This window comes from Granulicella mallensis MP5ACTX8 (assembly GCF_000178955.2).
Taxonomy (GTDB): Bacteria; Acidobacteriota; Terriglobia; order Terriglobales; family Acidobacteriaceae; genus Granulicella; species Granulicella mallensis.
Genome location: NC_016631.1, coordinates 4426433 through 4484103 on the forward strand (window position 1 = coordinate 4426433; position 57671 = coordinate 4484103).

Consider the following 57671-nt stretch of genomic DNA (forward strand, 5'->3'; position numbering starts at 1 on the left):
CCTCGATGCTGCCCTGGTCTCGCACATCGAGTTCGAGCGGAATGGCTTTTCTTCCCAGACCTTCAATCTCCGCCACAAACGGCAGCAGATCGTCCTTATGCCGGCTGGTAACAATAAGATCCGCACCTGCCTTGGCCAGGGCGCGACCGAAGTACTGTCCGAGTCCTCGGCTTGCTCCAGTAATCACTGCAACCTGTCCCGTGAGATCGAAGAGAGTGGAGGTCATCGCGCCCTTTCTGTCGAAGAATCGCTACGCGGGTCCAGCACGATCTTCATCAGATTCGGCTCGCGGGCATGGAGCCGTTCGAACCACGAAGCTCCATCGCTTAGAGGTGCAACCGCCGTAATCAACGACGCAACCTTGATCTCGTTCCTTGCAATCAGCTCCATCGCTTGCGGATACTCTCCCGCCGAAGCGCACGATCCCTGAAGACGGATCTGTCGCGACACCACCTTCTGCAGCGGCAAAGTAATCTGCGGAGAGATGTTGCCAACCAGCGTTACCGTGCCACCCTTGCGGACACAGTCGATGCCTGCGGCGATCGTCTCGTCGCGGCCCACGGCTTCCAGCACCATATCCACGCCGCGGCCATCGGTCCTTCGCAGAATCTCTTCAACAAGTGCAGCGCCGGTAGCAAGCAAGGTCTCATCCGCTCCTAACTCCTCTGCCAGTTTCAGTCGCGTCTCGTCTACATCTGAGATGTACACACACGAAGCTCCGGCCGCACGCGCAGCCTGTAACAGCAGAAGACCGATCATGCCTGCACCAATGACGAGAACGACCTCTTCCCCCATTAGCTCCGACACCGCTACCCCATGCAGCGCCACCGACACCGCCTCCAGCATCGCGGCCTCCGGAAACGACAGGTTATCCGGAAGCCGGTATGCCACGCGCGCCGGCACCGTCAGAAGCTCCGCAAAGGCTCCAGCACGGCGATACTCCCCGCAGGAGACACCAATCACCTGTCTGTTATCGCAGAGGTTTACCTGGCCCTGCAGGCAGTGATCGCAGACTCCGCAAAAGACTGTCGAATCAAACGTCACACGGTCGCCCGGAGCAAATCCGCTGACCTCGGTCCCAACCGCGGCCACGATGCCCGCGGCTTCATGTCCCATCACAATCGGCGGAATTCGACGGCCCGTCGATCCGTCATAGCCATGCACATCGCTGCCGCAGATACCGCATGCCGCAACCTGAATCAGAAGCTCATCTGGCCCCGGAGTTGGGTCAGGCAAATCCTGTATCGCCAGATGGTTGTACTCGGAGAGAAGCAAAGCTTTCATAGGAATATGATCTCAGTTCCTTCCATCTCGATGGCTGAGTGCTATGAGTTTATATACCGAAAAAGAAAGCAGTCCGGGCCAGTATGGCCCGGACTGGAAGGTAAAGCTCGAATTAGAAGGTGAACTTGATGGCTCCCTGTTGTACACGAGCTGGCTCAAAACCGGTTGATGTGATCTGACCTTCCTGTCCGCCCTGGTTCACGCCTGTCGCGCTGATCTGGTTACTCGAGTTGGGAACGGCAAAAGACGGATGGTTGAAGACATTGAACATCTCCCACCGGAACTGCAGGTTGTACCTCTGGGTGATCTTCCAGTTCTTGTCGAAGCCCGCATCGCCCCACTGTTGTGGAGGACCTAGGATGAAGTTCTTCGGGGTGTTTCCAAACGTTCCCGGAGCGTTCACCTGGAAGGCATTGATGTTGAAGTAATTTTTTGTCCACTGGATATCGCTGCCGCGACGAACGTTCAGGTTTTGTCCCGGCGCAAAATCCGCTCGATCCTCATTCTGCAGAGAACCGGAGTTGTTATTTCCATTGAGACCGGCGCCGATACCGAAGCCGGGGCCAGACATCCAGGTATAGACGCCGCTTACCTCCCAGCTTCCCAGCAACTCCTGTATCAGCAGATTGTGGCCCCTCAACGCAGGAGAGGTATAGATAAAGTTACTTACCGACACAATCGGGAAGTTCTGCTGGGAGATACCACGGTTATACCGAAGGTTGAAGGGGTTAGGCAGTTGTGGTGTGCCGAAGCTGATATTCGACGAGCTGGCGTCGTCCATCGTCTTCGACCAGGTGAGGTTGGATTGGAACTGCAACCCGTGGGAGAACTTGCGCTCCAACGAGGCCTGCATCGAGTTATAGCTCGACGTTCCTACGCTGACCGTATCGAGGATCGCGCCGAAGGCAGGATACAGGCTACGCGTGCCGCCTGTAGCGAAGATCCCACGGTTCATGTCGATGACGGTGGACTGGTGGTAGCTTTCACTGCCGACATAAGCCAGGGTGAAGACCATGTTAGCGCCAAAGCCCTGTTGTACTGAGAGATTCCAGCTTTGCGTCGTTCCAAGCTTGAAATTGGGAGCGATCGTAGCCGGTATCTCCAGTCCCGGCGTAAAGGTCGCGCTTGCCGGCGGCTTCGTAGACACCGAGGCGAAGGGCGGAAATGGGCTTTGGCCGTTCGTTCCGGGAAAGCCCGCCCAGGGATTCTGCAGGGACAATGGCACACCAGGTGTATTTCCCTGCGTGGTCGTACCCTGATAGGTAAACGTCGGAGCGAACGGACTGTTATCCGCCGTATGGTTATAGGCCGAGTAGATCATTGGTGAAGTGAACAGGCCGAAGCCTGCGCGAATGGAGGTCTGGGGCAGCGACTTGGGCTGCCAGGCAATGCCAAGGCGCGGCTCATAGTAACCATAGGTGGTAGCCATCAGGCCGTTGCCAATCCCAGTGTCTCCCGGAAATACGAGCCCGGTCGGAGCATTGGGATAGACGGTGCTTTGCTGACCCGGTACGAACGTTGCCGCTCGCCCATTGGCAATCTGCGGTGCGATGTTCGGGTCCCAGCGCAGCCCGGCAGTGAGCGTGATATTGGGGCGCAACTTGAATTGCTCCTGTCCATAGAAACCTGGCTGCCAACCGGCAACATCCGCGATCTCTCCGGCACCCTGGAAGATGGAATACAGATCGCCGAGAAGAAAGTCGGCAAGCCCGTTATTCGTATATTGCCCGCTGAAGTTGATCTCCGGCTCGGTCGGGTACTGCGTAGCCTCCTCGGCGAACTGGTGCTGAATATTTACGCCGAACTGGAGAGTATGCCTTCCCAGTGTCTTGGTGAAGTTGTCGTAAAAGCCATAGGTGGTACGCACTTCCTGAGAAGGTTCGTAGTAGCCGGTTTGAAAACCGCCATCTGAGACCGTAAAGCCTTCGACAGAGCAGGAGCCAGGAATCTCCTGCACATTGATGTATTTCGACCAACAGAAGGGCTGCCCCGTGCTGGTCAGGGCTGGGGATCCGTTATGTGCGGACATCTGGGTCCAGAAGATCGAAGCCACATTGACCATGCTGGGATTGATGACCCATGTATGACTTAAAGTCTCGTTGAAGTACTGCATCCTTTCGCCAAACGTATCCCCGTAAGGGGACAGATTGAGCAGGGACAGAATGTTGCCCGGCACATCGCCTGAGGGTTGATTCAGATTATTAACAAAGCTGCTCACCGCGATCCGCTGCGAAGGAGAGAGGTCGTAGTCGAGTCTGCCGGTACCCTCGTCGTAGTTGTTGATCGTCGCCGCGCTTGTGTAATAGACACCGCCATCCGGCTGTTGCCCCAGGGGCAGTGCTGTTTTGGAGATCGTAATCGCTGTCGGGCTGAAGAGCGCAGGGTTGATCTGATTAGGAACCCCATTCACCATATGGAAAGGAGCGGCCAACGTCTCTTGCCCGTTCGTCGATAATCCGCTGAAGTCTCCATTGAGCATGGCGGCAGTGGGGGTTTGGGTGAAGTTGGCTGTTGCCGCAGTCGCGGATCGCGTTGCCTGGTAATTGATGAAGAAGAACAGCTTATTCTTCAAAACGGGACCGCCCACATAGCCGCCGTACTGATTGCGGTGCAGGGGATCTACAGTGTGGCTGAACCAGTTCTTGGCGTTGAAGGTCTGGTCGCGCAGAAACTCGAAGATGCCGCCATGGAACTCGTTGGTGCCGGTCTTGGTATTGATGCTAACCACCGCGCCGGGCGCAAAACCATAAGCGGCACTGAAGTTGTTGGTGATGATGCGGAACTCTTCCGTGGCATCGGCGTTAGGAAATGGCGCGGCCAGGCCGAGATAGGTATCCATATTGGGTACGCCGTTCAACAGGTAGTAAGTGCTGCCCTGCCGTCCGCCGCCTGCGGCTGCGCCTGTTTCCGTAGGGAAAGAGAAACCGCTCTGGAGATAGCTGTTACCAAAACTGGCGTTGATGACACCAGGAGCAAGGAAGACCAGGGACGAAGGGTCGCGGCCATTCAGAGGCAACTGAGAGATTGCCTGCTCGTTGACGGTCATGCCCAGCTCAGGAGTGGTGGTATTGATCAGCTCGGCATCGGAGGTAACCGTAACCGTCTGGCTCTCACTCCCAATCTTGAGCACCACGTTTTGCGTGGAAGCGACATCGACAGAGAGTGTGATTCCCGTCTGGACGTAGCCGGCAAAGCCCGTCGCCTGAATGGTCAGTGAATACTTTCCAGGCGGGAGAGGGTTGATGAGATAAACGCCGCTCGCGTTGGTCATCCCGGTTTGAACCAAGTTCGTGTCCGTATTTTTGGCGGAGACCGTCGCATTCGGGACGACAGCTCCTGTGGAGTCGGTCACCTGGCCAGTGAGACTCGCGCTCGTACCCTGGCCCAGAGCCATGGTGGCAGAGATCCCAAACAGCATCAAGGTGAGCGTCCGCAACAGATAGTGAATAGAACTTTTCATTCCTAGCCTCTTCCTTCAAGCAAAATCAAATCAAAAATTCGATCGGCTGCAAGTGGCCTGCCGTCGTAACCGTCTTCATTTCGGTGGGGAATCTCTGCGTATCCACCCATCTTTCGTGCTCTCATCAGGCTCGCGATGTCTCAGCCAGTGCTCTAGACCGACCTGAAAACACCCTGCCCGATTGCGACCCCACTATAGGCGCGCACAACAATTACTCGAATCCCCCAAAAGTTGGATTGGTAACGATTTATCCATGCAAGTTATTTCCGAACGGCCTGGAACTCTTGGGCCCGGGTAGAGAGAACCCGTTTAGGGCCCAATTTCTGATAGAACGACGTACGAAATCCCGTTTTTAGCGATTGATACCGACAAGTCTTGCAGACAGCTCTATACCGACGTGCAGCATTGCCGCTCCCATCGTCACGCGTAGGTGCGATGCCATTCGACTAGAGAACTCCGACCGGCACCTATCTCTGATCCGCCACATTCAGCACCAGTTGATACTGCGGAATAAGGTTCACACGCGATAGCGTGTACGCCGCTCCCTCAGCATCGAAGTGCAGCGCATCCGCCTTCTCGAGGTACATCGGATACGTCTTGGGCAGCGGCAGTACCCGCAACTCTAACGTCCTGCCCGCGCTCCGCCAATCCGGCAGTGCCTCTTTCAATCCCACCGTCCACGTCAGCCCGTTCCAGAAATCGTCATCGATCAACCGCTTCCCTTCCGATAGCCGCGCTTCATCGCCCTGGTAGTCGATCTTCAGCCACACATCCGATACCTCCGCCCCTGCCGGCACAGGTGGCACCTCGATTCTCCACGCCGCCGCCCCCGCAAACTCCGACACCTCCGGCTTGATCGGCAGCGCATTCGGTCTCCATGAAAGCTTCGGCCCCAACGCCCAAGGCTCGTGCGGCTTCGCCTCCTGTACCTTCGTCACTGTCGCCTTCAGTTCTATCTTTGGCAGCACCGCGTCGTACTCGACGAAAACACCATCTTTCCCGTCTTTCGCAATCTTCTGCTCAGCGCTCGCCTTCACCTTTCCAAAAATCCCAAACTTCATCGTGGGATCATCCGACTGCAGCGTCCATCGCGCTCCATCGAAGAACGCATTGGACTTCGTTGCTAGCAGCATCGATGGATCGTCCCCACGCCACACCTGCTCGGCCTCAGCCTCCGACAACAACACCAGCCGCACTCCCCCGTCAAGCTTCACCTCGACCTCGGATGCGCCCGCACCGCGCACACGCAACATCACACCTGACTCCGTGCGGCTCGTCTTCACAGGTCCCGAAAGACCCGTCACCTTTGCGCCTGCACCCAGCGCAAACTCCGCACTCACACCCGGGAGCGCAAAGAAAAAATAATAGGCCTGCCCACCCGTCTCCACGCGCTTGAACAACTGTGCTGTGCTGTATCGCAGCGTCACTGGTTTCTCGATCGCCACCCCGCGCAGCGGCAGATTCACCGGCCAGATTCCATACGCTCCCGCCGGCAGATCGATCGGCTCCTCCGGAACTTTCACCATTTCTTTCGGAAGCTTCAACTCCACCTGAAAACCTTTACGCTCGGGCATCGTCAACCCGCGTACGTAGTTGTTCACAAATACGAATCCGGCCTCGCCATTAGTCCTCGCCGCCACGCGCGCCACACTCGTATCCTTCGGCCCACTCGGCACCTCCGCTGGGGCACGTGTCGTCATCGGTGCCAGCTCCGCTCCGAAGTCATTCAGGAAATAATGCACCAGTTTCATCTTCCGCAGGGACTCGCGCTCCTGCCCAAACGCTCCCAGGGGAGACTGAAAGTCATACGACTTCTCCGGCACATCCGTCGCATCGTCTGCTCGCTGCGACTCCTCCAGCGTGATCGAACCACTATCCGGGTTCACGCCACCGTGGAACATGTAGTACCCCAACAGATTTACACCGCTACCCAGCATCACCGGCGCAATCGCCGCAATATCGTCCGCATCAAAGGCTGGCCGCCGGAAGTAGGTATCCTGACCTCCGCCGCCTACTTCCGCAGTTAAGAATGGCGTGTTCTTATAACTCGCCGCGGGATTCTGTCCGCCCCCACCCACCGCTCCCATGTTTCCTGCAACGCGATTCCTGAACCGGAACGCATAAATCTCATTGCCATAGAGCGACTTGTTCGTACCCTGCCAGGGCGCATCCGGATACCCGCCAAACGTCGGCAACACTTCATCCAATGGAACCGCTGCGCCATCCCATCCCGTCACCGTGTACAGCGGCACATCCAGCCCATCCGCAATCGCCATCTCCTTCAACTTCCGGATATGCTCCGTCCCCCGACCCGACCCCGCAGGCCCCTCGGGATACTCGTTCTCCAACTGGATCCCGATCACCGGCCCGCCATCCTTCCACAACTCGCCCTTCAACTGCGCCCCAATCTGCGCATAAAAACTCTGCACCTCTTTCAGGTACACGAGGTCGTTCTGCCGCACCGGGCCATTCTTCAACACCCAATCCGGAAATCCTCCATGCCGCACCTCGCCATGCACCCAGGGTCCAATGCGCGGATACACATCCATCCCATGCTTGCCGCATAGCTCTACAAATTTGCGCAGATCGCGCCGGGCCGTCCAGTCGAATTGCCCTTCGACTTCCTCATGATGGTTCCAGATGATGTACGTCTCGATCACCTGCACTCCGGCCGCCTTCATCTTCAAGATTTCCTGTTCCCACTCCGCCTCCGGATAGCGTGAGTATTCAAATTCACCCATCACCGGAAGCCACGGCTTACCATCCAGCGTCAGATACTGCGAGTTGATCCCAATCACCTGCCCCCGCGGATTACGCGAAGATCCCAACTTCGCCGCCACCGGCTGTGGCGCCACCATCGGCGCCGTCGCATCGATCGCAATCACATTCTGTGCACGCGCCCGCATCCCCACCACGACCGCCAGCCCCGCGATCACAACCGTCCTCATCCAAATCTTTCTCATCATTCTTTCCTTCCGAAATGGATTCGCCTTCGTAATCGCATGTACGCGTCGTGCATAGGCAGCAAGCCTCACACCTGTCATCGAACCGTCACGCTGCACAAGCATTTGTTCCGCACTTCGCTCACGCCGCCGTAAACCCAGGCAGCACAGCATCAGGAACTATAGGGTTTCCAACCTACCTCGCGAATCCAACGAAAGTCGGACTACGCTCATTTTGTTTTCACCTGACCGGTGTCCCTACAGATGCACCAACCCCCGCTTCAGGCCTTCCACGACAGCCTGCGTCCGGTCGCTCACGTTCAGCCTCATCAGGATCACGCTCACATGCGACTTTACCGTCGCCTCTTTGATCGCCAACTCCTCTGCGATCTCGCGATTGCTCTTTCCCGCAAACAGCAACTGCAGCACCTCCTGCTCGCGCTGGCTCAAGTGCGATCCCGGCACACGCGACGACAGTGCCTGGCTCACCACCTGCGGCAGAAACCGATGCCCCGCATGAACCCTGTACAGCGCCTTCACCAGCGCATCATGCGGCATGCCCTTGATCAGATACCCCTGAGCTCCGGCCTCCAGTGCCTGATGAATATCCTCATCGCCCTCATACGTCGTCAGAGCCACGATCCGTGCCTTCGGGGATATCGCCCGTATCGCTCGTATCGCCTCCACACCACTCTTGTCCGGAAGGCGCAAATCCATCAGCGTCAGATCCGGTCTCTCCGCTGCAAACAGCCGCACTGCCTCAGCGGCGGTCCCCGCCTGCGCCACGACTTGCAGGTCTGGCTGCGCAGATAAGATCGCAGCAACCCCCACACGCATGATCGGATGATCATCCACAATCAAAACCCGTATCTTTTTCAGTTCCCCATCTGCACTCATCTGCTGTCCCCTCTCACTCTAAGTCGCAACTGCACCCGAGTCCCAACTCCTCGCGCACTTGTTAACTCCATCCGTCCCCCCAGCCGCTGCACACGTTCCCGCATCCCCACAATCCCGTAATGCCCCTCTGCCACAACATTCTCTCTATCCGTTGCAAATCCGCATCCTTTATCCGCGATGCTGATCACCAGCTCTTCACCGCGCATCTTCAACTGCAGCTCCACCCTTCCGCTCCGGCTATGCTGGACCGAGTTGTAGACCGCCTCCCGCACCGTCATCAAGATCTCATGCGCTACCGATGCCCCAACTGCCATGCGCTCCACATCATGCTCAAAGACCACCACCGTCCTTGACTCTCCAGCCTCAGACTCTCTCGTTGTCTGCGCTGCCACCCCTTTCAGGGCCGCAATCAAATCCACGTCCTTCTCCGGCTCATGCCGCATATTCCAGATCGCCTGCCGAGCCTCATCGATCGTCGTCCGAGCCTGCACCCGCGCAACCTCCAGCAAGCCGTCCTTCGTTGCACCCTGCTCACTGCCTGCCTTCAGCTCCTGTGTACTCGCCATCGCTTCCAATAGCGCCGAGATCCCCGCGCATCCCTGAATCACCGTGTCATGCATCTCCCGCGCCAGACGGCTCCGCTCCTCCAGCACCGCCGCAAACCGTGTCCGCATCCCGCGCACACGCACCTGGTACAGGCTCCACGCAACCGCTAACACGATCACACCGCACAAGGCATAGAACCACCACGTCTCGTAAAACACCTGGGCCTTCACCAGCACCAGATCGAACTCGCTCACACTCTCCGGATTCGCCGTGTTGAACGCCCGCACTCTAAATCTGTAACTCCCTGCGCGCAGATTTGTATAGGTCGCTTCCCGGTTCACCCCCGCGGTATTCCAACTCGGATCGAAACCCTCCAGCTTGTAGCGAAACCGCACCCCATCCTGCGGCCGCAACGAGACCACCGTAAACGCGAAGCTCAGCCGCACCACATTTGCCGCAACCTTCAGCGGGCCATTGGGCGCAACACTCTGTCCATCCTCGATGACCCCATCCACAGAAGCTCTCGGAGCTGGTTCCGCCGCCGTCTCCACTCTCGCCAGATGGGCCGCCCCCCGGCTTGTCGGAAACCACACGCTATCATCCGGAGCCAGATACCCTGCCGGCTGCCGGCCGCCATACATCTGCGCTCCATCCGCTCCAAACGGCATCCTGTACGTCTGCACACTCAAGGGCTGCGCCGCGCTCGCAGCCCTTTCCATCTCTGTCTCCGCTACCGACGCGATCGTGTTCGGGCCTGTCACCCAAAACCTTCCCGTGCGGTCCTGCAGCACCTGGTACACGCTATTCGACGGCAATCCCTCCGAAGCCGTGAACTGTTGCAGACTGCCTTTACCAGTACCCGGTCCCGCGCGATACCGGAACAATCCGTGATCTCTCGTCCCAAACCACAGCGCGCCGCTGCGGTCCTCCAGGATCGACCACACCTGGTCCTGTGCCAACGCCGCTGTCGCCGCATCCTGCTCGAACCGCCCGTTCTTCCACCGGCTCAATCCATGATCGGTCCCGATCCACAAGCTTCCTCCGCTGTCCTGCAACAGGCTTCGCGTGCTGAAGAACGCCAGCCCATTCGCTTCGGTAAATTTCTTCGCCCCCTCCGTGCCGATCCGGCTCACGCCCTCATCCGTCGCAATCCACATCGCACCATCACGACTCTCCAGGAACCCGCGTATGAAGTTGTTCGTCAACTCTGCCGGAGCCGTATAGTGCCGCACCTCATCTCCGTCTACGCGATACGCACCACTCCCATCCGTGCCAATCCACAGAGCCCCATCCCGCGCCCGATACACATTCCGCACCTTGATATTGGTCAGCCCACCATAGGTCACACGCCGCGCCACGTTCTTGCGAATCAGATACAGATTCTGCGCCGCCACCCAAACGTCGCCGTGCTCATCTCCCGAGATTGTTCCAAAATCCGGATCGCCGCTCTCCGGCAGCGCAACCACACGCACGGGAGTCTTGTTCAATCTCACCAACCCTGCCTGCGTCCCAATCCATATCTGCCGCTGATCGTCTTCAAACAGATACAACACCGTTTCGCTCGGCAGCAGTCCCTGCCCACTGATTCGCCGCAGTGTGTCGCTGGATCCCGGATGTAACGTCCACACGCCATTGCCAATCGTGCCAATCCATAGCGTCCCATCGCTTGACTCGAGCAGCGTCCGCACCGTCGCTCGAATTCCCGCTACTGTATGGAACTTCCCTTTCTCCAGATATTGCAATCCTCCCACCGTTCCCACCCACAGCCTGCCATCACGTGTCTCAAGCACACTCTTCACGCGATTCTGGCTATACACTCCGGGAAGCACAAACTCTCGTTCCGTCCCATCGGGATCGAACGCCGTAAGTCTCGATCCTCCCACCCAGATCCTGCCTGTCTTGTCCTCCGTAATCGAATGCACCGCCTGTGGCACAATCGCTCCCACATCCACTCGCCGCAACCTCTCACCTGTCGAGGCCGCATCCATCACGAACAATCCATCATCGGTTCCCACCCACAATCTTCCGCGGCTGTCTTCAAAGACCTTGCGCACAAATCCGTCCGTCAGGCCTTCAGAGAAGGAGTAGGCCTTTACCGCTCCATTCCGCAGACGCAGCAGGCCACCGCCCTCAGTTCCGGCCCATAGGCTTCCATCCCTGCCGAAGGTAAGCGTAAAGATGCTGTTCGCGAGTAACGGCTGTGCCCGCGCCGTCACCTCCATATGGGACCCATCGAAGCGCGTCAGCCCACCTGTCGTCCCAATCCACAGGACACCTTCACTGGACTCCACGATCGCCTGCACCGTGTCCTCCGGCAGTCCATCGCTGATCCGCCAAAGTGTCCGCGTGTACTCAAACTGCTGCTGCGCAGGCAGCGCCTGCGTTGACTCAGGCCTTACCTGTGGCCGCGCCGGCAGAGCACACCATGCCCCCAGACAAACCACCACCAGCGCAAACCGAAACACCATCCGCATATCCCACACATACTAGAGCAAATCTTCCTCACCATAGGACAGCTTTGAAAAAGCGGCCATAAACAGTCGCAAAACGGCTTGAGGACTTACTGAGTTTTTGGAATCTGCATCCGTAGTGTTCTTCCATTTTGCGTCGAGTTGCGAGATAGGAGAGTCGAGATACGAGTCATCTCTCGCCTCTCGCAACTCATATCTCGCGGCTCGGAGCATCTCTTCGCTGGAGCCTGCAATCAGCTTCATGCAACTAACTTTCAGACAGCCTCTGAGATGAAGCCCCTATTTTTAATTCTTTAGGGTTGTCCTACTTTAGTCGGATGCAAGAGTAACCATCGCGAAAATAGTATTCGTTTGCTTCTCCCAGTACCCCTCGTGAATCTCTGTGGCGTCGAGCGATCCCTACAGAAGCAGAAGGAACATTCAATGCGAAATCCAGATTGCGTAATTAAGAGCAGTGACAAAATGCCGGGGTTAAACTTGCCTGGCTTCAGACGAATGATCAGACCGCGGATTGGTCTTGCGATATGCCTCCTCGGTCTTTTCTGTGCGCCTCTCGTTCGAGCCCAGATCGTTCAACCACCGGAACCAGTTGATCCAAACCCGATCAATGGCGAAACCTATTACCTCATCAATCGAGCCTCCGGCTTGCAGATGGATCTCAACAGCAATTCCGTGACGGCTGGCGACAAGATACTTCAGGAGACAAGAAGCTTCTCGAGCCTGAGCCAGAGGTGGGCCTTCTCCAAGATGCCCGATGGCAACTGGAAATTCAGCAATATCGAGAACAATCTCTGCCTGGACAGCTCCTCTGCCGGCGGCTCCGTCTTAACAGTGCAGAATCCTTGCACCGTCAACACACCGTCACAGGAGTGGACCTTCACGTATGTGAACAATGGCTACAACACGATTACCAACGTCGCTACCGGCAATGTGCTGGATAGCGTCGGTGAGTCCACCTCCGTCGGAGCGCAGCTCAATCAAACTCCACTCTCCGGTACTCCCACCGTCAATCAGCAATGGCTGTTCCGCGCTGCATACTGGCGCGGAAATGACATGTCTACCGCTGAAGTGGAAGAGTACGACCGCTCCACACCGGCTGAGAATACCGGGAACCTTCCCTGGTGGCACGATGCCTATCTTCCCGGACAGGACATGCTGCAAATCTTCAAGAACGCAGGGTTGAACTCCATCCGCATCCGTCCAGCTTCGATCAGCACGACGTACCAGTACGGAAGCCTCACCTACTCGATGTCAACCGGTCCCTATACCAAATACACCCTCGCCACCGGCACCTCGACAACCTTCCCGATTAACAAGACAAGCCAGGTATTTGCGCTAACGAATCCGGGATTTGGCGCCGTCGAGTCAGACTGGTCGGGTGTTGATCTGGCTGTGCGTGCGAAGAAACTTGGAATGTCGGTCTTCCTCACTCTCTTCTACGATGGCAACGGTGGCAACAATCCTGGCAATTGGCTGAATCAGCCTCTCGCCTCGCTGGAAGGCTCTCCTGAGAATCCGAACGGAGGCAACGGCCAATACCTCGTCTACAACTACGTCAAGCAGTTGCTCGAGTTCTATCGCGCAGCCGGTGCTATGCCGGACATGGTTGCCCTGGGCAATGAAGCCAATCTCGGCTTGTTCACCAATCTGGACGGCAGCAACTACACGCCAAACGGGCCTACCATGTCAGCCGCAGCCACCGCTTTCCAACTGGCGGGATTGCAGGCCGTTGCCGATGCCGCAACGGACACCTCAAATCCGGTTCTTGGATCGCCCGTGGCGGTGCCCCTCCGCTGCGTCGACATTGACGGCACTCCGGCCCTGGACACATTTTTCAAAGGACCGAAGACGGCCAACCTTCCCATCGATGTTGCTTGCCAGAGCTACTATCCCGGCTGGGACGGCGCTATGACTCAGGCACAGTTCAGCTACGCGCCTCACGGCGACACAAACAACAGCTTCAAGAATCCCCAGAACGTTGAAGAGACAACGATGAACGCCGAAATAGCGGACCCCAACGCCGGATACCCTGTATTCACCGCAGAGGATGGCGTGGCGTACACCAATGTCGGCGGTGACACTCCGCTGGACGATTACTACGGGAGCCAGTTGAATATCACGCCTAATCCTGCGAGCCGGGGATTCGAGCGTCAATACTATATCGACCTCGAGACCGTGCAGCATAACGCTACCAATCACATGGGCATGGGCATGGACTGCTGGGCTTGCGAGTCAACGCCCATGAGCGGGGATTTCTACTCTGGTACAGGCAACGGTAACCCCGGCCAGTACTGGCTTAGCGCCCAGCTTGGTCTCTTCGATAACTCGACTTCGACGGTGGCCGGCAGTGGGCCCGGTGAAGCGGCTCTCGACAATGCCACGTTGCCGGCAATGATGGGACTGGGCGGCAAAACAGACCCCACGCTTAACTACATGCTGGTGAGTGCGGTCAACGGAAACATTCTGGAGACAGCGCTGGCATCGACGGCTCCCAAGGCATCGCTCGATGTGGCTACCTATACCGGAATCGTGAGCCAGAATCAGCAATGGCAGATTCTCGCCCAGGGCGCCGATGTCGAACAGTACGGCGGGCCTGCATACAACGGCACGAACGGGTCGAACGGCACCATCCTGATGAACAACCTGGGCGATGGTTATTTCCAGATTGTCAACGGAAACCAGGCAGGAGGAATCAACGTCCTCGACAACGGCGGTATCACTACCGCCAACAGCCCTGTGATGCAGAACTCTGAAACGGCGGACGTGACCGCGATCACCGGCACAAATGCCAGCCAGGAGTGGGACATCATGTCGGTCGGAAACTGCGGCGACATACCGGCCAACTGCACAAATCCTCCCCTGACAGCGACCGGGGATTACTACATGATCGTCAACAAAAACAGTGGTCTCGTCCTTGCCTTGGCAGGGTCCGCGATCCAGCAACAGACGCCCGCCTCCCCCTCCAACGGCGATTGGATGGTGCCCGCGAACCAGGGACAACTCTGGAAGATTATCCCCGTCCATATCAGCGCAACAAGCACCCCGGCAATTCTGGCGTTTGCCTCCGCACCACCCATGTCTGTTCCTGTCGGAGGCAACCTCGGTACGATCAATGTCAACGTGCAGAATACGGCCGGGGCGCTCATTGGCTCTCCGTCGGAAACAGTGACGCTGACTGTTACAGGCCCTTCAGGGTTCACCCAGAATGCTGCAAGCTCCGCAGGTGTAGCCAGCTTCAACCTGAGCGGTGCTCCTCTGAACGTACCCGGTGTTTATTCCCTCTCGGCCAGCAGTCCTAATCTGGTTAGCGCCATGGCCTCCTTCTCGGTGGTCGTGGCTCCCACATCGATCACTACGACCAGTCTGCCGAGTGGCACGGTGGGGGCAACCTACTCAGCCCCACTCGCAGCCACTGGCGGCGTTCCGCCGTACACCTGGAGTATCCCCAGCGGCCTTCCGCCCGGGCTGACTCTCAATGCCGGTACGGGCGTCATCTCGGGTACTCCGACGCAGGCCGGCACGGACAACTTCACGGTGCAGCTCTCCGACTCTGAGAGCACACCCTCAACCGCATCGGCAAACCTCTCTATTGTGATCGCTCCCGCTCCGACACCCACGATCACGGCAAGCTCAACCACTGTGACCATCTCTGCGCCGGGTGGCTCTGGTTCAACCATGCTGACCGTGGTGAACTTTGCCAACAGCGCTATTACTTTCACCTGCTCCGGTCTACCGGCGGGAGCCTCCTGCAACCCCGGTGCTCTAAGCAGTTCCAATACAGCGACCCTTCAGATCACCACAACCGCGGCCAGCACGGCTCTGGTGTCACCGGCAAAGAGTGGTACGGCGCAAACGATGTATGCTCTGGCGCTACCCGGCCTGTTGGCGATCGGTGGATTGTTCGCCACGAGAAAGCGGCAATGGCAACGATTATTTCTGCTATTGTTGCTGCTCTCCGCTGGCATGATGATGACCGCATGCAATGGAAGTAACAACAGCGGCAATAGTGGAGGCGGCACCAGCGGGACTCCTGCGGGTACCAGCACCGTCACCGTAACTGCCACGGATGGCGGCCAGACAGCAACTCTCCCGATCACTCTAGTTGTACAGTAGCGGCATCTTACATCCGGAACAACACAAAGGCGCTGCACTCGTGCAGCGCCTTTGTGCTTCCCGCCAAACCTTAGTGCTTCGGCTCCGACTCAGCCAGCAACTCCACAAGGTAGTCCTTCCAGATAGCAGCCGATGTATGTGTGCCATGGCCGCGCGTCGCATCGGAGATGGGAATCAACACGAACTTTGCGTGTGGCATCTCCTGCACCTGTTTCTGCGCGATGCCAAGCTCCGGCGGGTTGATGAAGTCATCCGCGGAGTTGATCCACATCACAGGCACCTTGATCTTTTTCAGGTTCGCACTCGGATCGTAGTTCCTCGAGGCGTTGATGTAATAGATCATGTTGTTCGCATCGGTTGAAGCGACCACGCGCGCCAGGTACTTGTCGACATAACCCTCCGCAGCCACGCGTGTTGGGTAGAGCTTCTGCATCTGCAGCGGCGCGGATCCCATGATCAGCAACATCTCGTTTGCACTGCGCAGGCCTTCGACGGGCTCACTCGTGTACTCGCCCCCTTTCCAGTTTGGATCCCGCTCGATATTCTCAATCGCCATATAGCGCGTCATCCGATTCCGCCCGGCAAGTGCGACCGCATTACACGCCAGCGGCATCAAGGCATCCATGAAGTCAGGATAGGTCTCGCCCCACACAAAGCTCTGCATGCAGCCCATTGACGTGCCAAGAATCAGCCGAAGGTGGTCAACGTGCAAACCTTCCAGCAGCATCTGGTGCTGTGAGCGAACCATGTCGTCGTAGTCATAGTGCGGAAACCGCATGTGCAGTCCATCGGACGGCTTGGAGGAGCCGCCTTGTCCGATGTCATCCGGAAAGATCAGGAAGTACTTCGTGATGTCCAGCGGCTGACCGGGCCCAAAGAGGACCGTGGAGAACTGCGGCGCAAAGAGCGTGTGCTCGTCGCCGCCGGTGCCGTGAAGCAGGAGGACTGCGTTGTCCACGAGTCCTGCGCTATTTCGATGCGGTGATCCCAGAGTGAGATAGTGCAGGTTGAGCTCAGGAATTGTCTCACCAGTACCAAAGTGAAAGTCCTTCGCCGTATACACGCCCTGCACGCCTTTATAGGCTGAGGCAGCAGGTGTTTGAGCAGATAGGGCCTGCGCAGCGACAAGCGAGGCGAGACTGAAGACTGTGAGTGAGAGAAGGTGGCGCACGCGGCAAACTCCTGTAGGCACAAAGATTCCGTATGCCAAGCATATCGCAATCCTACTAGCAGTAACTCTCCATCCAGCTACGACCTTCCCACGACAGGATTGGGGAAACCGCGACTCACACGAGCGACTTGACTTCGATCCTTCGGAACCAAATCTCGGCAAACTCAATTTCAATCGCGATCTTCCCACGCGTCAGCGGAATGAATTTGCCCGGATTTTGAGGGTCAGGCTGCTGCAATCCTGAAATCGAATTGACGGCTCTTCCATTCACAAGATGCGCGGCCTGATCTCCCTGCCAGATCACTTCCACAACGTTCCAGTCATTGAGGTTCTCGAAGTTGCCATCCTTTTTCAGTCTCCCAGTCACTGGCTCGGCGGCGGGCTGCCCCTTCGCGGCGCGCGCCCCATTCACCGTTGGGAACCCGTGTTCCCTGCTAACGCCCTGCGCGAACAGACCGGCACCGTGATCCCCTTGAATGCCACGGACTCCGCTGACGAGAAAGAAATCACCGACATCTCCTTCCTCGATCTGGCACTCAACACAGGTAGGCCAAACTTTATCGGCACCCACCAGACCGTACAGCAAACCGTTGTCGCGCTTCGAGAGGCTACGCGGCTCAAACTGCTTCATGCCCCACTTGTACTCCAAACGAATGCGAACATTTTCAAACTCCTGGTTCGTCGCCAGGTAACCGGGTTCGAAGTGCTCGTCCGTCACCTGGTTTCCCAGGATATGAAGCATCTCCTCTTCCATCGTCACCATCTTCTTCGCCTCGGCAACGCTCTTGCCGGACTTCTCGAGCATGGTGTACCAGCCCGTCAGGTCGCGGCCATTCAACAACGAGACCCATCCATCCGCACCTGCAGGCGGCAGCGGCAGAGATTTCGTTTGAGCCAGCGACCGATGCGGTAAAACCGCACAGCCCAAGGCGAAAGAGGCACCAGTTTTCAGCAAATGACGACGGTTCATAAGTCTCCGGTTCTCACAACTCCACAACGTCTAAGCGATACAGGAGAACTCTACTATCTGACTGCACGAAGCGACAACACCTTAGCCATCGAAACGCTATTTGAGTTCTCTCACCCAGATATTGCGAAAGCTGATCGGTTCGCTATGGTCACCGTGCGCCTGCAGTTTAATCGGAGCGGTATCGTACTTCTTGTACGTGGGCTGGCCCACATATAGTGTCTCTCCCTTTAGCTCGAAGTGGTTCTGCACCAGCACACCATTAAAGAACACGGTGACGAAAGCCGGGCTCTTCAACGAACCATCGGAATTGAACCGCGGAGCAGTCCACACCACATCGTAACTTTGCCACTCGCCTGGCTTACGCGCCGGGTTCACCAGCGGAATACCTTGCTTATAAATGCTTCCGGCCTGGCCGTTCACATAGGTCTTGTTGATGTACGAGTCGAGTATCTGCAGCTCATATCCGCTATCGCCTGTACCGGTGGAGGCAAGAAACACACCACTGTTTCCGCGCGCCTGATCGCTACCCGTAATGTTGGATGGAATCCTCCACTCAACGTGAAGTTGATAATCTCTAAAGGTCTTCTTCGTCTCAATGTTACCGACGCCCTGCGCCTTGCTCACGGTCACGATACCGTCATGAACGATCCACTTCGCAGGCGATTTATCCGAGGTAGATACCCACTCATCAAGGTTCTTCCCATCAAACAGGACGATGGCATCCGAGGGAGGCATACTGTTTTCATTGCCCGGTTGCACCACAGGCGGCACCGGCTCCCACACCTCGGTGTCTTCATGTTTCGGCACATGGGTCGTCGCACCAACCTGTTGTCCCACACCTTGGGACGAAGCAACTTGTTGTAGCGAAATGGAAACCGTTATCAGGATAAGAAGTTTGGAGAATCGTAGCGAACCAGTACGCATCATTTCTAAAACGATACAACGAGTGCCCGGCCCAGATCACCCAGGATCGACCAGCAGGAATAGCCATCACGGTCATATAGCTTAAATGGCTTTTCTCTCGGCCTGGTTCCCCGGATCTCTATATCCGTCAGAGCCATCCACCACCTCCTGAAGCAGGACTAGACCGTCCCCCAACTTCTGGCCGGTTGCAGGAGCACCTTCCACGGACGGCTGCGAGCGTAGTTGTCCCCCCGCGCCCGCGACTCCATCGAATCCCCACAAGCTTTTCACGGATCGATTTCGCCATCTGGAGATAAAACGAAGTTTACGGAAGGTCAATATCGAAACGGTAGACCTCGCTCGTGCCAGCTTGCTGTAGGACGACGGGCGCGCCGTCAGGTGTGACCGAAAGGCGCCATGGGGGGAACCCGGTTCTGCGAAGCTTTTTTGCATCGAAATATTTCTCTACCTTGCCAGTGGAAGGATAGGCAGCAAAGATGCCATTGTCAGCGCCCTGCCGCGTATCGAAAAAAACGGTCTTCGAATCAGGGCTCCAAATAAGATCATTTACTGACTGGTCCGTCAGTTTTGACCAATGGCCCGTCTGGAAATCAAGGAGCATAAGTGCCTGGGTCCCCGCTGCCGTCGCGGCCATGTATCTTCCATCAGGGGACCAGCGAGCATTGGAGAGGCCCTCGGAGCCTGAGAGCTTTTCTTGCTGGCCGCTTTTGAGGTCCCTGATCGTTATGAAGATATCTCCCTGCGACTGAAAGCCCCGTTCGACATCTTGCCCGTATGCGACTTTATCTCCATGGGGGGAGAAGGTCGCGATCCCGCTAGCCTGGGCAGCGGTCGTAAGGTTGCTCACCGAAAGTCCGTCCACTGATGCCTCACAGATTTGCCATGTCTCACCTGGGATTGCGCATTGATAGACGAGGTTGGTGCTGTCCGGTGACCACTGCGGCGCCCGCGTCATCCTGCCAGGTCGACTTAGCTGGAGTTTATCCGAGCCATCGGGCCGGCTTCTCCATAGGCTTCCCCCGGGGAACAAGGTGTACGCGATCCAATGGCCGTCGCGGGAGAACGTCACCGTATCAGCTGAAAGATCTTCAGGGAGTGACTGGACAGAACCGCCTTCACCTCTCGAGAGTCGAATTAATTCTCCTCTCGCCTCATGTCCGATGGCGTACAGACGTTTATTGTCGTGACTGATGATCGGCGCATTCCAGAAGTCGACGGGGCCAGAGACGAGTTCCTGCTCAGTTTCCTTGATCAGGAGCTTGATATTTGGTCTTTCGTCTCGAATCCATAGAGAACTTCGATACCCCTCATCGACGACATAGATGAAATATTTGCCATCGGAGCTCCACGATCCGCAACATACCGTGTGTTCATGGGGACTACCAACGAGAAGAGGTGTCAAAGAACCGTTGGCAACATTAATATCCCAGAGGCTTTGCCGATAGTCGCCTGCCCAGGTTGTGAGGCGGATGTGCTTTCCATCAGGAGACCACTCCGGCCAATACGCAACATTCGGCAGCATAGCGAGCGTTCTTAGGCTCCCTCCCGCTTGATCGGCAAGCAAAAGCTGCCTTCCCTTAATGACAGCGAGCGTCTTCTCATCGGGAGAGACCGCGATGGTTCTCCCGCTCAAACCGTCGATATGGGACGCCCCCCCGGACGCAGACAACACGGTAAACGGCGAAGCAGAATCCCACGGAACGCCAAATAGCAGTCTGTAGGGTTCATGCATGATGCTCAATCCTCGCCCTCCCGTCGTCGGCGACGGAATGCGCATGATGCGTTCACCATCCGTGTTGTACAGGGCAAGATAATTAAGGTTGTCAATCGTTTCATTCACATAGAGGTAATCGCCGTTCAGTAGAAGCGGTAGATGTATGCTCTTCTGCATCCCGTCGTTTGTAACCCCTACTGATCGAAGAATCGTCGGGTGGGGTATGGATACGTGTCCAAGATTCCATCCGGCCAGACCAAGACACACAAGGAGTCCAATAATGAGGGTGAGGAGGAGCCTTTCGCGCGTAAGGAGCACCTTTACGTCTGAATACGCGCCGGCGCCCTCCTGCTTCAATATGGTGGCGAAAGGCGACCGAACGTCTTCTCTTCCCTCGTTGACCGCAGGCTTTGAGAGCTGGTCGGCTTCAATACTGGTGGCTTCAGTATTTGTGGCTTCACTACTTGTGGCTTCAGTCTTTGTAGCTTCACTACTTGTATAGCCCACACTATTCGGAACCAGAGCTGTCGGCGCCAGGCGGTACCCCTGACGTGAAACCGTCTCGATGAACTCTCCTCCATCCGGAAGCCTCCCCAGGGCTTTGCGCAAAAGGAAGATGGTTTGCGTTAGATTGCCATCTTCAACGATGGCATCCTTCCAAACAACCTCGAAGAACTTCTCCTTTGGAACGATGCGACCATGGGCGTTGACGATCAACTCAAGGGTCTCAAGTTGTCTCGTAGTAAGACTAATGATCTCAAAATCTCTGCGTAATCTCAGTGGAGATCGTTCTAGCGAGAATGGTCCGAAGCGCTCTAAATTCTTCATTTTATTACCCTTAGCCATCCAAATAAGCGTCAAACCATCAATTCCTTACCATTTGAGGACTTGCTAAGAACGTGATGCTACTTTGGGATCAATCAACGTTCGTATTAACCACAACCGTGATGCCTGGTAGCAAAAGCTATGCCATTTCAAGATTTGCAGGTATGGAAGAGTTGAAATGTGTCCTGTATTGATATCGAGATCTGGTACGTATTTGAGATTAGGTGTAACTGCCGCTCACCTATGTGACATTCGTCACATGTCACGAGCGGTACGTGTGTCAAGCTCCAAGCTGGATTTTCAGGGGTCGGAGATTAGTTCCGGCCTGTATTCGGGCCCAAAGGCAAAGAACTTTCTCGTAAAGGTGGTCCAATGCACACTCACTTAGCGGTAATCACTGCTAGTTCTGACGATGTAGTAACTACGCGCTGTATGTCTGTATTTGAGGCGGAGGGTCACTCCTACCAAACGATCATCGATCCACAGAAGATCCTTCTTCTGCTTCGCGATGAGCATTCATGCGACGTCTTGCTTGTTGATATGGAACTTCCGTCTTTGCGTACCGGCAGGTTTCTAGAGGAGGTGGCCAGCAAAATGGACGTATCACGGCTATGGATCATCAGTCCGATGGGGACGACCTACTGGAGAAATGACGCTGAACGATTGGGAATACGAAATGTTATCTGGAAGCCTGTGCAACGGCATGATTTTGAGCGAGTTTTAGAGACAGTTTCCGTTCGCAAAGCAGCGATATTACCGGCACCTGCCGTTAGCCAAATCTCGAGCAAGCGACACGATACGCCTTGCTACATTGAAGACTTGCCCGGTGGGCGCTACTTTCTGGCAGCATGCCCAGCCATGATGAAACTCTACGAAACGGTTTGCCTGCTTGCGGCAGTGGACGTACCGGTCCTGATTCTGGGAGAAAGTGGTGTCGGAAAGGATGTTGTCGCAGCTCTCCTCCATAAGCACTCGCTACGCTCGTCCGCCTGCTACTCGTCCTTGAACTGTGCAGCTCTGCCACCGGATCTGCTGGAAAGCGAGTTGTTCGGATACGAGGCAGGAGCCTTTACCGGGGCGATCAAAGCGAAGGCCGGAAAGTTTGAATTGGCTGACCATGGGACGTTGCTTCTCGACGAGATCGGAGAAATGAGTGCACCCATGCAGGCTAAGCTGTTGCACGTTTTGCAGGACGGTCGCTATTCACGCCTGGGAGCGCGCACGGAGTCTCATGTTGACGTCCGGGTGATCGCAGCAACCAATGTTGATATCGAGACGGCGATCGCACAAAATGCCTTTCGGGAAGACCTCTATTACAGAATTAGCGCGTTTACGATAGAAATTCCTCCACTTCGGGAGCGGAGAGAAGAGATTCCCTTTTTGATTGAACAACTCGTGCTCCACCATGCTGGTAGTCTGCGCCGCGACCCTGTTTATATCTCTCCAGAGGTAATGACGTTGATGATGGAATACCGCTGGCCAGGCAACCTGAGAGAGCTTTCCAATTACGTCATTCGTATCCAGGTACTTGGCAACACAGACAGAGTCAAGGCAGATTTGGAGGAGCGTATCCGTGGAACGCGTGGGATCCATGCGGCACCTGTACCAGTGGCTGGAGAGGATGCGCAGGAGATAGCAGGCATGCGATTAATTGTCCGGACACAGAGGGATCGGACAGAAAGCCGGCTTATTCAACAGGCACTAGAGGACTCTGGTTGGAATCGCCGTCATGCCGCTGTCGATCTCAACATCAGCTACCGTTCCTTGCTGTATAAGATCCAACAGTATGGGCTAACCCAGAACCGGCATCACATGACACACGCGCGAAGCGCCTAATAATAAATTAGCTCTGTATTTCAGGACATATCACCGGTAGACCTCCAGCTTTACCCCCTACAACCTCGGTTTTCCAATCAACCGCAACAATGTGCAAAAACTTGCACATTGTTGCGGTTTGAGCTATGGTTTTCCTAACGCCGAAAGACGTGGTGATACTACCGCCATGTGCAATCAGGGCTTAGGTCTGGATCTTCTCCCCTTCAGCTAAGCGCCCCTCCCCCTTCCCCCATAGTCTCTTTAGATCAGCGTCACTGCTCCTATACGCTCACGTCTCGTATCGTGACACATGGGCTATCCACAGTGCGTCACGCCGGCGCTGTGTCTGAAGAGTCTTCTCCGGAGTGCAAATGAAGAACATCACTATATTAATTGCCTGCCTTCTGGCAGGCACACAACTCGGTTGCACGCAATCGCTGTCGCCCCAAAGCGCCGCGCAACAAAGCACATCAACGGCGCCCACAGTAATAATCACCACCTCCCCCAGTACGGTAACCGCCGGCCAGTCAATCCAATTGAAGTGGGCAGTCACGAACGCGACATCAGTCACTATCAATGGCGAAAAAAAAGCACTCACCGGCCTCACCTTAGGTATTCCCACAAAAAGTACGAGCTTCACACTCGTAGCGTCTAACGCTACGAAGACTGTGACCGCCGTTGCGACCGTCACGGTAAAGGCAGCGACGCAAACTACTCCGCCGCCGACAACACCACCTCCAACGACACCGCCGCCAACGACAGGAAGTACCACATCCGGTGCACCGCACATCCACTACACCGACATTAATGTCGGATCAGGAACCGGTGGAGACGATGGCAATGGCGCTTACGTACGGATCTTCGGGGATCACTTCGGAGCCTCACAAGGTAGTAGCACGGTGAAGCTTGGGGGCAACCTGGTGACAAACTGCAGCCTGTGCAGTTGGAGCGATACAACCATCATCGCCCAGCTTGGTAGTGCAGCAACCACCGGTTCGCTCCAGGTAACTGTAGACGGACTGCCATCCAATGGATACCCATTTACCGTCACTCCGACGACGATCGTCTTCGTTTCAGCAAAGGGCCTCGACACCAATAGCGGGACCTTTACTTCTCCATTCAAGACGTGGAGAGCAGCCTTTAATTCGCTCACATCCAAGGACAACAGCTCGCCTGCACAAAACGCGATCATCTATCTCGAGCCTGGCGTGGCCGTTAACGTAGATGATGGTCGGGGTTACAACGCCACTGTCTCGACAGACCTCGGCGGTAGTTCTCCGACAAAGCAACTCGCGATCGTGGGTTACCCTGGCGGAACAGTTAATGTTGGCAGTACATCTGTAGCAAATGGAATTCACGGCTGGGGAAAATACCTCACCATCGCAAATCTGACAATCATTGGTGGCAACTCCGCCATCGACGATGAGGCTGGCAATGTGCGCATCATCAACAACAGCCTCTCTTGCCCGGCGCCACCCAGTGGACTTGGCGGCACGGCCTGCGTACTTGGAGAAACGGGTGCACCAACGGATACATGGGTTTTTCAGGGCAACAATGTCAACAATACAGGCGGCAACGTTGATAAGACCTATCACGCCGTTTACTTCTCTTCCAATGTGAATCATGCAGACGTCGGATGGAACAATATTGGACAGAACTTCAAGGGTTACTGCCGCAGCATTATGTTCCATGCCACGACAGGAGCGAATCTATACGACCTTCACGTACATGACAACGTCATTACGGGCGGATACTGCGACGGCATAGGCTTTGCATCGGTCGATCCGTCGAAGGGAGTGGTGGAAGCCTACAACAATGTGCTTTCTCACATCGCACTTGCATCGAACCCGTACGGTGTTGCAAACGAAGTTGGCATTGCAGTTAACTCCGACCCCGCTGGTTCATCGAGCGGTGCGGTGCAGGTTTACAACAATACGGTTGTGGACGCTGGGCAATACGCCACCGGGCACCAGAATGGCTGCTTTGGCGTGGTAACAGCAGGGGCAGGGTTAGTCCTCACCAACAACATCTGCTCTCAAACCAGCAGCGCAGAGCCTTACATCGAATCGGGAAGCGAGAACGTAAGTGGGACAAATAATCTCTGGTTTGGTGCAGGGACATCCCCGAGTTGGGATGCTCGGCCCGTCTCTACAAACCCGGCATTCGTCTCCACGACTAACTTCGATCTGCAATCCAACTCCCCAGCGCTTAAGGCAGGATCAACTTCGAAGCTGTCCGCAACAGACGTCTTAGGAGATGTCCGTCCTGATCCACCAGCCATTGGGGCCTACGAATAACTCTTGCCCCTTCAGATGGGGAGCGGGTTCTACCAAGCCCGTTCCCCTTTTTCAAAAAACCTTGCATCACGTCGGCTCTGGCTATCCTAGTTTGGAACCTTCCGCGCGAAATATCATGACGTACATCGGGCACGGAATATCAATTCCTGAGCTAACTACAGTTGCCGCTCGCACTCTATCCCTCTCGTCTCTGTGACGCGAATACCGACGAGGTCCGCCTTCATCTACGACCTATCTTTTGCTTCCCGTTGCAAGCATGAGACAGACGCACAAAAGATGGAGCAATTCACCTAGGTGGATAGGATCAGAACCGGGAATCGTATGCGCATGATCAGATCTTTTATGAGATGCAGTTGCTCTTGTTGCACAAGATTCTTCTTCTGAGACAGACTGCAAATAAGAATGTCTGCATTGTGCGCCTCGATAACATCTACAACGTTCTGCAAAGCTGCCTCTCGATTCGTCGTCGACTCTGTCTCCCCCACCCCTTCCGATAAAGGCCATTCCAGGCCAAGTTGAAGAGTGTATAGAACTGCCCCAGCCTTCTCCGCAAATGCCTGGCTATACGATGAAGCTAAAACGCTAACATCGTCCAGCCCGGTTTCAACGTACAGAACACTTGCGAGACCAGCAGGAAGTCCGTATTCATTCGCCCGCACGCCGACTACAAAGAGCGGACATTGGTATGCGGGCAGAACATCTTCCAACAGAGCCTGTGCAGTGAGTTCGGCTTTCGTCGAGTCATGATTTGCAGTAACCACGAGCAGGTCTGCTTTGCGGTGTCGCGCCAACATGACGAGAATTGAGCTGACCGGGTGTCCCTCGTATAAGATCACCCGCGTTTGAATACCAACCCCGGATAGCTTTGTCTTAACTCGCAACAAGTTCTTCCTCTTCGTATTTCGTATTCGAAGAATCTCAGGCGGGCTCATTGTCGTCGCAGGCTCGGTGGGAAGAACATTATCGATGATGTGAACGATGAGAACGAGAGAATGAAACGTCCGCGCCAGGACTTTAGCGTAATCTATCGCCGCATCTGAATTAGCCGTAAGGTCGGTCGCCAGGAGTATCCTGGACAGGCTGAAATCCTTGCGGTGAGGGTCTAAGGTCATGTACTACCTCATCCGAATGACTCAATTGGAACCCTAAGTATCAGAGAGCTCCACGCCCTACGAGAACAACCTTAACTGTCTCAAGAAGAATTGCGCAGTCTATCCCGAAGGAGAGATGCTTCACGTAAAACAGATCAAATTCTGTCTTGCGGCGCGATTCTTCAATGCTCGCGCCGTACTGATAACGAACCTGCGCCCAGCCGGTCAGGCCCGGGAGTACGGCATGCCTCTGTGCATAGAAGGGAATGTGTTCTGCCAACAGGCGGCAGAACTCGGGTTGTTCCGGCCTTGGCCCAACCAGGCTCATCTCGCCCTTCAAAATATTCACTAGCTGCGGAAGCTCGTCGAAGCGATACTTTCGCAGAAATTGACCAACAGGAGTAATGCGATCTACCTCTTCCGTTGCCCATTTCGGTGAATGATCCCCGACGGGAGATCGCATCGTCCTGAACTTATAAATCTGAAATACTTTTCCATTGAGACCAATACGATCTTGGCGAAAGATCACTGGTCCGTCACGCTGCAGAACGATCAACAGAGCGACAAGAGCGATGATTGGCGCAAACAGCAGAAGGAGAATAACCCCAAGACATACATCGAGCATTCGCTTCAACCGGCGCGTTACGATCCCGTGGCTATATTCGGTCGAAAAGAGGCACTGATCCAAAGTAAGATCATGCATCCTGATGCGCCCGCGCGCACGTTCGTAAAATGTCTGAATGCTCTCGACTGGTAGTCCCTTCAACTTCCACTCCAGCATGCGCTCTAACAAAGCTGTGTCTTGTCGAAAACCTTCGGCGACGATGATCCGGTCGAATCTCTCGGTTGGCTCCGTCCCGTGAGGAACAACTGTGTCCAGATTGGACGGATGAGCAATCTGCGCGATCTCGAGATTCCATTCCGGGCAATCGATCACCGTCTGCTGGAGTTCAGCTGCCTCTTCAGCGGGTGACAGGATGAGTAGCCGTTCGCGTTCTCGAGGTAAAGCCAAAACGCGAGCCACAAACGCAAGAGCAGCCAGACATATTGCCACTAACAGGACACGCGAAAGCATAGGTGCCGTAGCTGGGAAAGCAATCGATCCGACGGCTAATATTAGAAAAATGAGAGCAAAGGCTCGGAGTAACCCTGTGAGAGTCGCCACATGCTGGCGAACGATCTGCAGATTATAAAGCTCGTTGTAATAGAACACAGCCTGGCAGGCCAGTCCCATCGCAACAACACGTAAAGTTGAAACCACAACGGATGCGACTGACTTTCCCTCCGGATGCATAAAGCTTGCAAGCATAAATAAAAAGGGCGTTGCTACCACCAGAGCCATAAAATCGAAGATCAGCAAACCGGCGGCGCGAGGTGGAAGTGCTTTTCCGGATATTTTCATTTCTCATGCCTCAATAGGTAACAAAACCTCTACTTGTGACTCGACGGCTGCCCGTAAAGCCAGGCTAATTCTCTCAATCTGACTATCTTCAAGTTCGGGATAGACCGGGAGAGACAATACTTCCTCGGCTGCCTTTTCAGCTACTGGCAAATCACCCCTTCGATACCCCAGCGATCTGTACATAGGCTGCAGGTGCAGGGGTATCGGATAGTGAACCGCCGTCTCGATCCCGGACTCCAGCATCATTGCGCGAACAGCATCGCGATTCGGAACGCGTACCGTGTACTGATGGAAGACGTGGGTGCGGTCGCTCATCGTCTTTGGGATGATTAGCCCGTCAACGTCTCCGAGTATTTGGTTGTACATCGCTGCGTGCTCAGCGCGAATCAAATTCCACTGATCCAGATAGGGCAACTTGACGCGGAGTATTGCAGCCTGAATTTCATCAAGTCGGCTGTTCCAGCCTTGGATTTCGCTACAGTACTTCACGGAACTTCCATGGCTTCGTAATTTCTTCAGCAGATCAGCCTGTTCCTTCTGCTTCACGACGATCATTCCACCATCGCCGTAAGCGCCAAGGTTCTTGCTGGGGAAAAACGAGATGCAACCGAAATCGCCGAAAGAGCAAACGGGCGATTCGTGATAATCAGCTCCTAGTGCTTGAGCAGTGTCTCCAATCAAGGTCAGTCCGTGCTCTTCGCAAATGGTAAGCAGCTCCGCCATGTTCGCAGGCTGGCCGTAAAGATGGACCGGAATCACGGCTCGCGTATTCGGTGTGATCGACGCTTTTACCTGGGAGACATCGATTGTGTACGAAGCTGGATCGATATCCACAAACACTGGAACGGCGCCCAATAGACCTACCACATCGGCAGTCGCGACAAAGCTAAACGCTGGCACAATGACCTCATCGCCTGGACCTACCCCTGCAGCTTTCAGTGCGAGAAGAAGAGCGTCGGTTCCCGAAGCTACGCCGACTCCATACGCAACGCCGCAGTACTGAGCAATTTCTTCCTCCAGGGCTGCCACATTCTCACCCAAAATAAAGCTCTGGGTAGACAGTACCTTCTGTATCGCCAGCTGAATCTCATCTTGCAACGCCTGATATTGCCCTTTTAGATTGAGGACCGGGATCACAGCGCCCTTCGGATTTTTTCCCATGAGATTAAGCTCCAGTATTAGATATCGATATTCGAAGGCTGCCAACCGCTTGTAGAAGCTATGCGCCCTCTTTCGGATAGATATGCATTTCACCTTCCAATCTTCGGGCTCGTGTCCTGTTCGCGGAACTAGGCTATGCAGCATCTGTAACGTCCTACATTCCCCCATAACTACAAGCGATGCAACCAGTTGCATATCTATGTGCAAGAGCGAGGGCGGTCTTTGCGCAAGCATTCCTTCATGCGGACCATACAAAGCACTCTAGCCTTATCACTCAGCGCATTCAGATCTACACACCTTAGAGCATGATTGGCAGAGCACATGCAACTTCGTATCTTCGATCGACAATTTTTCATCGAGACGAGGCGCTGAAACTGATGGCTCGCTATTTCATTACTGGGATTGCAGGATTTATTGGATCGTCGCTCGCACGAGCACTTCTAGCTTCGGGTCACGAAGTGAGAGGAGTCGACAACCTTAGCTGTTCCGACAGCTCAAACTTGTCGGACATTCTGTCGGACATTGATTTTTGCCAGATGGACATCAACGAGACAGACCGTCTTTGTGATTTCATGCGTGGTGTTGATTTTGTGCTGCACGAAGCAGCTCTTGCATCAGTACCTCGATCGATCAATGATCCAATGAGTAGTCATACGGCTAACGCTACTGGCACTCTAAGCGTTCTAATGGCCGCGCAGACTGCCGGTGTCTCCCGTGTAGTCTATGCAGCGTCGTCTTCGGCATATGGCGATCAAGAGGCTCATCCAAAGCATGAATCCATGTGCCCGGCACCTCTGTCACCGTACGCCGTACAAAAACTAGCAGGCGAAAATTATGTCAAAAGCTTTTGGGCTGTACATGGCCTGGAAGGAGTATGCCTGCGCTATTTCAATGTTTTTGGACCAGGGCAGGCTGCGGACTCACCTTATTCGGGAGTCATCGCCAGATTCATCACAGATATGTTGGCCGGAGAGCAGTCAACCATCTTTGGCGACGGCTTCCAGAGTCGGGACTTCACTTATGTAGCGAACGTTGTATCTGCAAACCTGCTCGCGTGCCAAGCCCCTCGCGAAGCCGTCGCAGGAGAAGTCTTCAACGTAGGCACTGGCAGGAGCCAGACGTTGAATACGCTTTACGCTACGCTTGCACGGATCTTGGACTTTCAAGCCGCCCCGACCTACAAGAAGATGCGTGCCGGCGATGTCTTTCAGTCACAGGCAGATATCTCCAGAGCTCGATCCGCCCTCGGATACTCCCCCACTCATACCTTCGAACAGGGCCTGGAAGAGACCGTGTCGTGGTATATCCAAAAGACGCTAAAGATAGTACCAAAACACTTCGAACAGATGGCTATCAGTCGCTAAAGCGGTTCCCTTGCAGGTGTAGAGCGAGTCACAGTTCTGAGTGCCGTTTCCCCCTGGAAACGGCACTCACTTGCTTTATCCACTTCCCGGCAACAGAGAAACAACTCTAATCAAAGCGATTACAACAAGTAGCCCCCGTCCAGTGGACGGGAGCTATATCTGTTTCTCTACTAGTCGGCCTGAACCAGAGGTGTAATCCACTGACGTTGCCAGGCAATCGTCTCAAGCAGGCCCTGTTCGAGAGGGATCTTCGCCTCGAAGTTCAAAAGCTCCTTCGCCTTTCGCGTGTCCGGAATCCGGCGACGAACGTCTTCGTATTTGCGGTTCGCGATCTCATCATACGGAATCAGTTTGATTGCGGGTGACCCCGACTTGCCACACATCCGATAAATACGACTAGCAAGATCCAGAATGCTAACTTCTTCGTTTGCTCCGATATTGATGATCTCCTGATTGCAATTGGACGATTCCGCAGCGGCAGCGATACCACGGACGGTGTCGCTGACAAAGGTGAATGACCTGGTTTGCTGGCCATCGCCATGGATAGGGATAACTTCATCGCGAAGAATGGCGTCAATAAAGACGGACTGAGGACCGCCCCACCAGCTCAGGTTCTGGCGAGGGCCATAAGATCCGAAGATGCGCAGAACTGTCGTGTAGATCCCGCAGTCCTCTGCCATGGCCAGCACTAGATGTTCGTCATAGCGCTTAGAAGTAGCGTACGCCCAGCGGCCGACGGTGGGGGAACCCAGAACGGAATCCGCATCTTCAGAAAACGGCACATTTGGATTCTTGCCGTACACATCAGAAGTTGAGGTGATGACAAATTTTGCAGACTTCTCGCAAGCTAGCTGCAGCGCGTTCATCGTCCCTTGTGAATTGACCAGAAGCGTCTTCGTAGCTGTTCCATAGCGCGGAATCTTGTAAGCCGCAAGATGGATAACGGTATCGACTTTGTCGACGCAGTGTCGCAGTGCGCTCATATCGCAGACATCTGCCTGACAAAAGTGAAACCGGCTATCCCGCAAAGCGCCGTCAAGGTTCTGCACGTTTCCGTGCGACAAATCGTCGACACCCGTTACGTCATAGCCACGACTCAACATCAGGTCAACAAGGTGTGATGCCAGGAAACCGGCTGCCCCAGTAATTAGTAGTTTTCTCATTTCTTTTTCTCCATAAACTTCATAATCTCGTCGATGCAATGGGCCGCGGCTTGTCCACCGCCGAATGCAGCGAGGTTCCTTGGCTGTTCAACAGCCCTTGACGAGCGCTCCAGTGCGTGCCTGACGGCCCTAAGAATCGTCTCTGATTCGCTGCCGGCAAGGACGTTCCAATCGTCGTGTAGCGTTTCGGTCCATTCAGTCTCGTCACGAAGCGTGACGCAGGGGGTACCAAGGAAATAAGCTTCCTTCTGCATTCCGCCCGAATCGGTGACAATGACGTCCGCACGTTGTTCGAGCACCAGCATCTCAAGGTACCCGACCGGTTCGACCAGGTGGATGTGATCGTGACTCGCCAGCATCCTTCGCCCTTCGACTCCAAGCAAACGTGAGAGCCTCGGATGAAGAGGCAACACAATGGGTATCGGGAACTTCGCCAGTGAGGACAGAATTGCCGTAAGACGCTTGAAGGAATCGGTGTTCTCCGCACGATGCATCGTGACCAACGCGTAGCTCTTGCCGACGAGGCCCTGTTTATCAAGCACCGCACTGGTCCGATCCGAGCTTGTGTAGTGTGCAACTGCGTCCAGCATGAGGTCACCAACCAACGCCGCGCGGCCGCTCAATCCCTCGACCCTCAGCTGCTCCATCGATGCTGCAGTCGGAGCAAGAAGAAGATCAGAGACATGATCACTGACGATGCGGTTGATCTCCTCTTGCATCTCTCGGTTGAAGCTTCTCAAACCGGCTTCAATATGAACAAGCGGGATATGAAGTTTCGAGGCTGCAAGCGCAGCGGCAAGCGTAGAGTTTGTGTCGCCGTAGATCAGAACAAGATCGGGCGTTTCTCTCATCAGCTCAACTTCGATGCTGGCCAGCATTGCAGCAGTCTGCACACCTGGAGTTCCTGAGGATGTACCAATGATCGGATGCGGCATCGCCAACCCCAGCTCTTCGAAGAAGATGTCCGACATCAGCGGATCGTAGTGCTGCCCCGTGTGCAAAATAGCGTGATCGATGCTGCAGTGATTGCGGGCTTTGTAGGCCTCTATCCCATGAAACATCATGGCCATCTTTACGAACTGTGGCCGGGCTCCCCCAATCGACATGATCTTCACTGAGAACCACCTGACCGAGGAGTAGCAGCACTCAGCAGTTGATCGGCTGGGACCTGCCGAATTACACGAGCCGGCGACCCCATCACGATCGCACGGCTCGGAACGTCTTTGGTAACGATGGAGCCAGCGGCAACTAATGCATCCTCGCCGATCACCATTCCAGGGAGAACGGTTGCATTTGCTCCAATGCGAGAGCCGACTTGCATCGTTACTCCCTTGAAGTGTTTAAAGCGCTCCTCCGTACGGCCAACATAATTATCATTTGTGAAAGTAACTTCCGGCGCCACAAAACAAAAGTCCCCGATCGACGACATCGCAGTAATATAGGCACCCGTCTCAATCTTGCACCTTCTCCCGATGGTTACCATATTCTCGACCGCGACACCGCGCCCAATAATCGACATTTCGCCGATCGTAACCTGCTCCCGTACCGTAGCAAGGTCTGCGATCAGTACGCTATTGCCTACCGTTGCTCCTCTATAAATCACGGCGTGGGTACCAATCAGAACTTCATCTCCAATCGAAGCAGGCTCAAGGTCGACGTCGGAAGCCATCGCACTAAGTCTTGAACGCAATGGCTCCTTGCCGATAACAACGCCATCATCGATCCGGACATTGCAGCCAATACTCGAGCCATCATGGACAACAACATTGTTTCCCAATACGGTCCCAGGGCCGATGGTGACATCCTCACCAATCACGACATACCGACCAAAGAGCACCCCTGGATACTCTGAACGAAAAGTCATCGTCATACAGTCTTGCCTTGTCAACGCGTTCACAGAGTTACTCCTTTTTTTGCCTTACTCATCTCTTGAGAATGTTGGCCCACTGTTACCGGATCCCATGCCTGCAAGGCCTTGGATCGTTGTATTTGACGCCCTTCCGCCGAAGCTCCAATTTCAACTGGAGCTTTTGGATGAACTAGCTGCTTGTCTACTTTGAGAGAAGCCGGATATCCATGGCCAAGAATGCACTGGGAAAGGAGCCCCAGATGTCCCGAAATCGTCTTGGCAATCCGCATCTTGCTACTTCCAGTACACCGTCGGTGTAGAACAAGCGGTGCTTCTTCTATCTTGCAACCCATCGAAGACGCACTTAGCAACAGCTCGACCGCGGCTACAAAATCCCTCCTGGATGATCGCAACTCCTTGACGACAGATCCTCGGTAGGCACGGAAAATACTGGTATAGGTGTACAACTTCAAGGGTGTGAACGCGCGGTAGAGCCGAGAACATCCGCTGCTGAGGGCAAGCCTCCAGCCCTGTACCCCCTGCACATCACCCAGAGGATGGTATGGTGACGCAACAACAATATCCGCATGACCAGAAAGAACTCTCAGAATCATTGCAAACAAATCCGCCGGCCTATAGCTGCAATCACCATCAATCGTGCAAACAATATCTGCATTTGCATGGCGGAATGCTGTGCGAAATGCTTCTCCAAGTCCGCGATTTTCAGGATGTCTGTAGGCTTCGTACTCTGCACCAGGAGGGACAGTACTGCGGATCCGGCTGAATGTTTCGTCCTGACTTCCATCGTCTACAAAGAGGTAGCAAACTTTGAAGCTTCCCGACAGGCGGCGGTGCAAGCTTAGCAGCGCCCTGCCCAGGACTTCCATAGTCTGCTCCTCGTTGTAGAGAGGGACCATGATACAAACGCTCGGAACTATTCGAAGAGGAGTTTTATTCATCGAAATCCACCCAAGGCATAATGTGCCTCCATGTTAGAGAGAGGTCTCGTTTTAGCAGCGAACGATCTTCGGTGAGTTGATTCCCTTAGTTGCATTTCGAGTATCGACAACGAGATTCGCACCTTCAACGATCGCTTCGTAGTCATAGTCTGAGTGGTCCGTTACGATGACGACACAGTCGTAGTCACCAATCGTATCCAGCGACGTGTTCTTCATACCCAGGTTGTAGTGACGTCCTCTGCCTACGGTTGGGAAGTAAGGATCGTTGTAATCTACCTTCGCTTGCTCCTGCTGCAGTAACTCGATGATCTGCAGAGACGGGGACTCCCGAAGATCGTCGATGTCCTTCTTATAGGCGATACCCAAAACAAGGATCTTAGACCCGCTCAAAGCCTTGCAGCGCCGATTCAGCGCCTCTGATACCGACTGCAACACGTGACGGGGCATACCTTCATTGATTTCACCCGCGAGCTCAATGAACTTCGTATGGAAATCCCACTCGCGCGCCTTCCAGCTCAGGTAAAACGGGTCGATCGGAATACAGTGACCACCAAGACCCGGACCAGGATAGAAGGGCTGGAAACCAAACGGTTTCGTTGCAGCCGCATCAATCACTTCCCAGATATCGATCCCCATGCGGAGCGAAAGTAGTTTCAGCTCATTCACTAGAGCAATATTTACGCAGCGATAGATGTTCTCGAGCAGCTTCGTCATCTCAGCCGCTTGCGTGGTGGAAACCTTCACCACACGACCAAAGATGTTTTCGTAGAGAGCACCCGCCAGTTGGCCCGCAATCGGCTCATGTCCGCCGACAACCTTCGGGATGTCGCGCCGGGCTACGGTATTGTTACCCGGGTCTTCACGTTCGGGCGAGAATGCCACGTAGAACACGTTATCGCTTACATCCTTATCGGATTCCCGGGCATGGAGTCCGATGCGGCTCCCTCTGTTGAGGATCGGAATCAAGATCTCTTCAGTAGTTCCCGGATACGTCGTGCTCTCAAGGACCACTAACTGGCCGACACGGAGGTGCGGAGCAATTGCTTGCGCCGTCTTCTCAATGAAGCTCAGATCTGGCTCACGATGCTCCGTGAGGGGTGTAGGAACGCAAAGAATGATTACGTCCTGGTCAGAGATTATGGAGAAATCTTTGGTTGCGCTGAAACCGCGTTCGGCAGCAACCTGAATATCCGTGTGAGGAATGCGTTGAATATAGCTGCGCCCTTCGGACAGAGACGAGACTTTTTTGGCGTCAATATCAAAACCCTGGACGACAAAGCCAGCTTCACTGAACAGGAGCGAGAGAGGTAGACCGACGTAGCCAAGACCGATGACGCCAACTTTCGCTGTCCGGTTATTCAGTTTCAGCAGTTGGTGTTCGGCGACGGAAGGGAGTGGGACTGCGATAGTGGTTGTCATGTCCGGTGTTAGGGCATGCAGCGTGCCAAATGACTACGACGCTTGAGGAAATCAGTTTTCCCTCAGCTCATTCACCATCATCCGGCAGATAGCAACCGAACCAGCAGCACTCTGCCTACCCCCGGTCAAACGAGTATGCAAAGCTTTGCGTGAGCTGCGCAATTCGAATTGCTTCGGCGATCAAGTTGTATGCAAACAGGTTGCAAATACTTGCTCTTCTTCCTATATGGCAACTAAAAGGCAAAACTAATACACCCAGGAACGGGTGACGCGGCGACTTGGCCGCCTAATTGCTATCTCCGTCATCAGGATTCTTCTGAATTACTCAACGGACTTCGGGCAAGATGCCCTTGAAGGAGGCAGGAATGGCGCAAGTCAAAGTTGGAGTGGTGGGCCTGGGAGCGTGGGGTCGTAATGTTGCGCGCTGCCTACACGAACTAAATGAGTGCGATCTGGTGGCTTGCTGCGACACGAACCCTGCGTCGCGCGCATTGGCCGAGCTGAACTGGAACGTCAAGACGTGCGAAACCCTGGACGAGATGCTGGAACGCTACCCGTCCATCCAGGCTATCGTTATAAGTTCACCCGCTATTACCCATTATCCCCTCGCAAAAAAGGCTCTTCTCGCGGACAAAGACGTGTTTGTAGAGAAGCCTTTCACGCTCGAGGTTGCACACGCTGAAGAGCTGCTTCACCTCTCAGAGGTCCGCGATCGCGTTCTTATGGTTGGCCATTTGATGGAGTACCACCCGGCCGTGAACTATATACGTGATCTCGTTCGCTCTGGAGAACTTGGTGACATCTACTACGTGTACACCCAGCGAGTGAACCTTGGCCGCATCCGCGGTGACGAAAACGCCCTATGGAGCTTCGCACCACACGATATCTCCCAAATCCTCTATATGCTCGGCGGAACACCCACCGACGTAAGCGCTCGAGGACAGAGCTTTATCCAGAAATCAATCGAGGACGTGGTGTTCCTGAGTCTGTACTTCAGCAACCGCGTCATGGCTCACATCCATATTTCATGGCTCGATCCACACAAGGTTCGCAGCACTACCATCGTCGGAAGCAAGAAGATGGTAGTCTTCGACGACGCGGCCACCTCTGAAAAACTCCGCATCTATGACAGTCGTGCCGAAATGCACCCTACCACTTCATACGGTGAAGCGACACAGGTTCGTTTTGGCGACATTCACATCCCCCGAATCTCCAGCACAGAGCCCTTGAAGATCGAGTTCCAACACTTTCTGGACTGCGTCGTACGGCGGCTCCGTCCTCGCAGCGATGCCTACGACGGACTGCAGGTAGTTCGGATCCTTGATTCAGCCCAACGGTCTCTCGATATGGATGGCATTCCTGTGGCACTCCAACCTGAGGAAGAGAGGCTGCATGCCCCAAGCCTCCCCTCGAAAAACCGCAGCTGGAGACCGGCCCCTGATGTACCCATCAGCTTGCCTGCCTTTGCCTATATGCCAGAGCTCTCGCAAAAGGTCCCCCAATGACAGCGATAACCAGAATGCGCACAGCGCTCACCCGGCCGGAGCTCATGGTAATCGCCTCCGCTTTGTTCGCTACGGCCGGGCAGGTGATCCTCAAGTACAGCCTTCATCGCGATCCTGCATCCTTTGGCGCTCACGGCCAGGAGTTAACGGTCTTACGGGGTGTTTTGATCGGTTTGTCTGTCTATGGGATTGGAACAGTGCTGTGGCTTCTGGCTGTCTCGAAACGCGAGATCAGTTATCTTTATCCGCTTGCCTCCATCAGTTATTTACTCGTCGTACTTTCTGCACATTTCTTCCTCAATGAGCCTATCCACGCAGATCGGTGGGTCGGCATCGGATTGATGACACTCGGGATCGGATTGCTCACCTATGGAGCACCGGAGGAGCGGCCACAATGACAACATCCAGTAAGGCAGCCCTCATTCCCTGGCTGTCATTGGTCGGCAGCATTGTGATCGGCGCCGGCGCCCAGGTTTCGCTAAAATACGGCACCAACTCGCGCAAAAACGCGACAGGCACTCTGTCGCGGTACCTATCTCCATGGGTTGGGTTGTGGGCGGCAGGTTTCGTGGCCGCGACCATACTTTGGCTGATCGCCCTCGCTCATCTCGATCTCTCCTATGCCTATCCGATGCTAGGCCTTAGCTACGTCCTTGTGACGGGAATGGCCGCTTTCATCCTCAAAGAGCCCATATCGCGCTTGCATTGGGTTGCCGTTCTTATGATCGGTGCCGGCGCAGCCTGCATAGCAAGGAGCGGACTTTAATGAGCCATTCAGAGACCAGGGCATCGCATATCGTTATCGTTGGCTCGGGATTTACCGGGATGGTCTGTGCCTTGGACCTGCTCAAAGCCGGCTACCGCGTTACGCTGCTTGAGGCTGGCCGTGAACCCGGGGGATTGACATCCGGCCAGAACTTCGGTGACTTCACATGGGATCGGTTTTATCACTGCATCCTGACTTCGGATGCTTCCCTGCTATCTCTCCTTGACGAGCTTGGCTTGAGCAACAAACTTCGCTGGACTGCAACCGAAGTTGGCTTCTTTTCACACGGCAAACTGTACAAACTCACAAGTCCCCTGGACCTCCTCCACTTCCCTCTTTTGTCCCTGCTAGATAAGCTCCGGCTCGGACTTGGGACGTTGTATATCTCGCATCTGAGCAATGGGAGGAAGCTCGAGGAGATCCCGCTCGGCCCCTGGACTCAGCGAATATTCGGCAAGAAAGTCTATACAGAGATGTGGGAGCCCCTGTTCCGGTGCAAGCTGGGCGAAATGCGCCATTCCGCTTCTGCAGCCTTTCTCTGGGGAACGATCCGCAGGCTCTACTCGACTCGCGAAAACGGTCCACAGAAACAGGAAAAACTCGGCTACGTCGCCGGCGGCTACACTACAGTCTTCAAAAATCTCTACGCCAGCATCACGGCTCGCGGTGGCGAGATCATGACCTCGACCCCAGTGACATCCGTCGCGTCTCTGGCGAACGGCTCCGGCCAATCCGGCCGCGTCAGAATCACCTCTGCGAATAAACAAATTGACTGTGACGGAGCCATCATCACAGCGCCTAACCGCGCCATTCTTGGCTTCCTCCAGACCGACGATGTCACCTACACCGAGAATCTCTCCCGTGTGCAATATCTCGGATTGATCTGTGTTGTGCTGGTACTCAAGAAGCCTCTCAGCGAGTTCTATGTAACCAATATCACCGAGGAGAGCCCTTTTACAGGCATCATCGAGATGACGAACCTTATCTCGACGGTGGACGAAACCGCTGGGCATCATCTCGTATACCTGCCTCGCTACACCCAATTTGATGACCCTCTTTTCAGCGCTGACGAGGACTCCGTATGGGCCACCTTTGAGCCTGCACTCAAACACATGCATCCCTCGCTCGAGGATGCCGACATCAGCAGGCGCTTTGTGTTCAGAGAGCGCTCCGTCCAGCCAGTACCGACCCTCGGATACTCCCGAATAGCACCACCGGCCGCAACTCCACTGGCAGGTGTTTACGTGGCAAACACGGCGCAAATCATCAATAACACCCTGAATAACAATGCCATGACGGAAATCGCTCATGCAGCATCCCGGCGCTTGATGCAGGATATCCCGCCTACTCTGCCAGCCACCGCCAACAGTTCCCAGGCAGACTCGATTCTCGTAACCCTTTCAGAACAACAGATCGCCTTCGCAGGAGGTGGGCGCTCATGAGCTTGATCGATGCACTTGTACAACATTTAGCTACCCGTTTTTTTTCCCAACGGCCAGCACTGGCATTCCTGACATTGTCCGTCGGACTCTACCTCCTCTCCGTCATCATTCGGTGGTTCTCCCGAAACAACGGGGGGACAAAGAGGCGTGTCGCTGCACAGATTATTCCTGGCGTGAAAGATGCCTCTCAATGATGCTTCATAGCCCAACGGCTTCTACGACTCATAGACGACGAGTTCTCGCGTATCACGAGTTCTCCCCAAAAGTGTCTTCCGATGTCTACGAGATGACACCGGATGCCTTCTCCAGACAGCTTGAGGTCGCAAAGGCTGAGGCGCAGCGGACAGGGACGCATTTGGAAGTCACCTTCGATGACGCCCATCGCTCGCAAGTGACGCTGGCGGTTCCCATACTGGAGAAACATGGGATATTGGGACACTTTTTCGCACCTGCCGCCTGGGTAGGTGCGCGCCAGGAAACGGCCAGTTGGAGAGAACTACGGGATCTCGTTGCTGCTGAACATCGCGTCGGTTCCCACGGAAACACCCATACGTTGCTCACCCAATGCTCTCCGCAGGATCTCTTGTCGGAGCTTGTAGATTCACGCCGTTGTCTCGAAGATAAGCTAGGCAACGCCGTCGATACGATCTCTATGCCAGGCGGTCGATGGAATACGGCGGTCTGCGCAGCCTGCATCGGAGCTGGCTATAAAGAGCTCTATGTTTCGGAGCCAGTCCTCGGGCTTCATCCAATTCCCTCAGCCCTCAGTGAAAGCATCGCTCTTGTCGGCCGCCTGGTTGTCCGCCGAACCATGGCAGATCAAACTGTAGCCAACTACGTGGCTCACCACTGGGCTACAAACGCCAAACTGCTTGCAGAATCCGCAGTAAAAAGGCTCCTCAAGTATTCGATAGGCGAAGCCCGATATCAAGCCCTCTGGGCAGCGATCCTCCGGTCGCCACATCAAACGACTTAAACAGTTCTCACGATTGGGGCTAACTTGCGTGTCCTTCACCTCATGTCGAGTGCAGGCTTCTACGGAGCCGAGAACGTAGTAGCGGTTCTTTGCTCACAACTCCGGGCCGCGGGACACCACGCGAACATTGCGCTTTTCGATAGCAGCAATCTACCAACCTCGGACCTGGAGAGGCTGAAGACTGTGTCCGGTCACGTTCCTGCAGACCTACTATTTAAAGGACGTTTCGACATCCGTGCCCTCATGCGCCTAGCGAGATATCTCCGTTCCGAACGGGTGGATATTCTGCACACTCACGGCTATAAGGCGGACATCTACGGCTTCATCGTGGCGAAGCTTAGCGGTTGCGCAATTGTGGCGACCTGCCACAATTGGACGAACCGAACAGACTCTCTGCAGTCCTATGCAAAATATGATCGCCTCATACTGCGCTGGTTCAACGCCGTGGTTGCGGTTTCAGAAAATGTCGCGTCGATTGTCGATGACAGCGGCGTGTCGAAATCAAATATTCGGCTCATCTATAACGGCATCGAAACGAAGACATATCAAGCTTGCGCTCCCGGGACCGAATCCGGCGTGCCAGTCATTGGTGTGCTATCACGGCTGTCTGAAGAGAAGGGCGTCGACGTCCTCGTCCGCGCTCTTCCATCGATCTTGAAAGACTATGGAAGAGTTCATTGCATCATTGCCGGAGACGGTCCGGATCGCACATCACTCGTCCAGCTCGGCATTGAACTAGGTGTCGACCAACACGTTCAATATCTTGGTTTCTGTGCGAATGTACCGGCTCTTCTTGGTCGTTGCACCATCGTCGCTCATCCTTCACGCATCGACGGAATGCCCATCGCCGTCCTGGAAGCGATGGCAGCTGGCGCGCCGATTGCCGCCTCCGCTGTAGGAAGCATCCCCTATCTACTTGATCATGGGCACGCCGGAGTTCTTGTCCCGAGCGAAGATCCCGCAGCTCTTGCCGAAGCGCTCATTCATCTGCTGAAAAACCCCGAACTACGTCGAGATCTGGGAGAAAGAGCACGTGCGCGCGCCATCGCTGAGTTCGATGCCGCAGTCATGACTCAGAAATACATTGAACTCTATAGAACACTTCTTCCAGGACAACGGCTTCGGCCAACCGAAGTAGTGGCAGATCAACCTGCCTGGTGGGTCCAATGACCACCTCATCCATCGTCGAAGACGCCACAAACGTCACTGAACAGCCACCTCGCTTACGCGTTTGGCTGATAGACGCCTTCTGCTATACACCTTGGTATACCGCTGAACTGTCTTGGGCATTGAGAAACACCGGAGTAAACCTAAAGCTCATCTGCACCCCCCACCTGAAGGAACCTGCATTTTTCGCACAGCAGGACATCACGCTCGACCCTGCGTGCGAACAAGTATCCAGGTGGTTCCGAAAGACTCCTTCGATCATTCGAAGGGCGGCTCGTAACGCCGACGTATGGCGGACGATGCAACGGCTCATCAGAGAGTTGAACGCAGGAGATCAGGCAAAACCTGACATCATCCACCTGCAGCAGACTCCTCTCCTCAATCGAGGCATCTGTCTGGACTTCAAGCTATTAGAAGCCGCGAAAAAGGCTGGTGTCCCGGTATTGCATACTGTTCACAATGTGTTGCCCCATGATAGCGGGGACCATCTGCGCAACATCTACGGACAACTCTACAACGGTGTAGATCATTTGATCTGCCATGACATCACGGCAGCACACCGCTTGAACGAGGAGTTTTCGGTTCCGCTGAAGAAGATCTCCGTGATCGGCCATGGGCCTCTCTTCGCCCCTGCTCATGCCCCTAAGGAGTGGGAGATCCACAATGCACGCCGGCTATTGAATCTGCCCGAGAATGCATCCATCGTTTTGTGGCAAGGCATACACGCACCCTATAAAGGCGTAGACGTGCTTCTTGAGGCCTGGAAGCTCGCCCTGGCCCAGGGTCTCCAAGACGTCGTGCCTTCCCCACTCCTTCTGATTGCTGGCTCCGGGCCGAAAGACTTCGAGGCCACTATCCGTCTGGCCGCCCAGCATCTTGGAGGCACCGTTAGAGCCGACCTGCGCTATATCGAAACTCGTGAATTGCCTCTGTACTACACAGCCGCCGACATACTGGCTTATCCGTATCGAGCGATCACTACAAGCGGAGCCTTGCTCACCGGCCTGACCTACGCCAAACCAATCATCGCCTCTCGATTGCCAGCGTTTGAAGGCTATCTTGATGACCGGGAAAATGCCATCCTTGTCGAGCCCGGCAACGCCGAACAGCTTGGAATGGCAATTCTATGTCTTCTCAAAAGCCATGCCGCAGCAAACATTGGGAATGTCGGAAGTGAGGCTGCCTGCTACTTACAGCTAAAATCCGCTGCTCTCAAAAACACATCCAGATACATAAGCTGGGGCCAGATTGGAAATGACACAGTAGCCGTCTATCAACGCTGTGTTGCATCTTCCCGCAGATAGATCAAAGCATGTGCAACGTATTGCATAGTGCAGCTGCAAATAGGTCTATTTACAAGCACTCGACGTGAATGTCCCAAGCTTTTCCCAGGTTTAATGTTTGGTCAGCGAATTGCCTCCATCCATCTCATCAAGAGGGAGCAAAGCGTATGAAGGTCCAGAGAAATGACTTGGGTAAAGCCGCAGCGCTACTCGCACTCTATCTCCTGTGCCACGCTGTCGGCGCACAGTCTCCTCGAGTTGAAGCACCCGGATCGCATGCAATGGCCAGCGGCAGCAAGGCTACCGCAAGTTCAAACGCATCTACCTCACCCCTCACCGTCGTAGATCTCCCCATCGTAGAGTCCTACAAGATTGGCTGTGGAGACGTATTAAATATCTCGGTTTGGAAAGAGCACGACCTTAGTCCTACGGTGACAGTTCGCCCTGATGGAAAGATCTCGATGCCTCTGGTCGGCGAGATGACCGTGACCGGACTAACACCCAACGATATTGAGCAACTGTTACGGACACGCCTCGCTAGCATCGTGGTAGATCCGAGAGTTACAGTCACGGTCGCGGAGATTCACAGCCGGATGGTCTACATCACCGGCGAGGTAGCACGCCCAGGGGCCTACCCTCTCAACTCACCTCTGAATGTATTGCAGCTTATTGCGCAGGCTGGGGGGCTCACCCAATTTGCGGCTCGTAAAAAAATCACGGTCATTGCACCCAACTCAGCGGGGTCCGGCGTGAGGCTTGACTACAACAAGCTCATTCATTCGCCTAACTCCAGCCAGGCCATGTGGCTTACACCGGGAACGACGGTGGTTGTTCCATGAACAACCAACAACATCGTCGTCACTCCTGGAGGAGTCTTGGAGGGCTGTCTATTTCTTTGCTAGCGCTCTCTAGTGTTGCAATATCGGCAGCGCAGTTGCCTGTAATTGCCGATACCCACAGCATGCCTCGTGTCGCCGAGGGCAGCTACTACACGATGCAATGGTTAGAGCCATCGCTATCGGTGAGCTCCGGATATGACACCGCCGCCGATGACATCCCGGATGCATCGGGAGGTCTGGTCACGGTAGAAGGAAAGCTCGGTGTTAATTTTCGACACGAACGGTCGAACCTGATGCTCCAACACGACGGTCAGGTCGTCGACTCAATCGACACCGGCATTGGCGTACAGCAGTATCAGAGAACATCCTTAGTCTTTGCGGATAGGGCATCGCGTTCTACCTCGTGGAGCTTCCTGGCGGAAAACGGCTATGGGTCAGACGCGGCACGCGATGTCGGCAACCTGAATACCGCAACGTTGAATACGGTCAAGGTTCCCGACACCAACACAGTCGCATTCGGCAACGTGACCGGCAACACTCTCACTGACCGTGCCCTGCTTGCTGTCGATCATCAACTGACCGCGGTGCGGACACTGTCGCTTGGTGGTGATGCGACCTTTCATCATTACTTTGATCAGGGCGTGTCCGATCAGCGTTACAGCGTCAATCTTGGACTGCGGACGGATCTTAGGAATGACATCACCGTCGGTGTCAGAGCAGAGGGGGTTCGAGAAAGCTACAACCATCTGAACTGCACAACGGCATCGATAACGGCATTTGCAGACCTTTCTTTCAATCGAGACACACTCCTGCAGGGAGGCATCGGGCCGATCCTGGGCTCAGCTGAGTGCTCAGGAAACTATCAGTACAACGTCACGCTAAGTAAGAGCACAATGCGTGGAACGACCGTCTATCTCGGCAGTACGCGCCAGGTCAGCGATGGATTCGTGAATCAATCCACGTGGGAAACCGCAAACTTCGGTGGAGTCTCTTTGGGACAAACACGAACTGCATTAGTCAATTTAGACGCAGGTTATGCACATTATGAGATCGGTAATCCCACGCCGGCCAATCCCAACCTTCATGGCTATTTTGTTTCCGGTGAGCTCCGGCACCGGCTCAGCAATGATTCCGAATTGTCATTAACAGCACGGTACTTCTCTCGTGGCCCCAGCCCAGTAGAGCTTTCCCGTGGAGTCTTCTTACTCACATACCGCTGGGCGCGGGAACAGCGGCCAACGAGAACGTTCGATTCTGGAGGTAGGTAATGAGAAATTCTAGTCCTCCCCTCGAAGTAGGGGTAGCGCGATGGATTGAAGTGATGCGGCGGAATCTGCTTCTCGCCTCTATCGTTGCACTTGGAGTCTTCGGCATCGCGACTGTGGTCATCGCAAAACTTCCAAACGTCTACCGCGCGGAGACCCGCATCCTGGTCAACCCTCAGCGCATTTCAGATAAGTATGTAAGCTCGACTGTTTCGATGGGTCCTGCCGAGCGCCTCAATACGCTTAGTCAGCAAATCCTCAGCACGTCACGGCTCGAAGCCATAACGACCGAGTTGAATCTCTATCCCAAAGAGCGGCAGGAGTTAGGGCGCGATCGGGTGATAGATCTGATGCGGAACCACATCACCATCGACCTGAAACAAAGCTCTGACGGTCCAAGCGCCTTCACGATCTCATACACAGGTGGCTCCGCTCAGGAGGTTGCCACCGTCACCAATCGTCTCGCCGCATCTTTCATCGATTGGAATCTTCGCGACCGGGAGCAGGAGGCCCAGGGCACAACGTTGTTTTTGGAAAAAGAGTTAGCAACCAGCAAATCCGAGTTGGACGCCCTCGAAGAGCGGCTAAGGGTCTACAAGGTGCAGCACCTCGGCCAGCTTCCCAACGAACTCGACGCCAATCTGCAGACGCTCTCACGTTTACAAGTTCAGCTCCAGGCAAACTCCGACGCTCAAAATCGGCTTGACCAGCAAGCTCTACTGTCCAGATCCGGCTCGTATGATGCTTCGGGCGAACAAGGCGAAAATCCGCAGGCCGGGCTCCGTAGTCAGCTCGTCGCACGTGACGTGCAGGCTCATCGTGACCTTGCCGAGTTGCGTTCCCACTACACATCGGCTCACCCGGACGTCATTAGCAAAGAAGCGGAAGTGGCTTCGCTGGACACCCAACTGACACAAACTCCAGCGTCGGTATCGAGCAGAACCAGGCGCTCTGGCTCCGTTGCCTCTCCCGCCGATGCGCAGGAAGCCTCAATCCATCACAGTAGGGATCGACTCGCTGCCGAGCAGCACCAGATAGAGTCATCGATCAATAACTATCAATTTCGAGTCAACGGTGTTCCAATCCGCGAGCAAGAGATCTCACAACTGCTTCGGGACTACGATACCGCGAAAGAGCACTACCGTTCCCTGCTCGAAAAGACATACACGGCTCAAATGTCTATGGAACTGGAGCGTGGCCAGGAGGGCGGCAGCTTCACATTGCTCGATCCTGCGCAGGTACCAGATGCGCCGATTGGACCGAATCGTCCTGTCTTGTATTCGATGTTCCTTGTCGCATCCCTTGTGGCTGGCCTTTTGGTGATCATTCTTCGCGAGCGGCTGGATAGCACCGTCAAGTCCGACGGAGAACTTCATGACATCTTGCCGCACATCCCGGTATTGGGGCTTATTCCTCGTATCTCCAAAACCATTGTCAACCACTCCCCAGCGCAACCAACTCTTCGGAGGGCCTTATGATCACTCTCAACCTCAGGGAGTATCAAACCATTGAACCGCATCTGATGATCGCATCGGCGTCGAACGGAGACGCGGGATCGCCCCACAAACATCAGAACGCAGTAGTTGATCGCCCTGCCAGCGATCAGTCCGATGCGATCAACTGGCTGAACATGGTTCCGAAGCTGGAACGCTTGCCGCAAAAGCACAGGACAACTATCGCCTTCGAGTCCGGCGCAGACAGTCGCGCATGTGAACAGTTTCGCCTCATGCAGCATCGCCTTGTTACTGCACGGCCGGCTGGCGGTGTCGTGCTGATTACGAGTCCTAGTGCTGAAGATGGCAAGAGTCTTAACTGTCAAAATCTGGCGTGGGCACTTGCGGAGGCCGGGCACAAAACTCTTCTGTTGGATCTCGATCTACGACGTCCCTCACTGCTGGCTGCTTTAGGCGGTGTCTGTCCACAGAGTATCGAGCAGGTGCTTAAGGGAGAGGTCACGCCCGAAGCAGCGATTCGGTCAGTTGGCGATCTGCCTCTGTACATTATTGGTCTCGATAAGGCGGTATCTAAACCAGTTCCGCTCTTGAGAGCACCGGAACTATCGAATTTATTGAAGTGGGCCCAGAAGAACTTTCAATGGGTTCTCCTGGATGCGCCGCCCGTTCTCCCCGTTGCAGACGTTGAACAGTTGCTTCCAAGCGCAGATCTCGTACTTATGGTTGTTCGCGAACGTGTCACTCGACGGGCAGCGGTGCAACGTGCTGCTGAAATGCTCGGCGAACATCTCAGCTCTTTAATCTTCAACGATGTCACCATGTCCATCGCCGCTGGCTACGGAGCTAACTACGACCGCGGCTACAGATAAATCTTTCAACGACCGGTATCCGGCCGTAAGTCACAGCAATTCGAGGCGCCAAATGAAAGCACTCATCAACACCTTCATACGGGTCACATCCATCCGCAACGGAGGCATCCTAGCCGCACTCCTGATTCTACTGGGCATGGGGAGCCAGATCCTGGCTCAAACTCAAGACCTGACCGTCGTCGTCCTCGTTAACTCCACGGCGACGAGCGACTACAACACCAATAAAACTACGCCAGGCACCTATCAAATGGGGCCGGAGCGCTACTTCGTCCATCTTCAGATACCTTATCGAATTATCGATGTTAGCCAGACGGCTCCTCCCGATCTCACAACCGTTCAGCTCATCATCGCCGGCCACGCTCATCTCTCGCTCAACGCCACTTGGCAGAACGCCATTGCGACGGCAGTGCAGGGTGGCACGGGCTTCGTGAACCTCGACACCGACCCCTCGGTCGGGCTTCAATTCCACATTCAGAGGATCTTTGGAGCCACCGGCTCTACTGTCGGTAATGATCAGACGAGTGTGGTCGTCCCCGCCGCAGTACAAGTCGGCGGAGCCACGCCACACTACATCGCCGCACTGCAGATGCACTGGGCAGGCGATCCCGCTGGCGACATCATCTACACGTACCACGGCAACGGTGTCACCGTCGTTCCGTCTGATGCGACTCTACTCACCGGCGCCAAGGGAACAGTCGTCGCTCGTCTCGGCACGGATCCACTCATCATCGCCACAACCTTCGGAGCAGGTCGTGCCGTCGACTTCACGGACTACGACTACATGCGCCAGGATCGCTTCGGCTTCGTCGAAGGTGCCGATGATCTCTTCTGGAGAAGCATCGTCTGGGCAGCTCGGAAACCGTTTGTTCTTCGTGGATACCCACGTCTTTCCGCGATCCAGATGGATGACAACGAGACCGGCATCATGTCTCGAATTCCTGATATGTGGAACACCACGCTTACTGGGACCGTCGCAAGCGATGGCACAGGCGGTCCATGGAAGCCGCAGATAAACATGCAGCTATCAGGGCTTGAGGGGCCTGGCGGTGAGCGCGCGCAGATGATCACCGCTATTCAGGCCGGTCAAGTGCACGCCTCAGCTCACGGATTGAACTATGGCTCTGGCGGAGATTTGTACTGGAATCTCACCGTCCCCAACACAGACGCTCAGTGGCAGGCAAACGTCGCCTCAGCCCTGAAGTGGATCACCGAAAATGGCGGAACCGATACGTTCCCGCCCCTCAGCCGCTCCATGGTGGCTCATTACTGGGACATCTCCAACAACTCCGGCTACGAGATGTACAACAGTCTCGGTGTGCGTTACGTTACCTCGCCACAGGCTCCAGGGGTCTACTATTTCACGGTTCCGAAAACACCCGCGCAACGTATACCGCTTGGCCCATTCCGCATCTATGAGCAGCCGCCCCTCTATACGGGAGACGAGGAAGAGACCTTTCCTTTCTTCTATGCCGACGACATGACTATCGGCAGCGTAAGTGGAAAACCCGCTCAAACCTTCTTTGCCTTCGGCAGCCAGGTAGGCTTGTCCGCGGGACGCTTTACACGTCCCGATGCACTTTGGCCCAGCACAACCAACGACTCCACCGTGGCCCAAAGCCTCAATCAGTGGGAGTACTACATGTGGCACTTCTGGTCTGGTATGGAGCCGGTTCAGATCTACACGCACGATGGCGATAACCTGGAATACTCCACCGTCGCCGATCGTCAGTCCTTCATCAAGCAGTTGTCCCAGTGGTTCAGCACGAACCACGGCCAACATACTTTTATGGACAACATGGGTGACTATCTGCGCGCACGCAATCATTCACTTCTGTCGACTGCCTCACTCAACAGTACATCTATTACGCTGAACTTCACCGGGTCTGCAACAGATGCCGATGGCCACCTCATCGGTACCAAAACTTACATCTTCTATGGAGATACCGAAGGAACACTTCTCGATATACCAGGCTTCGCCAACGGCGCTACCTACAGCTTTCCCAACACGCTTCCGGCCAAGCTTCAGCTTGATCCGCTCACGCTTTCGTTCGCCGCAACCACAGGCACTTCCACCCCAAGTCAGTCGATCACAGTAGCGAATGCCGGTTCTGGTGCTATCAGTTGGACCGTAACCAGCAACGCCGCCTGGCTGACTGCGACTCCGAGCAGCCGTTCATCGGCCGGAACTACTGTAGTCAGTGTCGCCAGCAGCACTCTCGCCGCCGGCACCTATACCGGAGCACTAACGTTCACTGCAACCGGCGCTCTCAGCAGTCCGCAGACGGTTCCAGTTACGCTTGTAGTCGCCACACCGTCCCTTGTTCCTTCTCCCACATCCGTTTCCTTTAGTGGAACCGTTGGCGGCACTGCTCCGACTGCACAGACCGTCGCGATCAACAATCCAGCCGGAACAAGCCTCACATGGACCGCCACCTCCGATTCAACATGGCTCAGCGTGAGTGTAGTTACGGCTGGAACACCGGGCTCGATTTCGGTATCGGTCGTACCGGGCTCGCTTCCGCTCGGCACTTACACGGGCAATATCACGCTCAAACCATCGTTGAACACCATAGCAACCGTCAAGATCCCAGTTACTTTCCTGCTGTCTGGCGTGATCGATGCGCCATCCACAGCAAACCTTAGCGCCTGGACAGTGTCTCCACTCGGCAACTCAGCCGGCTGGACATCCTCTGGTGGTTCCATTCACTACAACGGAGGCGGCGAATCCCAGTTGTACACCGGCTCCTCGACCTGGACTGACTACGACCTCTACGTGAACCTGACGCTCTCTAACCTGTCGGATTACCCAGGTGGCATTCGGGCTCGCGTCAATCCTGCGACCGGGGCAGGATATGCACTCTGGATGTATCCGGCAGAACACACCCTCACTTTATACAGCGTTGTTAACTGGGCGATCGGCAATGGATATACCACGTTGACCAGCACAGGTAACATCGCGTACGACACAAACCCGCACACACTCCGCTTGAGTGTCCACGGCACGCAAATCTCCGCTTACTTTGACGGCGCTCAAGTCTTGACCGTCGCCGATAGTACGTACTCTTCCGGAGAGATTGCGCTCGATCCATCCAATCAACCGCTGGCCTTCAACAGCGTGACCGTAAGCAGCACATCAACACAACCTGCATCGTTCACGGCTTCTCCCACTCCTCTTAGCTTCACCGCAACGGCCGGCACGGCTAACCCGCCAACCCAAGCCGTAGCACTTACCTCTTCCCCTTCCCCTGTCACGTGGACAGTCACAAGCAATGCAAGCTGGCTGACCGCATCGCCTACTTCAGGAACCACAACCCCAAGCAGTACATCGGCAGCAGTCAATATCTCTGGACTCACAACAGGAAGCTACAACGGCATACTGACCTTCACCCCATCAGCAGGCTCGCCAGTCCAGGTACCCGTCACACTTACCCTCACAGCAACGTCGTCCGCAACGCTCGCCGTAACTCCAACAACGCTGGATATCTTCAGCGCTGTCGGTTCATCTCCTCCACCGGTCACGCTTACGGTCGCCAACACGGGTACTGGGAGCATGCCTTGGACAGCTTCGAGCAATCTCGTTTGGCTAACACCTTCGCCTGCCAGTTCGAGCGGAGCGGGGACCCTAACACTGACGCCATCCACTGGAAACCTACCCAGCGGTAACCAAATGGCAAATGTAACGGTAACGGCTCCGGGCGCTGCGAAGAGCCCCATCACCGCGACCATTACACTTCACCTCGGTACGTTGATCTTTAGCGACAACTTCGCCAACGGATCTACACAGTGGACCCCGTCTCCTCTTGGCTTGGCAAGCAACTGGACCGTAGCAAACAATGCCTTCAACTACAACGGCAACGGCCACACGCAGCAGTATGCGGGTAGCCAGTCATGGGCAAATTACATCGTCTCCACAGGCTACAAGCTCTCAAATCTCTCAAACTACCCGGGCGGTCTGCGAGCACGCGTGAATCTCACCAGCGGTGCTTCCTATACTGCATGGGTCTACCCTGCTGACCACCTCATCAAGCTGTTCCTAACCAGCGGCTGGAATATCGACACAAGTCCACTTACTCTCCTGGGCACATCGCCGGTGATCTTGTTCGACACGAACGTGCACATGCTCCGCATCGCCGCGATCGGCAATCAGATCACGGTCTACTACGACAACACCGCGGTCATCACGGCCACGGATTCCACTCTACCGACCGGGGCAGTTGCATTGGATGTCTCATCGCAGCCGGTCAGCTTCAGCACCGTAAGCGTAATTCAGCAGTAACGTAACCGGCGGAGGCCAGCGGCATGAGTAACCCGACCCAATTGAAAACCGAACCGGAACACCAGTACCAAGCCGGTTCGAGTGGATCGGGTGCTCAGCCGCGAGTGTTGGCACCGATCATCGTGTCCGTCCTCCTCTCTGCCGCCTGGATCTATCTGGCCTTCTTCAAGCCGTTACCTCGGGTCGAGGGCCTCCTCTTCACTTCACTCGCCGCGCTGTGGTGCGGCGGACTCTTCACGGCGGTAACCGCAAGCGCACGTTACTGGAGCCAGCAGCCAGCTTCCCTCGGTCCTCTACGTACGGATCTCGCCAGATGCTCGCTTGCCTCCGTAGTCTTTCTTATCTTCATCCCCGAATACGTTGCTCGTGTTCCACCAACCGCTCTCCGCTCCGGCCTGCTCCTGACATCCGTCGCTATACTCTGGTTTGCCCTCTGTATCTGCAATATTCAACGCGCGCGCGGAAAGCGACTCCAAGTAAAAGCAGCACATGCGTTCGGGCTTACCGCGATCGCCATTTTGTTTACCGCAGTCACGGCTTTGGCGATTCGAAAGTACTGGGCTTTCTCTTACGTTGGTCAGGACCTCGCCTACTTCGGCCAGTTGATGCACACTACGCTTCACGGTCATCTATTTTGGGGGAACTTACTCCAGGACCTACTTTATTCCCGTCCAGTCACAACTGATTTCGCTGGTCACAACTCGCCGATCATGTTCCTCCTGTTGCCGTTTTATGCAGCAGCACCCAGTCCGGTTACTCTGATCGTCGTTAGAAATATAGTTCTCTTTAGCTGTGCCATACCTGTATTCCTTATCGCACGCAGCAGGATGTCCACCGTCACTGCGTATCTGTGGGTCTTCGCATTTCTACTCACACCCGCCATCCTGTATCAGTCCGTCTTTGACTTCTATCCCCTGACCCTTGTCGCGCTTCCATTACTCTTCGCGATTTATTTCTTTCTGGAAGACCGTTTCATAGCTTTCACGATCGCGATCCTACTCACGCTACTCGTTCGTGAAGATCTCGTCTTCGTTGTCTTCGGCTTGGGATTGCTGGCTATCGTTCGCCGTCGGCCAATAAAGTGGGCACTCCTGCCAATCGTCGCTGCAACACTCTGGGCTATATTGTCTTTCCTTGTCGTCCTTCCCAAAGGCCTTCATGGTGCCAGCTTCGTAACAGATACGTGCTTCGCTCATCTGGGCAAGTCACCCTCTTCGATGCTGCATAACATCCTCCGCGATCCGCGAAGCACTGTTCTCATTCACGCCAACATCGTCTACCTCAAGACGCTATTGAGTCCGACTGCAATTATCGAATCCGTCGTAAATCCGATCTCTTCCCTCTCAATTCCGTACCTCGCCATCAATCTCCTGGCTGGCGGAGGCCGTTGCATCACGACCGTAATCTACGCACAATACTCGGTTATTCCAGCAACATTGCTGTTCGTAAGTGCTCTCCTCACAGTGATCTCCCGGCAGAGGTCGAGCCGGGTCGCCAAGGCGGCCCGGCTCGGAACACGTTCGGACAACGCCGCCCCACTTCTCCTTATTGCTCTCAGCTTTTGTAGTCTCATCTTCGTAACCGGAGCGCAGCAGGTCGACGATCTGAGAGAGCATCCCTGGAATCCCGAGGCCCGCAAGGTCTTGGCACTCATCCCAGCGGATGCCTCCGTCGCCGCTCCTCGTTATATGCTCCCTCACCTCGCCAATCGCGACTGCCTGTACCAGACGCACCGGCTCCTCGAATATCACACCGCCCACTACGAGTACCTCATCCTCGATAGAGATTGGGAACACATCAACGCAGCGGAGCAGTATGCAGCCGAGTACAAAGCCGTCATCTCCGACGCATCCACAAATCCGGCACTGCAGACCATCTACTCCAGCCCGCAGTTTCTCGTATACAAGGACCCTTCCATGCATGGCCTATCCTGCTGGCCTGGTGCTGGTATTCATCGGGGGCAGCCATGAGCCAGTCGCCCTCCCTCCTGCGAGACGTCAGACACTATCTCTCGGGCAAGGTCTTCCTCATCCTTCTCGGCTTCATCTCATTCCCCATCATGACGCGCATGCTCTCTGTCGCGGACTTTGGAATCGTGTCGCTGACCTTGCGCATCGCTCTCCTGCTGACAGTCCTCTCCAAATGCGGCCTGCAGTACTCCGCTGCACGTTTCTACGATCATCAAACAGCAACCCCGTCCCACGCGGCCTCGCAGAAGTTCTACACCACGCTGGTCTCTGCTCCAGCTCTCATCACCTTTGTAGTCGTAGCAATCTACTATCTCCTCATCGCCTCGATCAGGCATCGCATTGCGGATCCTCTCTTCTACAACTGTCTGCTTCTGGTTCCGGCAGTCGTTGTTCCGCGCACACTGCAATCCGTCCTCCTCTCGTTCCTTCGCAACGAAGGCCGCAGCCTGCTCCATAGCGTGCTTGAAGTATGTACAAAGGCCCTCACCATATGCGGGTTCTTCGCCCTGATCTTTGGAAATCTCCGCAGCGCGTTCTATGTGCTTGCGATCACCGCAATCGCTGAAGGAACGATCGTCCTCTGGCAGCTCGGAACGCTTGTATGGCGTCGCATGATCCACTTCAGTGCGTTGGATGTTGGGTTTGTTCGCTCTGCCGTGCTCTTCGGAGCTCCGCTGATTGCATACGAGCTTTCGAGCATCGTACTCGATTCAGGCGATCGTCTCCTCATCCGCCACTATCTCGGAGACGTCTCCCTCGGCTATTACTCCGCGGCCTACAACGTCTCCAGCTATCTACAGGACACCCTGGTTACGCCTCTGAATCTTGCCATCGTTCCGATCTACATGCGTCTATGGAACCCCAAGGATAGTTCACCCATCCGCCGTTTTCTCTCCCAGGGACTTTCATGGTTTGCGGTAGCAGCCTGTGCGATGACAGGCCTCGCTATCCTCTGCTCAAAGGATGCAATTGTCATCGTTGCATCCGCCAAGTTTATTGAGGCCAGGCACCTGCTTCCAATCCTCATTCCCAGTCTGATGATCTACGGCGCCCACATCTTTCTTACTGTCGGCCTCATCCTTGAGAAGCGCACCGCAGCGATGGCAGGCCTTGTAGCTCTGGCGGCGGTGGTCAACGTGCTTCTAAATATCATTCTCATTCCGCGCATCGGTCTGGCCGGCGGCGCCTGGAGCACGCTCCTGAGCTACGCACTCCTCATCGGACTTCTCGCCGTCATCAATCAACGGATACTCCCTCTTCAGTTAAACTTTCGGCTCATGCTCCAGGCTGCACTCGCAACGGTCGTAGCCGCCGTGCCCACGTCGCTGATTCACACAGGTCTTCCCATCGTCAGCCTCGTACTGAGATCCTCGCTGTTTCTCCTTTGCTTCACACTTGCGCTCGCAGTTATGTCTTTGCCGTTCCGGGAGGCTGCCCGGGCCATCCTCATGCGTAAAAGCATGCCACTAGCGCTACCCCTCGGTACTGGAGGTAATGCATGACGCTGCTCGCATTCATCTTCCAGGCAGCGCCTTCAGCTGGTAGCTTCAGCGGCCGTGCGCTTGCCCTCTACGCTCTCGTGGTGATCTGTGCGTTCCTGGCGCTCACCTGGAAGGCTGAGATTGGTATCTACATCCTCACGCTGCTTCTCCCGCTGCAAACCACCAGGTATCACCTGCACGCATTTCCACTTGGCGCGAACATCGTCGATATTCTCCTCGCATGCTCACTTCTCGGCATGTGGATGAGGCCGAACAAACTCAAGGAACCGCATCCCTTTGTATTGCGCTTCGTTGTTGCCCTCGCCATCTTCTACTACGTATCGCTCTGGCGAGGTGCTTTCTTCCTTGGCGCTCCCCTTCCAGTCTGGTTCAAGGACGCACGATTAGTTGATTACAAGAACTTCATGGTTCTCCCGCTCCTTGCATACACCACCTATCGGCTTATCCGTACCAAGCAGCAGGTTGCAATCGTCATCTGTTTAGCGTGCTTCTCGTCTCTCCTGGTCGACTACAGCTACCTCAAGAGTTCCCTGGGACGTGACTTCAGTCACTACTCCGAAGAGGCACGTGACGCCGGACCCTTGGGCTACGCAGGAGAAAATGGCCTGGCCTCCTACGTCGTCGAGATCACTGCTTTCATGATCCCGATGCTCGCTCTGAAACGCCGATGGCTGGCAGTTCCAGTCGGCGTTCTTTTGGCGGCAAACTTCTGCTGCATCCTCTATTCCTACTCAAGGGAAGCCTACCTGGCTATCGCGTTGGCCTTACTCTTTCTTGCCATCGTCAAATTCCGATGGCTTCTCGTTCCTCTGCTCGCTGTTGCGTTTATGTGGCAGGCAGTCATGCCTGTCGCTGTGCAGGAACGCATCAACATGAGCTACTCACAGAAGGACAGCGGCGAGGCAGCTCAACTCGACGCATCGGCACAGGAGCGCGTGATGCTCTGGACCGATGCCCTGACGATCTTCCACGAAAACCCAGTCGTTGGTACAGGTTTTCTGACCTACGCGAACATGAACCGCGTTGGCTCCTACAAGGACACACACAACTTCTATCTCAAGATGCTCGTGGAGACCGGCGTCGTCGGACTCGCTCTATTCATCACACAACTGTTTCTCTTCTGCCGGCAGGGTTTCAAGCTCTACCTGTCGAAGTCGTCCCACTTCTTATCGCTCATCGGGCTCGGATTCGCTGCCTTGATCCTGGCAGCGGCGGTCGTAAACATCTTCGGCGATCGTTGGATGTTCACTCAGGTCGATTCCAACCTATGGATCTTCCTGGGCTGCGTCATGGCTGCCCCCGCCATGACGCAGCAGACCGCTACAGAGGAATCCGAATCGGTTCCTGCCGCTGCCGGCGCTCAGCCTTTTTTTCCTCGTCCCGGATTTGTCAGAGTTAAACCTGCACCCCTGCCCGGCGATCACGCACACGCCACCGCCTACGTCCTGGCTTCGCCAAAACTGACGAGGGATGGACTATGACCGCCCCTACAACCACCGATCTCCGCTCACCATCCAGCACTTCAGGTATAGCGGATACTAATGCCCAGAACCTCCCCTGCATCCTCTTTATCGTGGATCAACTCACAGAATTAGGCGGGGGTGAGCGTTCGCTCTTCGAGATCGCAAAGGGGCTTCCGGCCTTCGGCTACCGAAGCCTGATCGTTACCTTCCGCGACAATCCTGCGCCTGCGGCCTATGCTCTCTGCGACAACATCACCATTCTTCCACTTGCATCCTGCTTCAGCTTCAAAGCGCTTTTCACGGCGCTCCAACTACGGCGAATCATCCTTCGTGAACAGGTCACGGTGGTCCATACTTTTTTCGAAAGCTCCGACATCTTCGGCGCCGTAGTAGCCCGGATCAGCGGCGTCAAACATCTCATCTCAAGCCGCCGCGACATGGGTATCCTGCGTTCTTCCAAACACAAAATCGCCTATCGATTATTGGCCCCGCTCTATAGCGCTGTCATTACCGTCTCGGACACTGTGCGCGATTGGCACAGGCAAACGGACAAAATAGCCGCAGACAAGATCAAAACGATTCATAACGGTTTAGCTCTCGACCGTCTCCACCCACGGCAGTCGACTAAGACAGTTCGCGATCAACTGGGGGTAGCATGCACCTCGCCACTCGTCACAACCATTTCGAATATCAATCCATGGAAAGGCGTGGACGTCTTTGTCTCGACCGCCGCTATCGTCCTAAAACAGCATCCTGGAGCCATGTTCGCCGTCGCCGGCGACTGGACGGATATGGACCACCTCCATGCGCTTCAGGCCGCGGCCTCAAATCTTGGCATCGCCGACCGCATGCTCTTTCTTGGTCGCGTCGATGACATAGCAGCTCTCCTGCTTGCCAGTGACGTCTTCGCACTTCTGTCCCGCTCTGAAGGCATGCCGAATGTGGTTCTCGAAGCCATGGCGGCCGGTCTGCCCGTTGTCGCAACCGCCGTTGGAGGAACCCCGGAGGTCGTCGTCGATGGGGTCACCGGCTATTTAGTCCCCAACGAAGACTCCGA

At 55.2% G+C, this 57671-nt stretch carries 39 protein-coding genes (2 of these 39 running past the window's edge); 20 read left to right on the forward strand and 19 right to left on the reverse strand.

Going from position 1 to position 57671, the window contains the following annotated elements; all coding sequences use genetic code 11:
• From ACIX8_RS17350 to ACIX8_RS17375, 6 genes are all read right to left on the reverse strand, one after another.
• Positions 1-226: the start of an SDR family NAD(P)-dependent oxidoreductase gene (locus ACIX8_RS17350; RefSeq protein ID WP_014266681.1), read on the reverse strand. It extends 581 nt beyond the left edge of the window; only the first 226 of its 807 coding nucleotides appear in the window; it begins with the start codon at positions 224-226; its stop codon lies beyond the left edge, outside the window.
• Positions 223-1284 carry a zinc-dependent alcohol dehydrogenase gene (locus ACIX8_RS17355; RefSeq protein WP_014266682.1) on the reverse strand — a complete coding sequence of 354 codons (1062 nt, stop codon included), beginning with the start codon at positions 1282-1284 and terminating at the stop codon, positions 223-225. Before ACIX8_RS17355 ends, ACIX8_RS17350 begins: the two co-directional genes overlap by 4 nt.
• A gap of 112 nt (positions 1285-1396) precedes the next feature.
• Positions 1397-4744 carry a TonB-dependent receptor gene (locus ACIX8_RS17360; RefSeq protein ID WP_014266683.1) on the reverse strand — a complete coding sequence of 1116 codons (3348 nt, stop codon included), beginning with the start codon at positions 4742-4744 and terminating at the stop codon, positions 1397-1399.
• A 467-nt stretch (positions 4745-5211) separates the two neighbouring features.
• On the reverse strand, positions 5212-7710 hold the full coding sequence (locus ACIX8_RS17365) for a beta-galactosidase (protein ID WP_150110646.1): 2499 nt from the start codon (positions 7708-7710) through the stop codon (positions 5212-5214).
• A 234-nt stretch (positions 7711-7944) separates the two neighbouring features.
• Entirely contained in the window at positions 7945-8583 is a 639-nt protein-coding gene (locus ACIX8_RS17370) for a response regulator (protein WP_014266685.1), read from the reverse strand.
• Entirely contained in the window at positions 8580-11597 is a 3018-nt protein-coding gene (locus ACIX8_RS17375; RefSeq protein ID WP_014266686.1) for a sensor histidine kinase, read from the reverse strand. Before ACIX8_RS17375 ends, ACIX8_RS17370 begins: the two co-directional genes overlap by 4 nt.
• A 498-nt stretch (positions 11598-12095) precedes the next feature.
• Here ACIX8_RS17375 and ACIX8_RS17385 point away from each other — a divergent pair, with 498 nt between their 5' ends.
• The gene (locus ACIX8_RS17385) at positions 12096-15713 is read left to right on the forward strand and encodes an RICIN domain-containing protein (RefSeq protein ID WP_044176966.1); all 3618 of its coding nucleotides are present in this window, start codon (positions 12096-12098) and stop codon (positions 15711-15713) included.
• Between the two features lie 70 nt (positions 15714-15783).
• Here ACIX8_RS17385 and ACIX8_RS17390 read toward each other — a convergent pair whose 3' ends face one another.
• The 5 genes from ACIX8_RS17390 to ACIX8_RS17410 form a co-directional block, all read right to left on the reverse strand.
• Entirely contained in the window at positions 15784-16884 is a 1101-nt protein-coding gene (locus ACIX8_RS17390) for an alpha/beta fold hydrolase (RefSeq protein WP_014266688.1), read from the reverse strand.
• 115 nt (positions 16885-16999) lie between these two features.
• Positions 17000-17854 (reverse strand): 3-keto-disaccharide hydrolase, encoded by an 855-nt coding sequence (locus ACIX8_RS17395; RefSeq protein WP_014266689.1) that lies wholly within the window; start codon positions 17852-17854, stop codon positions 17000-17002.
• A gap of 96 nt (positions 17855-17950) precedes the next feature.
• Complete coding sequence (locus ACIX8_RS17400) at positions 17951-18661, reverse strand: 3-keto-disaccharide hydrolase (RefSeq protein WP_223295367.1); 711 nt, start codon at positions 18659-18661, stop codon at positions 17951-17953.
• A gap of 198 nt (positions 18662-18859) precedes the next feature.
• Positions 18860-19048 (reverse strand): hypothetical protein, encoded by a 189-nt coding sequence (locus ACIX8_RS17405; RefSeq protein ID WP_044176972.1) that lies wholly within the window; start codon positions 19046-19048, stop codon positions 18860-18862.
• A gap of 34 nt (positions 19049-19082) precedes the next feature.
• Positions 19083-21338, reverse strand: a complete 2256-nt coding sequence (locus tag ACIX8_RS17410; protein WP_044176974.1) for a winged helix-turn-helix domain-containing protein — start codon at positions 21336-21338, stop codon at positions 19083-19085.
• A gap of 411 nt (positions 21339-21749) precedes the next feature.
• On the opposite strand from ACIX8_RS17410, the gene ACIX8_RS17415 reads away from it, so the two are divergent.
• Both ACIX8_RS17415 and ACIX8_RS17425 read left to right on the forward strand, forming a co-directional pair.
• On the forward strand, positions 21750-23153 hold the full coding sequence (locus tag ACIX8_RS17415; RefSeq protein WP_190273687.1) for a sigma-54 interaction domain-containing protein: 1404 nt from the start codon (positions 21750-21752) through the stop codon (positions 23151-23153).
• Positions 23154-23503: 350 nt separating this feature from the next.
• Positions 23504-25429 carry an IPT/TIG domain-containing protein gene (locus tag ACIX8_RS17425; RefSeq protein WP_014266693.1) on the forward strand — a complete coding sequence of 642 codons (1926 nt, stop codon included), beginning with the start codon at positions 23504-23506 and terminating at the stop codon, positions 25427-25429.
• A 290-nt stretch (positions 25430-25719) separates the two neighbouring features.
• On the opposite strand, the gene ACIX8_RS17430 is transcribed toward ACIX8_RS17425, so the two are convergent.
• From ACIX8_RS17430 to ACIX8_RS17440, 3 genes are read right to left on the reverse strand one after another with little or no spacing between them, the layout of a single operon-like run.
• Positions 25720-26541: a universal stress protein gene (locus ACIX8_RS17430; protein WP_014266694.1), complete on the reverse strand. Its 822-nt coding sequence runs from the start codon at positions 26539-26541 to the stop codon at positions 25720-25722.
• Between the two features lie 40 nt (positions 26542-26581).
• The gene (locus ACIX8_RS17435; protein ID WP_014266695.1) at positions 26582-27922 is read right to left on the reverse strand and encodes an exopolysaccharide biosynthesis polyprenyl glycosylphosphotransferase; all 1341 of its coding nucleotides are present in this window, start codon (positions 27920-27922) and stop codon (positions 26582-26584) included.
• Between the two features lie 3 nt (positions 27923-27925).
• Entirely contained in the window at positions 27926-29083 is a 1158-nt protein-coding gene (locus ACIX8_RS17440) for a DegT/DnrJ/EryC1/StrS family aminotransferase (protein ID WP_044178987.1), read from the reverse strand.
• Between the two features lie 377 nt (positions 29084-29460).
• On the opposite strand from ACIX8_RS17440, the gene ACIX8_RS17445 reads away from it, so the two are divergent.
• Positions 29461-30447, forward strand: coding sequence for an NAD-dependent epimerase/dehydratase family protein (locus ACIX8_RS17445; RefSeq protein ID WP_014266697.1), 987 nt, complete (start codon positions 29461-29463; stop codon positions 30445-30447).
• Positions 30448-30617: 170 nt separating this feature from the next.
• Here ACIX8_RS17445 and ACIX8_RS17450 read toward each other — a convergent pair whose 3' ends face one another.
• From ACIX8_RS17450 to ACIX8_RS17470, 5 genes are read right to left on the reverse strand one after another with little or no spacing between them, the layout of a single operon-like run.
• Positions 30618-31610, reverse strand: coding sequence for an NAD-dependent epimerase/dehydratase family protein (locus ACIX8_RS17450; protein ID WP_014266698.1), 993 nt, complete (start codon positions 31608-31610; stop codon positions 30618-30620).
• Positions 31607-32680, reverse strand: coding sequence for a non-hydrolyzing UDP-N-acetylglucosamine 2-epimerase (wecB, locus tag ACIX8_RS17455; protein WP_263053375.1), 1074 nt, complete (start codon positions 32678-32680; stop codon positions 31607-31609). The genes ACIX8_RS17450 and wecB overlap by 4 nt, the downstream gene beginning before the upstream one ends.
• Positions 32681-32721: 41 nt before the next feature.
• A complete protein-coding gene (locus tag ACIX8_RS17460; RefSeq protein WP_150110648.1) occupies positions 32722-33480 on the reverse strand; it encodes an N-acetyltransferase in 759 nt (252 codons plus the stop codon).
• Between the two features lie 23 nt (positions 33481-33503).
• The gene (locus ACIX8_RS25335; RefSeq protein WP_150110649.1) at positions 33504-34418 is read right to left on the reverse strand and encodes a glycosyltransferase family 2 protein; all 915 of its coding nucleotides are present in this window, start codon (positions 34416-34418) and stop codon (positions 33504-33506) included.
• A 51-nt stretch (positions 34419-34469) separates the two neighbouring features.
• Positions 34470-35837 carry a nucleotide sugar dehydrogenase gene (locus ACIX8_RS17470; protein WP_014266702.1) on the reverse strand — a complete coding sequence of 456 codons (1368 nt, stop codon included), beginning with the start codon at positions 35835-35837 and terminating at the stop codon, positions 34470-34472.
• Positions 35838-36202: 365 nt separating this feature from the next.
• On the opposite strand from ACIX8_RS17470, the gene ACIX8_RS17475 reads away from it, so the two are divergent.
• The 16 genes from ACIX8_RS17475 to ACIX8_RS24745 all read left to right on the forward strand — a co-directional run.
• On the forward strand, positions 36203-37342 hold the full coding sequence (locus ACIX8_RS17475; RefSeq protein WP_014266703.1) for a Gfo/Idh/MocA family protein: 1140 nt from the start codon (positions 36203-36205) through the stop codon (positions 37340-37342).
• Positions 37343-37356: 14 nt separating this feature from the next.
• Positions 37357-37740 carry an EamA family transporter gene (locus ACIX8_RS24740; RefSeq protein WP_052310644.1) on the forward strand — a complete coding sequence of 128 codons (384 nt, stop codon included), beginning with the start codon at positions 37357-37359 and terminating at the stop codon, positions 37738-37740.
• The gene (locus tag ACIX8_RS17485; protein ID WP_014266705.1) at positions 37737-38108 is read left to right on the forward strand and encodes a DMT family transporter; all 372 of its coding nucleotides are present in this window, start codon (positions 37737-37739) and stop codon (positions 38106-38108) included. The genes ACIX8_RS24740 and ACIX8_RS17485 overlap by 4 nt, the downstream gene beginning before the upstream one ends.
• Positions 38108-39550 (forward strand): FAD-dependent oxidoreductase, encoded by a 1443-nt coding sequence (locus ACIX8_RS17490; RefSeq protein ID WP_014266706.1) that lies wholly within the window; start codon positions 38108-38110, stop codon positions 39548-39550. The genes ACIX8_RS17485 and ACIX8_RS17490 overlap by 1 nt, the downstream gene beginning before the upstream one ends.
• Positions 39551-39815: 265 nt before the next feature.
• Positions 39816-40526, forward strand: a complete 711-nt coding sequence (locus ACIX8_RS17500) for a polysaccharide deacetylase family protein (RefSeq protein ID WP_190273688.1) — start codon at positions 39816-39818, stop codon at positions 40524-40526.
• A 42-nt stretch (positions 40527-40568) separates the two neighbouring features.
• The gene (locus tag ACIX8_RS17505) at positions 40569-41696 is read left to right on the forward strand and encodes a glycosyltransferase family 4 protein (RefSeq protein WP_014266709.1); all 1128 of its coding nucleotides are present in this window, start codon (positions 40569-40571) and stop codon (positions 41694-41696) included.
• A complete protein-coding gene (locus tag ACIX8_RS17510) occupies positions 41693-42997 on the forward strand; it encodes a glycosyltransferase family 4 protein (RefSeq protein ID WP_014266710.1) in 1305 nt (434 codons plus the stop codon). The genes ACIX8_RS17505 and ACIX8_RS17510 overlap by 4 nt, the downstream gene beginning before the upstream one ends.
• Before the next feature lie 146 nt (positions 42998-43143).
• Entirely contained in the window at positions 43144-43815 is a 672-nt protein-coding gene (locus ACIX8_RS17515; RefSeq protein ID WP_014266711.1) for a polysaccharide biosynthesis/export family protein, read from the forward strand.
• Positions 43812-45083 (forward strand): hypothetical protein, encoded by a 1272-nt coding sequence (locus tag ACIX8_RS17520; RefSeq protein ID WP_014266712.1) that lies wholly within the window; start codon positions 43812-43814, stop codon positions 45081-45083. The genes ACIX8_RS17515 and ACIX8_RS17520 overlap by 4 nt, the downstream gene beginning before the upstream one ends.
• A complete protein-coding gene (locus ACIX8_RS17525) occupies positions 45083-46558 on the forward strand; it encodes a GumC family protein (RefSeq protein WP_014266713.1) in 1476 nt (491 codons plus the stop codon). The genes ACIX8_RS17520 and ACIX8_RS17525 overlap by 1 nt, the downstream gene beginning before the upstream one ends.
• Positions 46555-47403, forward strand: coding sequence for a CpsD/CapB family tyrosine-protein kinase (locus tag ACIX8_RS17530; protein WP_014266714.1), 849 nt, complete (start codon positions 46555-46557; stop codon positions 47401-47403). The genes ACIX8_RS17525 and ACIX8_RS17530 overlap by 4 nt, the downstream gene beginning before the upstream one ends.
• Before the next feature lie 52 nt (positions 47404-47455).
• A complete protein-coding gene (locus ACIX8_RS17535) occupies positions 47456-51679 on the forward strand; it encodes a BACON domain-containing protein (protein WP_014266715.1) in 4224 nt (1407 codons plus the stop codon).
• 23 nt (positions 51680-51702) lie between these two features.
• On the forward strand, positions 51703-53649 hold the full coding sequence (locus tag ACIX8_RS17540; protein WP_014266716.1) for a DUF2079 domain-containing protein: 1947 nt from the start codon (positions 51703-51705) through the stop codon (positions 53647-53649).
• A complete protein-coding gene (locus ACIX8_RS17545) occupies positions 53646-55151 on the forward strand; it encodes a lipopolysaccharide biosynthesis protein (RefSeq protein WP_014266717.1) in 1506 nt (501 codons plus the stop codon). The genes ACIX8_RS17540 and ACIX8_RS17545 overlap by 4 nt, the downstream gene beginning before the upstream one ends.
• Positions 55148-56632 carry an O-antigen ligase family protein gene (locus tag ACIX8_RS17550; protein WP_014266718.1) on the forward strand — a complete coding sequence of 495 codons (1485 nt, stop codon included), beginning with the start codon at positions 55148-55150 and terminating at the stop codon, positions 56630-56632. Before ACIX8_RS17545 ends, ACIX8_RS17550 begins: the two co-directional genes overlap by 4 nt.
• Positions 56629-57671: the 5' portion of a glycosyltransferase gene (locus ACIX8_RS24745; protein WP_014266719.1), read on the forward strand. The gene runs 172 nt beyond the window's last position; the window shows 1043 of its 1215 coding nt (coding positions 1-1043); its start codon is at positions 56629-56631; its stop codon lies beyond the right edge, outside the window. The genes ACIX8_RS17550 and ACIX8_RS24745 overlap by 4 nt, the downstream gene beginning before the upstream one ends.

Bases quoted from the DNA above. Each gene is read 5' to 3' on its own strand.
- ACIX8_RS17355 (WP_014266682.1), bottom strand. From the start codon at position 1,284: ATGAAAGCTTTGCTTCTCTCCGAGTACAACCATCTGGCGATACAGGAT.
- ACIX8_RS17360 (WP_014266683.1), bottom strand. From the start codon at position 4,744: ATGAAAAGTTCTATTCACTATCTGTTGCGGACGCTCACCTTGATGCTG.
- ACIX8_RS17365 (WP_150110646.1), bottom strand. From the start codon at position 7,710: ATGATGAGAAAGATTTGGATGAGGACGGTTGTGATCGCGGGGCTGGCG.
- ACIX8_RS17370 (WP_014266685.1), bottom strand. From the start codon at position 8,583: ATGAGTGCAGATGGGGAACTGAAAAAGATACGGGTTTTGATTGTGGAT.
- ACIX8_RS17375 (WP_014266686.1), bottom strand. From the start codon at position 11,597: ATGGTGTTTCGGTTTGCGCTGGTGGTGGTTTGTCTGGGGGCATGGTGT.
- ACIX8_RS17385 (WP_044176966.1), top strand. From the start codon at position 12,096: ATGATCAGACCGCGGATTGGTCTTGCGATATGCCTCCTCGGTCTTTTC.
- ACIX8_RS17395 (WP_014266689.1), bottom strand. From the start codon at position 17,854: ATGAACCGTCGTCATTTGCTGAAAACTGGTGCCTCTTTCGCCTTGGGC.
- ACIX8_RS17410 (WP_044176974.1), bottom strand. From the start codon at position 21,338: ATGGCTAAGGGTAATAAAATGAAGAATTTAGAGCGCTTCGGACCATTC.
- ACIX8_RS17415 (WP_190273687.1), top strand. From the start codon at position 21,750: ATGTCTGTATTTGAGGCGGAGGGTCACTCCTACCAAACGATCATCGAT.
- ACIX8_RS17425 (WP_014266693.1), top strand. From the start codon at position 23,504: ATGAAGAACATCACTATATTAATTGCCTGCCTTCTGGCAGGCACACAA.
- ACIX8_RS17430 (WP_014266694.1), bottom strand. From the start codon at position 26,541: ATGACCTTAGACCCTCACCGCAAGGATTTCAGCCTGTCCAGGATACTC.
- ACIX8_RS17435 (WP_014266695.1), bottom strand. From the start codon at position 27,922: ATGAAAATATCCGGAAAAGCACTTCCACCTCGCGCCGCCGGTTTGCTG.
- ACIX8_RS17440 (WP_044178987.1), bottom strand. From the start codon at position 29,083: ATGGGAAAAAATCCGAAGGGCGCTGTGATCCCGGTCCTCAATCTAAAA.
- ACIX8_RS17445 (WP_014266697.1), top strand. From the start codon at position 29,461: ATGGCTCGCTATTTCATTACTGGGATTGCAGGATTTATTGGATCGTCG.
- ACIX8_RS17450 (WP_014266698.1), bottom strand. From the start codon at position 31,610: ATGAGAAAACTACTAATTACTGGGGCAGCCGGTTTCCTGGCATCACAC.
- wecB (WP_263053375.1), bottom strand. From the start codon at position 32,680: ATGGCCATGATGTTTCATGGGATAGAGGCCTACAAAGCCCGCAATCAC.
- ACIX8_RS17460 (WP_150110648.1), bottom strand. From the start codon at position 33,480: ATGACGATGACTTTTCGTTCAGAGTATCCAGGGGTGCTCTTTGGTCGG.
- ACIX8_RS25335 (WP_150110649.1), bottom strand. From the start codon at position 34,418: ATGAATAAAACTCCTCTTCGAATAGTTCCGAGCGTTTGTATCATGGTC.
- ACIX8_RS17470 (WP_014266702.1), bottom strand. From the start codon at position 35,837: ATGACAACCACTATCGCAGTCCCACTCCCTTCCGTCGCCGAACACCAA.
- ACIX8_RS17475 (WP_014266703.1), top strand. From the start codon at position 36,203: ATGGCGCAAGTCAAAGTTGGAGTGGTGGGCCTGGGAGCGTGGGGTCGT.
- ACIX8_RS24740 (WP_052310644.1), top strand. From the start codon at position 37,357: ATGCGCACAGCGCTCACCCGGCCGGAGCTCATGGTAATCGCCTCCGCT.
- ACIX8_RS17485 (WP_014266705.1), top strand. From the start codon at position 37,737: ATGACAACATCCAGTAAGGCAGCCCTCATTCCCTGGCTGTCATTGGTC.
- ACIX8_RS17490 (WP_014266706.1), top strand. From the start codon at position 38,108: ATGAGCCATTCAGAGACCAGGGCATCGCATATCGTTATCGTTGGCTCG.
- ACIX8_RS17505 (WP_014266709.1), top strand. From the start codon at position 40,569: ATGTCGAGTGCAGGCTTCTACGGAGCCGAGAACGTAGTAGCGGTTCTT.
- ACIX8_RS17510 (WP_014266710.1), top strand. From the start codon at position 41,693: ATGACCACCTCATCCATCGTCGAAGACGCCACAAACGTCACTGAACAG.
- ACIX8_RS17515 (WP_014266711.1), top strand. From the start codon at position 43,144: ATGAAGGTCCAGAGAAATGACTTGGGTAAAGCCGCAGCGCTACTCGCA.
- ACIX8_RS17520 (WP_014266712.1), top strand. From the start codon at position 43,812: ATGAACAACCAACAACATCGTCGTCACTCCTGGAGGAGTCTTGGAGGG.
- ACIX8_RS17525 (WP_014266713.1), top strand. From the start codon at position 45,083: ATGAGAAATTCTAGTCCTCCCCTCGAAGTAGGGGTAGCGCGATGGATT.
- ACIX8_RS17530 (WP_014266714.1), top strand. From the start codon at position 46,555: ATGATCACTCTCAACCTCAGGGAGTATCAAACCATTGAACCGCATCTG.
- ACIX8_RS17535 (WP_014266715.1), top strand. From the start codon at position 47,456: ATGAAAGCACTCATCAACACCTTCATACGGGTCACATCCATCCGCAAC.
- ACIX8_RS17540 (WP_014266716.1), top strand. From the start codon at position 51,703: ATGAGTAACCCGACCCAATTGAAAACCGAACCGGAACACCAGTACCAA.
- ACIX8_RS17545 (WP_014266717.1), top strand. From the start codon at position 53,646: ATGAGCCAGTCGCCCTCCCTCCTGCGAGACGTCAGACACTATCTCTCG.
- ACIX8_RS17550 (WP_014266718.1), top strand. From the start codon at position 55,148: ATGACGCTGCTCGCATTCATCTTCCAGGCAGCGCCTTCAGCTGGTAGC.